At 42.9% G+C, this 57,671-nt stretch carries 59 protein-coding genes (1 of these 59 cut by a window edge); 8 read left to right on the top strand and 51 right to left on the bottom strand.

Annotation, left to right across the window (positions count from 1 at the left end; translation table 11 throughout):
- Together PV783_RS17310 and PV783_RS17305 are read right to left on the bottom strand one after the other, a co-directional pair.
- Nucleotides 1-1,721: the 5' portion of a TonB-dependent receptor gene (locus PV783_RS17310; RefSeq protein ID WP_420988942.1), read on the bottom strand. It extends 451 nt beyond the left edge of the window; the window shows 1,721 of its 2,172 coding nt (coding positions 1-1,721); it begins with the start codon at nucleotides 1,719-1,721; the stop codon falls past the left edge of the window.
- 87 nt (nucleotides 1,722-1,808) lie between these two features.
- Nucleotides 1,809-2,117: a DUF6660 family protein gene (locus PV783_RS17305; protein WP_420989233.1), complete on the bottom strand. Its 309-nt coding sequence runs from the start codon at nucleotides 2,115-2,117 to the stop codon at nucleotides 1,809-1,811.
- A 664-nt stretch (nucleotides 2,118-2,781) separates the two neighbouring features.
- On the opposite strand from PV783_RS17305, the gene PV783_RS17300 reads away from it, so the two are divergent.
- Nucleotides 2,782-3,153: a single-stranded DNA-binding protein gene (locus PV783_RS17300; RefSeq protein WP_420988941.1), complete on the top strand. Its 372-nt coding sequence runs from the start codon at nucleotides 2,782-2,784 to the stop codon at nucleotides 3,151-3,153.
- A gap of 114 nt (nucleotides 3,154-3,267) precedes the next feature.
- Entirely contained in the window at nucleotides 3,268-4,326 is a 1,059-nt protein-coding gene (locus PV783_RS17295) for a DUF932 domain-containing protein (RefSeq protein ID WP_354660478.1), read from the top strand.
- Between the two features lie 238 nt (nucleotides 4,327-4,564).
- Here the strand turns inward: PV783_RS17295 and PV783_RS17290 are convergent, their stop codons facing one another.
- Complete coding sequence (locus tag PV783_RS17290) at nucleotides 4,565-4,921, bottom strand: hypothetical protein (RefSeq protein ID WP_420988940.1); 357 nt, start codon at nucleotides 4,919-4,921, stop codon at nucleotides 4,565-4,567.
- Between the two features lie 563 nt (nucleotides 4,922-5,484).
- Between PV783_RS17290 and PV783_RS17285 the strand changes: the two genes are divergently transcribed.
- From PV783_RS17285 to mobC, 3 genes are read left to right on the top strand one after another with little or no spacing between them, the layout of a single operon-like run.
- Nucleotides 5,485-5,868, top strand: a complete 384-nt coding sequence (locus PV783_RS17285) for a plasmid mobilization protein (protein ID WP_420988939.1) — start codon at nucleotides 5,485-5,487, stop codon at nucleotides 5,866-5,868.
- On the top strand, nucleotides 5,853-7,145 hold the full coding sequence (locus PV783_RS17280) for a relaxase/mobilization nuclease domain-containing protein (RefSeq protein WP_420988938.1): 1,293 nt from the start codon (nucleotides 5,853-5,855) through the stop codon (nucleotides 7,143-7,145). The genes PV783_RS17285 and PV783_RS17280 overlap by 16 nt, the downstream gene beginning before the upstream one ends.
- A 49-nt stretch (nucleotides 7,146-7,194) precedes the next feature.
- Entirely contained in the window at nucleotides 7,195-9,186 is a 1,992-nt protein-coding gene (gene mobC / locus PV783_RS17275; protein WP_420988937.1) for a conjugal transfer protein MobC, read from the top strand.
- A 64-nt stretch (nucleotides 9,187-9,250) separates the two neighbouring features.
- Here the strand turns inward: mobC and PV783_RS17270 are convergent, their stop codons facing one another.
- The 44 genes from PV783_RS17270 to PV783_RS17055 form a co-directional block, all read right to left on the bottom strand.
- Nucleotides 9,251-10,501 carry a hypothetical protein gene (locus PV783_RS17270; RefSeq protein ID WP_420988936.1) on the bottom strand — a complete coding sequence of 417 codons (1,251 nt, stop codon included), beginning with the start codon at nucleotides 10,499-10,501 and terminating at the stop codon, nucleotides 9,251-9,253.
- Nucleotides 10,464-11,147 (bottom strand): class I SAM-dependent methyltransferase, encoded by a 684-nt coding sequence (locus PV783_RS17265; RefSeq protein WP_420988935.1) that lies wholly within the window; start codon nucleotides 11,145-11,147, stop codon nucleotides 10,464-10,466. The genes PV783_RS17270 and PV783_RS17265 overlap by 38 nt, the downstream gene beginning before the upstream one ends.
- 193 nt (nucleotides 11,148-11,340) lie before the next feature.
- Nucleotides 11,341-11,790 carry a hypothetical protein gene (locus PV783_RS17260; RefSeq protein ID WP_420988934.1) on the bottom strand — a complete coding sequence of 150 codons (450 nt, stop codon included), beginning with the start codon at nucleotides 11,788-11,790 and terminating at the stop codon, nucleotides 11,341-11,343.
- A gap of 57 nt (nucleotides 11,791-11,847) precedes the next feature.
- Complete coding sequence (locus PV783_RS17255) at nucleotides 11,848-12,312, bottom strand: YybH family protein (RefSeq protein ID WP_420988933.1); 465 nt, start codon at nucleotides 12,310-12,312, stop codon at nucleotides 11,848-11,850.
- A gap of 247 nt (nucleotides 12,313-12,559) precedes the next feature.
- Nucleotides 12,560-12,958: a hypothetical protein gene (locus PV783_RS17250; RefSeq protein WP_420988932.1), complete on the bottom strand. Its 399-nt coding sequence runs from the start codon at nucleotides 12,956-12,958 to the stop codon at nucleotides 12,560-12,562.
- A 74-nt stretch (nucleotides 12,959-13,032) separates the two neighbouring features.
- Nucleotides 13,033-13,818 (bottom strand): hypothetical protein, encoded by a 786-nt coding sequence (locus tag PV783_RS17245; RefSeq protein WP_420988931.1) that lies wholly within the window; start codon nucleotides 13,816-13,818, stop codon nucleotides 13,033-13,035.
- 30 nt (nucleotides 13,819-13,848) lie between these two features.
- Nucleotides 13,849-16,422, bottom strand: a complete 2,574-nt coding sequence (locus tag PV783_RS17240; protein WP_420988930.1) for a multicopper oxidase domain-containing protein — start codon at nucleotides 16,420-16,422, stop codon at nucleotides 13,849-13,851.
- A gap of 19 nt (nucleotides 16,423-16,441) precedes the next feature.
- Nucleotides 16,442-16,909, bottom strand: a complete 468-nt coding sequence (locus PV783_RS17235; RefSeq protein WP_420988929.1) for a heme-binding domain-containing protein — start codon at nucleotides 16,907-16,909, stop codon at nucleotides 16,442-16,444.
- Nucleotides 16,910-16,994: 85 nt separating this feature from the next.
- Complete coding sequence (locus PV783_RS17230; protein ID WP_420988928.1) at nucleotides 16,995-17,630, bottom strand: DUF3347 domain-containing protein; 636 nt, start codon at nucleotides 17,628-17,630, stop codon at nucleotides 16,995-16,997.
- Between the two features lie 57 nt (nucleotides 17,631-17,687).
- The gene (locus PV783_RS17225; protein ID WP_420988927.1) at nucleotides 17,688-19,796 is read right to left on the bottom strand and encodes a heavy metal translocating P-type ATPase; all 2,109 of its coding nucleotides are present in this window, start codon (nucleotides 19,794-19,796) and stop codon (nucleotides 17,688-17,690) included.
- 3 nt (nucleotides 19,797-19,799) lie between these two features.
- Nucleotides 19,800-20,378 carry a DUF2911 domain-containing protein gene (locus PV783_RS17220; RefSeq protein ID WP_420988926.1) on the bottom strand — a complete coding sequence of 193 codons (579 nt, stop codon included), beginning with the start codon at nucleotides 20,376-20,378 and terminating at the stop codon, nucleotides 19,800-19,802.
- Nucleotides 20,379-20,412: 34 nt separating this feature from the next.
- Nucleotides 20,413-20,976 carry a DUF3347 domain-containing protein gene (locus tag PV783_RS17215; protein ID WP_420988925.1) on the bottom strand — a complete coding sequence of 188 codons (564 nt, stop codon included), beginning with the start codon at nucleotides 20,974-20,976 and terminating at the stop codon, nucleotides 20,413-20,415.
- 46 nt (nucleotides 20,977-21,022) lie between these two features.
- Complete coding sequence (locus tag PV783_RS17210) at nucleotides 21,023-22,240, bottom strand: efflux RND transporter periplasmic adaptor subunit (RefSeq protein ID WP_420988924.1); 1,218 nt, start codon at nucleotides 22,238-22,240, stop codon at nucleotides 21,023-21,025.
- Nucleotides 22,241-22,257: 17 nt separating this feature from the next.
- Complete coding sequence (locus PV783_RS17205; protein WP_420988923.1) at nucleotides 22,258-23,535, bottom strand: efflux RND transporter periplasmic adaptor subunit; 1,278 nt, start codon at nucleotides 23,533-23,535, stop codon at nucleotides 22,258-22,260.
- A 13-nt stretch (nucleotides 23,536-23,548) separates the two neighbouring features.
- A complete protein-coding gene (locus PV783_RS17200; RefSeq protein ID WP_420988922.1) occupies nucleotides 23,549-24,802 on the bottom strand; it encodes a TolC family protein in 1,254 nt (417 codons plus the stop codon).
- The gene (locus PV783_RS17195) at nucleotides 24,786-26,720 is read right to left on the bottom strand and encodes an efflux RND transporter permease subunit (RefSeq protein ID WP_420988921.1); all 1,935 of its coding nucleotides are present in this window, start codon (nucleotides 26,718-26,720) and stop codon (nucleotides 24,786-24,788) included. The genes PV783_RS17200 and PV783_RS17195 overlap by 17 nt, the downstream gene beginning before the upstream one ends.
- A gap of 2 nt (nucleotides 26,721-26,722) precedes the next feature.
- Entirely contained in the window at nucleotides 26,723-28,012 is a 1,290-nt protein-coding gene (locus PV783_RS17190) for an efflux RND transporter permease subunit (RefSeq protein ID WP_420988920.1), read from the bottom strand.
- A gap of 74 nt (nucleotides 28,013-28,086) precedes the next feature.
- The gene (locus tag PV783_RS17185) at nucleotides 28,087-28,458 is read right to left on the bottom strand and encodes a heavy-metal-associated domain-containing protein (protein ID WP_420988919.1); all 372 of its coding nucleotides are present in this window, start codon (nucleotides 28,456-28,458) and stop codon (nucleotides 28,087-28,089) included.
- A gap of 21 nt (nucleotides 28,459-28,479) precedes the next feature.
- Nucleotides 28,480-29,565: a hypothetical protein gene (locus PV783_RS17180; RefSeq protein ID WP_420988918.1), complete on the bottom strand. Its 1,086-nt coding sequence runs from the start codon at nucleotides 29,563-29,565 to the stop codon at nucleotides 28,480-28,482.
- A 105-nt stretch (nucleotides 29,566-29,670) separates the two neighbouring features.
- Nucleotides 29,671-30,069: an HYC_CC_PP family protein gene (locus tag PV783_RS17175; RefSeq protein ID WP_420988917.1), complete on the bottom strand. Its 399-nt coding sequence runs from the start codon at nucleotides 30,067-30,069 to the stop codon at nucleotides 29,671-29,673.
- 141 nt (nucleotides 30,070-30,210) lie between these two features.
- Nucleotides 30,211-30,546, bottom strand: coding sequence for a four-helix bundle copper-binding protein (locus tag PV783_RS17170; RefSeq protein WP_420988916.1), 336 nt, complete (start codon nucleotides 30,544-30,546; stop codon nucleotides 30,211-30,213).
- A 40-nt stretch (nucleotides 30,547-30,586) separates the two neighbouring features.
- On the bottom strand, nucleotides 30,587-31,078 hold the full coding sequence (locus PV783_RS17165; protein ID WP_420988915.1) for a DUF305 domain-containing protein: 492 nt from the start codon (nucleotides 31,076-31,078) through the stop codon (nucleotides 30,587-30,589).
- Between the two features lie 7 nt (nucleotides 31,079-31,085).
- A complete protein-coding gene (locus tag PV783_RS17160; protein ID WP_420988914.1) occupies nucleotides 31,086-32,486 on the bottom strand; it encodes a hypothetical protein in 1,401 nt (466 codons plus the stop codon).
- 123 nt (nucleotides 32,487-32,609) lie between these two features.
- Nucleotides 32,610-33,011, bottom strand: coding sequence for an HYC_CC_PP family protein (locus PV783_RS17155; RefSeq protein WP_420988913.1), 402 nt, complete (start codon nucleotides 33,009-33,011; stop codon nucleotides 32,610-32,612).
- 416 nt (nucleotides 33,012-33,427) lie between these two features.
- A complete protein-coding gene (locus PV783_RS17150; RefSeq protein ID WP_420988912.1) occupies nucleotides 33,428-34,852 on the bottom strand; it encodes an MFS transporter in 1,425 nt (474 codons plus the stop codon).
- Nucleotides 34,853-34,880: 28 nt separating this feature from the next.
- Nucleotides 34,881-36,215 carry a TolC family protein gene (locus PV783_RS17145; RefSeq protein ID WP_420988911.1) on the bottom strand — a complete coding sequence of 445 codons (1,335 nt, stop codon included), beginning with the start codon at nucleotides 36,213-36,215 and terminating at the stop codon, nucleotides 34,881-34,883.
- A gap of 18 nt (nucleotides 36,216-36,233) precedes the next feature.
- Nucleotides 36,234-39,344: an efflux RND transporter permease subunit gene (locus PV783_RS17140; RefSeq protein ID WP_420988910.1), complete on the bottom strand. Its 3,111-nt coding sequence runs from the start codon at nucleotides 39,342-39,344 to the stop codon at nucleotides 36,234-36,236.
- A gap of 21 nt (nucleotides 39,345-39,365) precedes the next feature.
- A complete protein-coding gene (locus PV783_RS17135; RefSeq protein ID WP_420988909.1) occupies nucleotides 39,366-40,430 on the bottom strand; it encodes an efflux RND transporter periplasmic adaptor subunit in 1,065 nt (354 codons plus the stop codon).
- A 167-nt stretch (nucleotides 40,431-40,597) separates the two neighbouring features.
- Nucleotides 40,598-41,161, bottom strand: coding sequence for a helix-turn-helix domain-containing protein (locus tag PV783_RS17130; RefSeq protein ID WP_420988908.1), 564 nt, complete (start codon nucleotides 41,159-41,161; stop codon nucleotides 40,598-40,600).
- Nucleotides 41,162-41,300: 139 nt separating this feature from the next.
- On the bottom strand, nucleotides 41,301-41,513 hold the full coding sequence (locus PV783_RS17125; protein WP_420988907.1) for a heavy-metal-associated domain-containing protein: 213 nt from the start codon (nucleotides 41,511-41,513) through the stop codon (nucleotides 41,301-41,303).
- 107 nt (nucleotides 41,514-41,620) lie between these two features.
- Nucleotides 41,621-42,670: a 2Fe-2S iron-sulfur cluster-binding protein gene (locus PV783_RS17120; protein ID WP_420988906.1), complete on the bottom strand. Its 1,050-nt coding sequence runs from the start codon at nucleotides 42,668-42,670 to the stop codon at nucleotides 41,621-41,623.
- A 28-nt stretch (nucleotides 42,671-42,698) separates the two neighbouring features.
- The gene (locus PV783_RS17115; protein WP_420988905.1) at nucleotides 42,699-44,972 is read right to left on the bottom strand and encodes a heavy metal translocating P-type ATPase; all 2,274 of its coding nucleotides are present in this window, start codon (nucleotides 44,970-44,972) and stop codon (nucleotides 42,699-42,701) included.
- Between the two features lie 77 nt (nucleotides 44,973-45,049).
- Entirely contained in the window at nucleotides 45,050-45,637 is a 588-nt protein-coding gene (locus tag PV783_RS17110; RefSeq protein ID WP_420988904.1) for a helix-turn-helix domain-containing protein, read from the bottom strand.
- A 235-nt stretch (nucleotides 45,638-45,872) separates the two neighbouring features.
- A complete protein-coding gene (locus PV783_RS17105; protein ID WP_420988903.1) occupies nucleotides 45,873-46,034 on the bottom strand; it encodes a hypothetical protein in 162 nt (53 codons plus the stop codon).
- 72 nt (nucleotides 46,035-46,106) lie between these two features.
- Complete coding sequence (sigZ, locus tag PV783_RS17100; RefSeq protein WP_420988902.1) at nucleotides 46,107-46,667, bottom strand: RNA polymerase sigma factor SigZ; 561 nt, start codon at nucleotides 46,665-46,667, stop codon at nucleotides 46,107-46,109.
- 80 nt (nucleotides 46,668-46,747) lie between these two features.
- Complete coding sequence (locus tag PV783_RS17095; RefSeq protein WP_420988901.1) at nucleotides 46,748-47,518, bottom strand: metallophosphoesterase family protein; 771 nt, start codon at nucleotides 47,516-47,518, stop codon at nucleotides 46,748-46,750.
- Between the two features lie 54 nt (nucleotides 47,519-47,572).
- On the bottom strand, nucleotides 47,573-48,346 hold the full coding sequence (locus PV783_RS17090) for a metallophosphoesterase family protein (protein ID WP_420988900.1): 774 nt from the start codon (nucleotides 48,344-48,346) through the stop codon (nucleotides 47,573-47,575).
- A 32-nt stretch (nucleotides 48,347-48,378) separates the two neighbouring features.
- Nucleotides 48,379-48,792: an arsenate reductase ArsC gene (locus PV783_RS17085; protein WP_420988899.1), complete on the bottom strand. Its 414-nt coding sequence runs from the start codon at nucleotides 48,790-48,792 to the stop codon at nucleotides 48,379-48,381.
- A 15-nt stretch (nucleotides 48,793-48,807) separates the two neighbouring features.
- The gene (locus PV783_RS17080; RefSeq protein WP_420988898.1) at nucleotides 48,808-49,335 is read right to left on the bottom strand and encodes a DUF6428 family protein; all 528 of its coding nucleotides are present in this window, start codon (nucleotides 49,333-49,335) and stop codon (nucleotides 48,808-48,810) included.
- A 29-nt stretch (nucleotides 49,336-49,364) separates the two neighbouring features.
- Entirely contained in the window at nucleotides 49,365-50,450 is a 1,086-nt protein-coding gene (gene arsB / locus PV783_RS17075) for an ACR3 family arsenite efflux transporter (RefSeq protein ID WP_420988897.1), read from the bottom strand.
- Between the two features lie 18 nt (nucleotides 50,451-50,468).
- Complete coding sequence (locus tag PV783_RS17070) at nucleotides 50,469-50,957, bottom strand: GNAT family N-acetyltransferase (RefSeq protein ID WP_420988896.1); 489 nt, start codon at nucleotides 50,955-50,957, stop codon at nucleotides 50,469-50,471.
- A gap of 42 nt (nucleotides 50,958-50,999) precedes the next feature.
- Entirely contained in the window at nucleotides 51,000-51,701 is a 702-nt protein-coding gene (locus tag PV783_RS17065; RefSeq protein ID WP_420988895.1) for a hypothetical protein, read from the bottom strand.
- Nucleotides 51,702-51,732: 31 nt separating this feature from the next.
- Nucleotides 51,733-52,599, bottom strand: a complete 867-nt coding sequence (locus tag PV783_RS17060) for an arsenite methyltransferase (protein ID WP_420988894.1) — start codon at nucleotides 52,597-52,599, stop codon at nucleotides 51,733-51,735.
- A gap of 27 nt (nucleotides 52,600-52,626) precedes the next feature.
- Nucleotides 52,627-52,956: an ArsR/SmtB family transcription factor gene (locus tag PV783_RS17055; RefSeq protein WP_420988893.1), complete on the bottom strand. Its 330-nt coding sequence runs from the start codon at nucleotides 52,954-52,956 to the stop codon at nucleotides 52,627-52,629.
- A 157-nt stretch (nucleotides 52,957-53,113) separates the two neighbouring features.
- On the opposite strand from PV783_RS17055, the gene PV783_RS17050 reads away from it, so the two are divergent.
- Nucleotides 53,114-53,503 (top strand): hypothetical protein, encoded by a 390-nt coding sequence (locus PV783_RS17050; protein WP_420988892.1) that lies wholly within the window; start codon nucleotides 53,114-53,116, stop codon nucleotides 53,501-53,503.
- 240 nt (nucleotides 53,504-53,743) lie between these two features.
- Here the strand turns inward: PV783_RS17050 and PV783_RS17045 are convergent, their stop codons facing one another.
- Both PV783_RS17045 and PV783_RS17040 read right to left on the bottom strand, forming a co-directional pair.
- A complete protein-coding gene (locus tag PV783_RS17045) occupies nucleotides 53,744-54,115 on the bottom strand; it encodes a heavy-metal-associated domain-containing protein (RefSeq protein WP_420988891.1) in 372 nt (123 codons plus the stop codon).
- Nucleotides 54,116-54,245: 130 nt separating this feature from the next.
- Entirely contained in the window at nucleotides 54,246-54,644 is a 399-nt protein-coding gene (locus PV783_RS17040) for an HYC_CC_PP family protein (protein ID WP_420988890.1), read from the bottom strand.
- Nucleotides 54,645-55,444: 800 nt separating this feature from the next.
- On the opposite strand from PV783_RS17040, the gene PV783_RS17035 reads away from it, so the two are divergent.
- Nucleotides 55,445-55,882, top strand: coding sequence for a hypothetical protein (locus PV783_RS17035; protein ID WP_420988889.1), 438 nt, complete (start codon nucleotides 55,445-55,447; stop codon nucleotides 55,880-55,882).
- 366 nt (nucleotides 55,883-56,248) lie between these two features.
- On the opposite strand, the gene PV783_RS17030 is transcribed toward PV783_RS17035, so the two are convergent.
- Nucleotides 56,249-56,635: a hypothetical protein gene (locus PV783_RS17030; RefSeq protein ID WP_420988888.1), complete on the bottom strand. Its 387-nt coding sequence runs from the start codon at nucleotides 56,633-56,635 to the stop codon at nucleotides 56,249-56,251.
- A gap of 81 nt (nucleotides 56,636-56,716) precedes the next feature.
- On the opposite strand from PV783_RS17030, the gene PV783_RS17025 reads away from it, so the two are divergent.
- The gene (locus PV783_RS17025; RefSeq protein WP_420988887.1) at nucleotides 56,717-56,845 is read left to right on the top strand and encodes a hypothetical protein; all 129 of its coding nucleotides are present in this window, start codon (nucleotides 56,717-56,719) and stop codon (nucleotides 56,843-56,845) included.
- A 304-nt stretch (nucleotides 56,846-57,149) separates the two neighbouring features.
- On the opposite strand, the gene PV783_RS17020 is transcribed toward PV783_RS17025, so the two are convergent.
- Entirely contained in the window at nucleotides 57,150-57,605 is a 456-nt protein-coding gene (locus PV783_RS17020; protein WP_420988886.1) for an SMI1/KNR4 family protein, read from the bottom strand.
- Nucleotides 57,606-57,671: the final 66 nt, after the last annotated feature.

The following is a 57,671-nucleotide window of genomic DNA, read 5'->3' as shown; positions in this document are numbered from 1 at the left end:
ACATTTTCCAGCCTGTATAAATTCCCCGCTGTACTGTTCAGTAATAAAGGATCATTGATGCGGGTATAAAAGAAAAGCTGGTTAACGCTGAAACTAACCTTATCATCAAACAATGATGTTTTATAGTTCAGATCAAAATTGACACCGTATGAGCGTTCCAGCTTATTGGCATCCGGGCTGATAGGCAGAACGGATTTGTACTGTATGCGTTCTGTTTCTTCCGTAAAGATGGTCGGCGTTTTATAACCCAAGCCACCGCCCAGCCGGGAAGACAGCGTTGGTGAGATCTTAAATAATGCCGAAAGGCGGGGTAACAGCACCAGACCGTAGTCAATCACATAGTCTCCCCGCAGGCCCGTCTCCAACTGCAGCCAGTTATTGGCCTTCCAGGTATTCTGCACAAAAGCGCCCAGCGTATTCTGGTCATAATTCCGCCTGGGAATAGTATCGGTCTGCTGTTCCTTGAAATTATCCGTATAAACATTGATACCGGCTACCCAATCCATGTTCTCCCGCTGGCGGCTGTAGGTCGCCTCCGTATAGGAGGACCACTGCTGCCCATCAAACACATAATCAGGAACAGATATCTTCCGTTTAAAGCTATTCACAGAGTTTTTTACGGTTAGCATATTTCCCTCACTGAACTCATGATCAAAGGAAAACTGTGTAGAAAAGCGGTTACTTTTATTTTTCTCATAGTAGCTGTGCGTACTGTCCCCTCTACCTTTTATATAAAGAATATCTCCGCCAGTTCTGTCTTCCGTAATAAAGTTCACGCCCAGGTTCATCTTGGTTTTCGGGCTGAAATACACGAACAGCTTTGGGTTGATCACATACCGCTCAAACTTGGGGATAGCGGTAAAGCCCGTATTGGACGGGTCATAGGCGCTATTACTGTTCCGGGAGGCAAAGACAGTCAGGCCCACCTTATCAAACCGCTGTCCGTAAAAGCCATTGATATCCAGCCCGCCGGCGGAGGTACCATTTACCAGAAAACGCAGCTCCCGTTCTTCTGTGGGTACTTTGGATATCAGGTTTACCAGGCCGGCAATGGCACCGCCGCCATACAGGGTAGACGCCGAGCCTTTTATGACTTCCACCTGCTTTAAATCCAATGGCGGCGTCTGCAGCAGACCCAGGCCACCGGAAAAACCGGCGTATAATGGAAATCCATCTTTGAGTATTTGGGTATAGCGGCCATCCAATCCCTGGATACGGATACTGGAATTAGCCGAAGTAGCGGATACCTGCTGGGTCTGGATACCGGTACTTTCGTTCAGCATCATCCGGATATCTCCTGGCTTCATGTTGCCCTTCTCTTCCAGCTCTTCCCCAGCTATAAACTCAACACGGGTAGGTATATCCCGGATGCTGCGGTTACTACGGGTGGACGATATAACGACTTCTTCCATCTCTTCCCCGGCATGTTCCAGGGAAATTACCGGGATCTCTCCGGTTAATGGGAACGAAAAAGTATCGGTCCGTTCCTGGTATCCCACAAAACTGATGGTGATGGCATGTTTGCCATTAGGAATGCCGGTTATGGTTACCTGTCCTTTATCATCCGCTTTAGCGCCCTTGCTGGTCCCAGCCAGTACGGCAGTGGCCCCAATTAATGGTTCTTTTGAATCTGCATCTTTTATAACTGCTGTGAAAGTGTTCTGCGCCAGGCACACCTGGGCAAAGCACAGCAGAAGTATACTGCTGAGTATCTTGATCATTCGTCTGTGTATGTAAAAAGGAATAATGTATGATTCGCCTACTTCTTGCAGGCCCACCACATGATGTACTATTATATAATAAGCACTTTAGAATAACTGAGGGGGTTGCCAGATGGCAGCGGAAAATTCAGGGAGGGACTTTTCTATATAATCCGCATATATACTCCTGGGAGCGGAAACCTCATTGAAAGCAGCCCGGTCTATCTCCGGCACCACTGCACCATGACAGGTATTGCAGGAAAAAAATGGACTGCAGGGTAACTCCGGTTTGTTATGGTTGTCATGATCACTGTGTTTGCCTTCACCCACAAAGGCCTGCTCATCCTCACAGCAATAATCATCTCCGCAGCACGGAATAGCTGAAAGTGTCAGCACGTACAAGGAAAATATGATCATCAGCCATTTCATGGATGCAAATATACGGATCGCCAATTTACATCCAATCGTATTATTTTTTCTATAAATATTATTTTGTCAACATTAGTCACGCTTACGGACCTCCGTTGCGACGCTCCGTTCATCTGCAATCTCCCTATTACCCCTTTTTGAAGAAAGGGATACTTTCTTATTCTTCCCTCCGAAAATTAGGGTGCCGCTCAGCTCATACGAAAGTCTGCACCTCCGCTGCGCTGCGGTTGGCCTGCGGTTGAGCAAAAAAAATCTCCACTACGTGCATGATGATCTATCAATGGTCGCAGTCGTATTTTTTTTCCTCAAACTTCCTCCTTCCTTCACGGCCCACTGGCTGGTCGCTATGGGTGAATGCAAGGCAGGGTGCCGAGCATTACAGATTTTCTAACCGTAAAATTTAGCGACTATGACACATCACTTTTTTTCCCGTGTTATGCGGCTATCATGGCGAATTCAGCGCCAACGCCATGTAACAAGGTCTAAAGCTCTCTTCTCCGCATGGGCTATTCTCTTAAATGAAGATATCACCGTTTGGTTTCTCGTTAAAAAACACAGCCATACTAATTACGCCAACCGCGTAAACCCGGAACAGCTAACACTTTTAGGCGACTAACCAAGCACCATTATTTCACCTTTAAATTTTCAAATCATGGAAATCATTGGAAGATTAACCGCAGATGCAATTATAGCAACGGTTGCAGGAAACAAACAGGTAGTAAATTTTAGTATTGCAGTTAACGACTATTACCGCACGAAAGGTAGCGCAGAAACAAAGAAACTGACTACTTATATATCCTGCGCGTACTGGATCAGTACCAAAGTTGCCGACCTCTTAAAAAAGGGAACGCTGGTACAGGTAGACGGCAGAATAGGTATAAATGCCTACTCCGTAGCAGGGGAACCACGGGCCAAAATTACCCTGCATGTAAATAAGATAAAGATTTATCCGGTAAAAAGTAGTCCGGCAGCCGCGCCGGTCGTGGCTGGTGCTACTGCGCCGGCAGATGATCTGCCCTTTTAAACTCCCAGGTATCCGCCCGGTGTCCGGGTGGATACCCTTTTCCCAAATCATTTTATAATAATCTTTACCACAGCTTCCCCTGCTGCGGCCTACAAATCAAAACAGGGGTACTTTATGGCACATAATATTTTCTTCAACGAACAAACCGGTAAACATAGTTTCTTTTCTGTACAGCAAAAGGCATGGCATGGATTAGGCCAGATTGTAGAAAGTTATCCTACCAGCGCGGAAGCAATCCAATTTGCCGGACTGGATTATACTGTAGAAAAACGCCGCTTGTTTACATTAGACAATGGACAAGTCAACGAACAAGAGGAATTAATTCATAATGAAATTGAGGTACCCAACTATTACGCCACCCTTCGCACCGACACACAAGCCGTGTTAGGGGTAGTGGGAAAGGATTACCAGGTAGTACAGAACACGGACGCCTTTACCTTCTTTGATTCCATTGTAGGCGGTGACGGTATTTTTTACGAAACTGCCGGGGCGCTGGGTCAGGGCGAACGTATATTTATAACGGCCAAACTGCCAAATTATATTAAAGTGGGTAATGATGACCTGATAGAACAATATCTTTTCTTAACTACCAGCCATAACGGTATGGGAAGTATTACCGCCGCATTTACACCTATCCGCATTGTATGTAACAATACACTGAATGCAGCCATGCGTAACCATTCCAACAGCATCAAAATACGGCATACTGTAAATGCAAAGGACCGGCTGGCACAGGCGCATAAAGTAATGGGCCTTGCTAACACCCTGTCTGTGCAGATGGAAGAAGTTTTTAACCGTTGGTCCAAAGTGCGTATTACAGACCCGGAAGTAAAAAAACTTATTCAGCTGGCTATGGTGCCTAATAAAGAAGTATTGCAAAACATACAATCCGGTAAAGTAGATGAACTGTCCACTGCCTTTACTAACATCGTGGATAATGTTTACGATTACGCCATGAGTGACAGCACCCAGCAAACAGATACCACACGCGGCACTCTCTTTGGTGCTTATAATGCCGTTAGCGGCTACTTTCAGAATGTACGCAGCTATAAGACGCAGGAAGTAAAACTAAATTCCATCATGAACGGTACCGCGCAGTTGCGGACGCAAAGCGCCTTTAACCTCTGCGAATCATTCGCCAGCAAAGGGTCTGCAGGATTGATTTTTAACTAAGGCATATAGCGGGGAGTTATTCTCCCCGCTATATCTTTATCACTTCCAGGATTGGTGTCTTTTTGCCGCCAAAAAACGGCCTGCCCTACGGGACAGGCCGTTGTGGATATCTGATAAAGATCAATACGGACTTCGCTGTTCAATAAAAATCCGGGCAGGAATGCCCGGAACACATCTATAACTGAAAACTACGAAAACCACTATTATCCCTTGAAGCCTATAGCTCATTACTTATACGTTACCCATTGCCAGTATGAATTATATCAGCCTGACGTAATACGATATTGCCATTGGTGTTTTTATCGGAAGTCAGCTGGTATAGGATATTTAAAGGACACACCCTGAAATCAATTTTCCCATCATCTAATATATACTGCTCATTATCCTTTCTCCTGAAAACAGTTAGGCGGAATTTCCGCGCCGTTTTTTCATCACGAAAGAAACAGGTAATCCCTGCACCGCTCTTCGTCCATATTTTAAAATCAAGAAAGGCGTGAACAATGCCTGTAGGAAGATGGGCCGTATCATAAAGGTAGCTCCTGGGTTCGTACCCGGCAGCGATGGCCTCATTAAAGGTCTGCACATTTCCACTCATCACATTTTGTTTTAGTTGAACAATATGAAGGTAAAAATAATATAAACTACTATATCATAGCTGTATAGAATTGATACAGGTGATCGCTAGAATGCTGTGCAACATTAGTTTTGCAGGGATATATTCTGATTTGTGAAAGTTAAAAGTGATGATGTATGATAATCAGTAAAGACATATTCGTGAGAAAAATAAGAAGATGGAAAAGCTGCTTTACTGCCAATATTTCAGTGCTTCATTTTAAAAGAATAGCCACCCCACATATTCATTTACATATTTTCTGCCACTGCTTTCTATGCTCCATCCGGCATTTTTTTTCCAATAGTGGCAAAGCTATTCGATACCATCCTCCAGACATGCTGTTGCAATATTTCTCCAGACAACCAGCAGCTACACCGAAAGACTTCCAATACTTGCCGAAGACAGATCAGGGTGCCGGTACCCGCACCCGGCGAGATGTACCGTTGTTGCACAACGGGATCTCGCCCTGCCTCCAAGGTCGCCAGGGTATAGTGGTAATCCTGCTCGGAACTCGCCGGATTTTTTAAGACTAAAGACTTTTTTATATGGAAAAGACACCCAAGAAATGGATAAGCATCCGCACAAAACCTGCGGAATATGATATCATATATAATCAATATCAGCAGACGACCTGCCGTAATCTGAGCCAGTATGCCAGACAGGTATTGTTAAAGAAACCGGTAGTAGTGAAGTATCGCAATCAGTCTGCAGATGAAATATTGTCAGCCCTCATTGCAATAAAAAACGAGATGGCCGCCATCGGTAATAACTATAACCAGGCAGTAAAAAAGTTGCACACCATGAAGGATATACCAGAAATGCTTAGCTGGATTTTATCTAACGACCAGCGTCAGCAACAACTGGTTGACTTCACACGGGACATGTTATACCAGCTTGAAAAAATTCATAGCCTATGTATGCAGAAATAGGTAAGCCCACGGCCAATATTGGAAAAATGCTGAATTATAATGAACAGAAGGTAAAGGCAGGAACAGCTGCGCTGCTCCATGCCGGCAACTTTTTGCAGGAGAAGGAACATCTCAGCTTCTATGATAAGATGAAGCGATTCACTGATTTGAATGAACTCAATACAGTGACCACCAAGAATGCCGTGCATATCATCCTGAATTTCCATCCCTCTGATAAATTAAATGATGACCTGATGAAGACTATCGGTACCGACTATATGAATAGAATTGGTATGGGAAATCAACCTTATCTCTTATACCGGCATTCAGATACAGCGCTGCCGCACATCCACATTGTTACCAACCTGATTAATGAAACTGGCAGACGGATACCTACTCACAACATCGGCAGGGATAAATCTGATCCGGCCAGGAAGAATATTGAGGCAGACTATGGACTGGCAAGAGCAGCCGACCATCCGGAGGAACAGCAGCGTTTCCTTCCAGTGCTAAACCTGGGAAATGTTATATACGGGAAAAGTGAAACGAAACGTCGCATCTCCAATGTGCTGGCTAATGTGGTGAATACCTATAAATATGGCTCACTTCCTGAACTGAATGCTATTCTTCAATTGAGTAACGTCTATGCTGATCCCTGTAAAGATAACTCACGGGTATTTCGTAACAAGGGCCTGTATTACCGCGCACTGGATGTAAATGGGAAGAAGGCGGGCGTACCTATCAAGGCAAGCTCCATTTATCTCAAGCCCACGTTAGGTTATCTGGAAAATAAATTTCTGGAAAATGCCAGCCTGAAAAAGCCGGAAGATGAAATGCGAATAAAGGCGCTGATAGACTGGCATTTCCATCAACATGATGGCGGCTCCTTATCTGATCTATTCCGGTCGCTGGAGAAGCAGGGAGTTTCTTCCGTGCGTAGGATAAATGAGCATGGCAGGCTGTATGGCGTCACCTTCGTTGATCATATCAAAAAGACAGTATATAACGGCAGTTCCCTGGGCAAAGGCTATAGCGCCGCAGCATTGAGTAAAAAAGCGAATGAACCTCAAAATACCATACGAACAAGCCAGCGTCAGGAAACTTCATTACTGCCTGCAAACCCGGTCCGGATAGATTCACCTGATTTACAGAAAGCACAGCTTTCAGACGACAACATGTTGACACTGCCAACTGCCAGCGGAAAAATGATTGAACAGCTTATCGGACCGGAAAATTCCTTTCAGGGACCAGAACCGAACAAAAAGAAGAAGAGACGGAAACGCCCGTCCATTGATTAGTGATATGTAAACCAGCGCATATGCTGAGAAAGAGTGGAGGAAGTGAGTTATGCGTACAGGAGAAAATGAACAGGGTCTTCGCAAGATCCTGGACCTTACCAGGTTAATCAGCCTGACTGTTTTAGTCATGCACTTTTATTTTTATTGTTATGCTGCGTTTCACAGCTGGCAATTAACGTCGGCTATCACAGACCGGCTCCTGGAGAACATCGCTAAAACAGGTTTGTTCTCTTATTTCCTGAAATCAAAATTGATTGCGCTGGGATTTTTAGGAATCACCCTGCTCGGCGCCCAAGGCCGGAAGGATGAAACGGTAAAGTTCAGTACTGTCTGCTTCTATGTAATAGCCGGATTGGTACTATACTTCATCAGTTATTTTGCGCTGTTGTTTCCAACCGATCTGCAGGTTCGTGTCTGCATCTACATTGCCGGTACCGGATCCGGCTATATATTAATTCTCACTGGCGGCACACTACTTTCCAGAATAATTAAGTTGAAAATTGACCGCGATGATATTTTCAACAAGAAAAGCCAAACATTTCCCCAGGAAGAACGCCTGCTGACAAATGAATACTCCATTAACATACCAGCTACCTACCAATTAAAAAACAAGGTCCGGAGAAGCTATATTAATCTTATAAATCCAGCACGGGGGCTGCTTTTGGTCGGCCAACCCGGAAGCGGTAAGACCTGGTACATTTTAGAGGAAGTCATTAAACAACAGATAGAGAAAGGCTATTGTCAATTTATATATGATTGGAAGTATCCAGATCTTACTACCATTGCATACAACCATTATCTAAAGTATCGCCATAGATATAAAGTACCGGTTAAGTTTAATGCGATAATCCCGGAAGATCCAACAAGAACGGGAAGGTGCAATCCCCTCGAACCTTCTACGATGACAGATATAACAGATGCCGCTGAATCTGCCCGTACCATTCTTTATGGCCTTAACCGTAGCTGGATCTTGCGCAATGGGGATTTTTTCGTGGAATCTCCAATAATTCTGTTGACAGCGGTGATCTGGTATTTACGCAAATACCGCAATGGAGAGTATTGCACACTTCCCCACGTAATTGAACTGCTCCAGGTTGAATATAGTAAGCTATTCACCATGATCCGGTGTGAACCTGAGCTTGAAATTTTAATTTCTCCATTTATATCCGCACTGGAAGCGGGTGTAATGGAGCAATTGGAAGGACAGATAGCCGCAGCAAAAATTGCTATGGCGAGATTATCCAGTCCAGAGCTATACTTCGTGCTTTCCGGCAATGATTTTAGTCTGGATATCAATAACCCATCTGCCCCGCAAATTTTGTGTATGGGTAATAATCCCCAGAAGCAGGCCACTTACGGTGCCGTACTTTCTTTATACATCAATCGCCTCATAAAACAAATCAATAAAAAGGGAAAAATGAAGTGTGGCGTGAATTTCGAGGAATTTCCCACCCTTACCGTACAGGGTATTGATGCCCTGATCGGGACTGGGAGATCCAACCTCATAGCCACTACCGTAGTAATCCAGAATCTGGACCAGGTAAAAAAGGACTACTCCCGTGAAATGGCGGACGTGCTAATGAATCTCTGTGGTAATATTATCTGCGGTCAGGCTTCCGGAGACACTGCACGGCAAATGAGTGAAAGGGTAGGTAAAATCATGCAGGATCGTTCCAGCACTACCATTAATAGCTCTGATACCTCCATCAATCATTCCCAGCAGCTGGACATGGCAATTCCTGCCAGTGTTATCAGCAACCTCTCTGCCGGTGAATTCGTAGGGATTGTATCTGACAATCCCGGACAGGAAATAAAGCAGAAGATTTTTCACAATAAAGTAACGAAGGATGCCAAAGCCGCCGACCGCGAACGGAAAGGTTATAAAGATCTACCGGTAGTACGCAGTCTGGAAAATGGTATCGTGCAGAAAAACTTTCTACAGATCAAAGACGATATTGATGATATAGTAAATGCTGAGATTAGTAGTATAATGAGTGATCCGGCAAAGGCGCATCTGATTGTGGGGAAGATAAAAACATAATTATAACGAACATACCAATAACCTTTAAAAAATAATTCTACTCCAACAAGAAGGTTTCCCGATGTCAGGAAATTGTTCTTGCTATTTTCTCCATAATATGATGGCTGTCACCAAACTTGCAAAGAGCATCACAATGTTGCCGGAGGTCAGAGAACATGATATACTTTATCACCACGTTATTCTGCCTGATTGCGGGGCGGGACAACTGAAGCACAACATCCTTCTCCCGTTTATCCGGAACGATCAGATAAAATACCTCATCACCATCTGCAATGGTATAACTTAAATCAGTTAGCCGTAGTATACCTGAATAAATACTGGTGCTTTTTTCTACTTCAAAAGCGGCAATAACGTTGCTGGTTCCTTTTTGAAACCAAAGTACATCTATCAATTTTACTGTGTTCAGAGTTTCTTTATCCAGGTTTATTTCAGGAAACTGAGAAATGCTCAGAAAAGAAAAGCTATTTCCGCAATGTGATCTGGACCGGTCATTGGAAGCGGCAATTACATCATACCCCAGCGTACTTCCAATTTTCAGCAAGTGGTATTGCATTTCGGTATGAAGATCCTCTTCATACTTCTCTTTCTCTACCTCCTCCCGTCTTTTCTCAATCATCTTCTCCAGTTTCTTGCGCTCTTCCTCAGACAGGTATTGATCACCACCCAGCACCAGCTTCTGAGCACCAACCTCAAATAACAGTCCCGCGATGGCGCCAAGATCAGATGATAAAAGTGAACGATGTTGATTGTTTGCATCTATCAACACTTCTCTGAGCTTGAGGTATTCGCTCCAGCTGCCGAGCTTCTTTTTATCCTTGAACAGGGAATTAAACCCATTAATGATAGCGGTATTGAATGGCGGGATTATGGTCGGATGCAAAAAATACAGGATACTTGCCACAGCAGGGCCTAATCCTTTAATTTTCAGACCATCCAGTTTGAGGATTTCTTTTATGAGCTGGTCCTCAGTTTTGGCATTGAGGCAGTTTTCTAAAAACTGCCCGAAGGACTGTTTATTGGATTCATTCTCATAAATATCTGGTATACGTAACTTGGGTTTCCAGTAAAAGGGATGGGAAGCACCTTCAAATACCTGCTTTTGCTCTGTAATACAGGTCAAGACAAATTCCAATGACGATCCTTTAAAATCATTGGGAAATTGTTTGTTCTTTATATCGTCCACTACCTGGCGAACACCTCTGCGAATGGAGCGGAAGGCTTTCAGCCGGTCTTCATTATTAATAAACCATGTATTATAGACAGATTCCTTATCTGCTTTATACTGCTGGATAACTGGGGTAAGGGAATTGTTCATTTTTAACAGCTCTGATTAACCTTATTGTACCAAAAAGAGTATTAAAATACTCTTTTTCTTCCACATTTGTAAACCCTGCCGATTCAATCATAAATGGTAACAATCCTAATACATTTATCCTGGTGTTTTGCTCCCCGTCAAATCTCCTGAAAATACCAAAGGACAAGGAGGCGAAAAAGTTACCGGGTTTACCAAAATCTGCTATATGCAATTCCCCTCCAGGTTTCAATATCCGATAAATTTCTTTAAGTGCCAACCGCTTATGTTGGGTAGATAAGTGATGAAATACCAGTGAGGATGCCACCTTGTCCACAAGGTTATCCGGAAAAGGAATTTTGAATCCATTGTAATTTATCAGTTCAATATTCAGCTCCCTTTCAATCCGGATCTTTCGTGCTGCAATTTCAAGAATGTTTTTATCAACATCAATACCAGTGACTGTTAGTGATGGATAGCGGCGCTTAATCATCATAGGAAGGGTGGCTGTGCCGGTTCCAAAATCCAATACATGCTCATTCTCCCTAAATGCGCATTGGATAATTAACGCCGTTTTTATTCTTTTTTCAGGAAAGGTAGCCCGCAGCAGAAAATCATAGAATCGGGTAAGCCAGCTAAAGTGGAGAGCTGGAGTATATTTATTATTCATTAGTGGATATTTAATAATAGTGAATTTTTTTAAAGGAAACTGTCAATTAAATTATATGGCTATCAACATACGGCGTAAGTCGTTCTAAAAGATCATACATATTGACAATAGACCTGGGCCATGATTAACTATTATATCTGAAGTCAGATATCATCCGATCATAACCAAAACTTACCATGACCCAGGATTTTAACTAATGGCGATGGCCGGAATGCTCATCAGCAGCACTGGACACTGCATTAAATTTGGCGGTAACTGTTTTGCTGTTCATTTTAAATGCTACGACAGCCTGGGTGTAGGTCACCGCTTTCGGTTCATTGACAACAAACCCCTCACTGCCCTCTGGTATTAGCGTAATCGTTTTCATTGATCCATCCGGAAACATCAACATTACAGATCCTGTAACTCCGGAATTCGGCAAAGTATTGGCTTTTCCGTCAAGCAGGTAAAACATAGCTTTACCTTCCTTTATTAGTGCTTCTGCATAAAATGTTCCAGCCTTCTCTACTTTGCCGCCGTGTGGACCTTTAGAATTAGCATGACTGGATTCATTCTGCTTTTGCTGGGCATGTACCTGTGACAACCCCAGAAATAGAAAAGTCGTAAGCAATAAAGCAATTGTGTTCTTTTTTAAAGTTTTCATTTTGGTTTGTTTTTTAAATTGAATAATGATATTTCAAATACTTCATCCTATTGTTGGTTATGACTTGATTTTACGAAAAGAGGTGTGCATATGAGTAATTTTCCAACCCGTCACTGTATGGCGCAACAAAACAGTATTAACACCGCTGCTTTTTACGGTTTTGCCTTCTTTTAGCTCAATTGTATATAGATAGACTTCGGTTACAAAGGCATAAATACCGTTTACCAAAACGTCTTGCGTCACACCTGTAAATCTGATGGATTTAAACATTTTTAATTCCGGGACCAGATGATTAGTAAGATAATGTGCGATATCACCCTCATTACTCCCTTGTTCATAAACTTTTGCATCCTTTTGAAAAAGAAGTAATACATCGGTAGTGTCTATTTTTTCTATTGCCAACCGATACCGGTTCAATATATTTTGAATGGTCATTTTTTCATGTGATTGCGCTACTGCAGGACTACACATGAATAATAGTATCAGAAAGGGGAAGGCAGATATTATAAATTTGATCTTCATTTTTTATCTTTTGATAGATAATGATTTTGCTACATAAACCAATACCATTGGATACAATACATACGTATTTTGGAAACTATCAGGAGTGAATCAGGTCGGAAATGTTAACAGTAGATGTCCACCATTGCTGCTGAAGAACTATCAACCAGGTAGCATTAATATTTACTGTAACAAATACGGGAATACTGGCTGCGTAAATCGCACCCGATATTCAACAGATAAACCGTTACCTAATTTGTTATACTAATCAAATCTGAAAGGACTGGATAGACACACGTATGTCTTGATTAGGCGGAGGTGCCCACTTTGCAAGGGGATATTGCCTGAATGAAGGAGAGATTGTAGAAATAGTTAGAAGAAAGCGATATAACGGCAAACATAAAAATGTTGCAGGGCCTTCAAGTCTTTCCTTTATTATGTTTTGAACAGTTTTATCAATCCGTTCAAACTTTAATACATTGTCATTACAGCACTTCTCTTTATCATTGTTATTACCAGCAGATTGTGTTAATGAGAAATGCTGATGATCCGTTTTATTACCATGAAGGTGCCCTCCATCATGAGAATGGTTATCTTCATTCTCATGATGGTTGGTTCCAACAATCCCTGATTCCATAGTACATGCAAAGCCCACCAACGTATTCATGGAGAATACGAATAGTAGTAAAAATGCTCTGATCTGTATGGATCTGGATATTTTCATTTAATAATATGCAGTTTTCAACTTCTTACGACTACCCGTTTCTTGCCACGTTTTAACCAGCGGGCACTTACAGCATAAAGCATAAAACCAGACATTACGGTTACCAGGCCAAAAATCGAAAAGGCCCGCAACAAAATGTTACCAATATTATCCCTGGATTGGTAGTCCATTGTGTGCAACATCCACAGAAAATCAAAGATGCGCCATTTGTTATTACGGAATTTCTGCACTGTTCCCAGTTCTGTTGCTACATATACTGTTGTGGCAGTAGGATGTTCAAAGGTTATTGCATATGCCGGCAAAGCGCTTTCCCGGTATTCATGGTGCCCGTTGGTTGCCGTTAAATATTCCACCGAGGACACCTTGGGATTGCCATTAAATCGCATCTTAGCCACATCTACCGCTTCCTGCTGAGAAAGGGCAGGCCGTATCTGGCCGGTGGTCGCGTCAATAAGATATACCTGTTGGTGGCCGGAATGCTCGTGTGCAATGCCTTTGCTTACAGCTTGCATGCTTCTGATCTGGTAATATGGCTTTCCCAGGATCTGTATTAACTGGAGAGAAGACATCGAATCTATCCCTACTGTCTTATGCACGTTGTCCAAAGCCACTGTAGGGCTTATGAGTTGAAGACTAGCTGACAGTAGTGATTCCGGTTTCTTCTGAAAATCACCATGTACCTCGTCCATGTTGCTCCAGCTGAAATACAGGCCGCCTACAGTCCAGAGTAGAAACTGAATGCCCAGGATAAGACCCAGATAACGATGTGATTTACGGATGTAATAATGCTTACTTTTTGCCATTGAAATCAGAAAATATGAAAATTGAAGTGATTAAAAACGAACCAATAAACCGCCGCCCCATTTATACCTCGAATCATAGCCGCCGGACAGAGATACTTTCTTTGCAAGCAGATATTCAAGGTCAAGATGATATTCCTGATCAGTATTGATGCGCCAGTTAAAGAACATTCTTGGCAGTAGCCACTGTTCACCATCCAGCTCCAATCTTACCCGGCCTTTGGCATTAACACGCAAGTCTGCATCAATAAAGAAGGGAAGTGTATAACGCACACCCAGCACCGGCAGATCAAAGTCCTGTTCAAAAGTCTGCTTGCCGGTGAATACATTATAATATTTCTGTCGAACGGTACTAAAGCCGATATAGGGCCTAAACCAATCACCGATATATCTTTCGTAACTAAGGTTTGCCTCATACTGGCCGTTGTAATTAGCATTCACCTCTGCACGGACAGCATTGCGAGCATTGATATAATTTGCCTGTAACTCGCTCATGTGGCTCTTTGCAGCTACACTACCATAGAGGAACCACATCTTTTCCTCATTCAGCAGTTTTTTAAGGGGAAAAGGAGCTAAAGCCGTATCACGCGCACTTCCTTCATAATGAACAATACGCGACATTCCACTCATCATATGATACAGGATGTGGCAATGGAAAAACCAATCTTTATCTTCATCAGCGGCAAATTCAATAGTGATAGTACTCATAGGCGGCATATCCAGCGTATGCTTGAAAGGTGAAAAGTCACCATTTTTATTTAATACTCTGAAAAAGTGCCCATGAAGGTGCATAGGATGGTTCATCATGGTGGTATTTTCAATGATAAACTGTACTACTTCCCCTTTTTTAATCAGGATCTTATCTGCTTCTGAAAGCATCTTATTATTGATAGACCATACATAACGGTACATATTTCCGGTAAGCTGCAGATTCACTTTCCTAACGGGTCTATTTTTATCAAAGGATGTTTTGTTTCTTGCTTTCAGCATATCGTAATTAAACATTACAAAACCACTTTTATCTGCTCCCTGCATTGAATGTGCCATATGATCCATATCCTGACTGGTGTCAGGCTGCATATTCATTCCAGGCATACTATCCATATCCATTGACCTGGAAGTATCCTTTTTCTCTTTATCTTTTTTCATACCAGGCATGTCATCCATCTTCATCTTTTTTGTGTGGCCCGTATCCTTAACGTGTTTCATGCCTTTCATATGATTCATGTCCTTATCCATCTTCATATCGTCATGGCGCATATTTTTCATGTCATGTGCTGGTGCCTTCTTCATTTTCTTGCCGGGTATAGTATCCGGTAACATATCCATCTGCATAGCAGTATCCATATTCTTCTTTCCCATATCCATACCAGGCATATCCTCCATATTCATCTTTGAGGAATCTTTATCCATTTTCATATCCTCCATGTCCATATTGCCATGATCCATATTATCCATCTTCATTCCCTTCATGTTATGTCCCATCTTTCCAGGAAAGTTTACAGACATATCCATCATCATGGTGTCCATTTTCCATACATTAGGTCTGGGAATGGCCGGAGCATAAGTAGTATCTCCCTTGCCGATAAACGCCGACGCATAGCCGGCTACGTCCTGAGAAGTGGCGCGTAATTCATAGGTGCCAGAAGAAGGAACCGTTATCATAAAATCATACGTTTCAGCAACCCCTATTAATATCCTGTCGATCTTTACAGGCTGCACATCAGTACCATCTGCTGAGATCAGTTCCATTTTCCCGCCGGCATATTGGAGGTAAAAATAAGAGGAAGATGAGCCATTGATAATCCGTAGCCGGAGTTTCTCGCCGGGTTTATACTTAGATAGATCAAGACGGGGGTTGCCAGCGAACAAGAATTTATCGTAGTATACATCAGACATATCCATAGGGGGCATCCGTTTGAAACTGGATTTTACGCGCTCTCCCCAGGAATGATGCTGTATTAGTTTATCGAGGCTCTGTGGATACTTTTTCTTTATAGCATACCATTCGTTGGCCGGATCATTTCTTCTTAAAGTTTTTAAAACCTCACCAGGTTTTTCATTTGTCCAATCAGAAAACAGTAATACTACATCTTTATCGGCATCAAATATCTTTTGACGGGGTTGTATCACAATGGGTCCATAGATACCTATCTGCTCCTGAAGCATGGTATGGGAATGATACCAATAGGTACCACTTTGCTTTAAAGGGAATGTAAAAGTGTAGGTGGTGCCGGGGAGTACAGGGGCGGTAGTAAGATAAGGAACACCATCTTCTTTGTTCGGCAGTAACAGTCCGTGCCAGTGAAGAGAGGTTTCATGGTGCATCAGGTTATGCACACGGATTACCGCAGTATCACCTTCCGTAAAATATAACGTAGGCGCAGGTATCTGACCATTAATAGCCATAGCATGCCTGCTTTTATTGCCGGAGAAATTAACAATAGTGTCATTTATATACAAATCATATTCTACTATTCCTTTACCATTGGCTGGCGTCATTTTCATACCTGGCATATCATGCCCGGCGGGCACATGATTGCCATGTTGCTGGGCAAAGATTGTAAGAGGCAACAAAACTATCATCAATAATGATAAGTGCTTCATATGATTTGTAGTTTTACGGTTAATTTGTTATCTCTTTCACATTCAGTGTGCTGTCAATCCAGTTTGAAATAAGATTTTTTTGATCGGTAGTCAATCTTGCATCTTCGTGGATCAGTGTATAGGAGCCGAGCGGCATTTTCCCTTCACTAACCTGTTCTTTCATCCTTTTGAGTTTATTCCGTTGTCTTTTTGATGAATAAGTACCATATTCATCAAAATTCAGCTCCTTTTTTCCGTTTTTGATATGGCCAGCCATAAGCCATCCTACCGGTTGAATATTAACATACCAGGGGTAACGGGTATTATTACTATGACAATCATAACAAGCATTTTTCAATATGGTTTGCACATCCGCCGGGACAGTATATAAATGGGTAATGGCATCCGGGGAATCCTGGATGTTGTTTTGATTTTTTGCAGGGCGGAAAAACTGCATCAGTAAAAAAATGATCAATGCAAAAAGTAAAATGATTCTGAATTTTCGCATAAAGAAAATTTGGTACTATATGATGGAGATTCAGGAAACTTCCCGCAAACGATAAATAATCCTTTGCGGGAAGTAACGGCATCAGTTATTGAATTACTTCTTTAACAGATCCGCAGGTTGGCATTTTACCTCCCAGGTAAGGGTTCTTTACGTCTTTTATTTCACTCAGCCACAATGCGCCTTTATTATCATTGTACATCGGGCAATAATCGTGATAGAGTGCCTGTCCGCCACCGAATGCCTTTGCCAGTGCATATATGTCCTCGCTCATCTGGGCAAAATGTTCCCGCTGATGTTCAATATTACCTTCGTTTTTTCCGATATGCTCAGCATGCTCTTTCAGATCATCTTCATTTTCACTGTATACTTTCTGCTGCTCTGGTGTCATAGCGGCTTTATCTACTTTTCCCAGCGCATCTGACATTGCTTTACTTCCGCTGGCTGCTTCTGCCGAATTATCAGCTGCCAAACCATTTTTAACATGCAAATAATGATCGAAAACAGGTTTCAAAGATGCGGCCACTTTAGCATCCAGGTTGGTGAACTGAGGCTTCACTGCTGCAACGGAATTATCTGTCGGCGTTGTTTCCTGTTTCATGGCTTCACCAGCCGTGGCGGCTGTATCATGGTTATGCCCTTCATGAGAATTAGTACTGCTGTTATTACAAGCAGCAAAAGTAACGGCGGCAACAACTAAAGAGCCGATGATGATTGTTTTCATTTTTGTGTTTTTAGTGTTCAAATAAATCAGTGCTTAATTTTCTTATAAGTAAATACTTTATTTTACTCTCAACAGTTTTGCATTTATTGCAACTATAATAGTACTAAGGCTCATCAGGACCGCTCCCATAGCAGGACTGAGCATGAATTTCGGAAACAGTACACCTGCTGCCAGCGGTATGGCAATTACGTTATATCCAACTGCCCAAATTAGGTTCTGAACCATTTTACGATAGGTGGCCTTTCCAAAAGAAATCATCTGCACCACATCTTTCGGGTCACTGTTAACCAGGATGATATCTGCCGTTTCTGCTGCCACATCGGTACCAGAGCCAATGGCAATACCCACATCAGCCATAGCCAATGCGGGAGCATCGTTGACACCATCGCCTGTCATGGCAACGATTTCACCTCTGTCCTGAAATTCCTTCACCTTGCTTTGTTTTTCATGTGGCAATACATTAGCGAGATATCCATCCATGTTGAGTTTTTTCGCTACAGCTGCCGCTACCTGCTCATTATCTCCTGTCAGCAAGAATGATTTTATGTTCATCGCTTTCAGCTGGGCAATCGCTTCTGCGGCGGTTTCCCTGATACTGTCAGCCAGCGTGATGATGCCAACAGGTGTATTATCTATTAGTACGAAATTTACGGTATCAGTTGACTGGTCTATTTCCGCGGGAATCGCCGGTATAGATTTATTTTCCTGTTTGAAGTAATTAGGGCCGGCCGCAACTACTGCCTTCCCGTTTACATTACCACTAACTCCAATACCCTGCATATATTTAAAATCAGCGGAATTCCACAATACCAGGTTCTTTTCCTTCAGTTTTTTCATGATACCATGCGCAATATGGTGTTCTGAATTTTGCTGTAAAGCGGCGGCGTATTGCAATATCTCATCTGCATTATACTGGTCTGTCAGCGGAATAACCTGTTGTACTTCGTGAGACCCTTTTGTGAGCGTTCCCGTTTTATCAAAAATAATGGTGGTAAGTTTTCGGGCATTCTCAAAGGCAGTCCGATTACGGATAAGCAACCCATGCACCGCAGATAAGGTTGTAGATATGGCTACCACTAAAGGAATAGCTACGCCCAGTGCATGAGGGCAGGATGTAACCATTACCGTAACCATTCTTTCCAGGGCAAAGGACAGTTCTTTACCGGCTGATAGCCACACAATGAAAGTAATCACCCCTACACTGATAGAAACAATGGTGAGCCATTTAGCTACCTGATTTGCAAGGTTCTGCGTATTGGATTTAGTGCCCTGCGCAGATTGTACCATATTTATTACTTTGTTCAGATAACTATCCTGTCCCGCACCGGTTACCTGTACTTTCAGCGCTCCATCACCATTTACAGCTCCACCGATCACTTTTTCATCCTTCCCTTTTTTCACCGGTACACTTTCACCGGTAAGCATACTTTCATTGATATCCGAAGATCCTTCCAGGATTAAGCCATCAGCTGGGATCTTTTCACCAGGTTTCACCAGGACTACATCATTATTCTGCAAATCCTGTAAAGGAATATCAGTTACCTGTCCATTGCGCTCCACATGTACAACAGCCGGCATTAAGGCAACCAGTGATTCCAACGCGCGGGAAGCTGCCATCTGGGATTTCATTTCCAGCCAGTGTCCCAACAGCATAATATCTATTAAAGTTGCCAGCTCCCAGAAGAAGTCCATCCCACGCAAACCGAATACGACCGCTACACTATAGATATAGGCAGTAGAAATGGCAACTGCCACCAACGTCATCATACCAGGATTCTTCCATTTCAATTCTCTCACCAGCCCAACGAGGAAGGGCCAACCGCCATAGAAATAAATAAAACTGCTCAACACAAGCAGTACATATTTATCCCCGGGAAATGTTAATTCAAAGCCCAGCCATTGTTGGATCATATGCGATAAGAGCAATACCGGAACAGTAACGACAAGGCATAACCAGAACCGCTTCAGGAAGCCTTCTGTATGATGCCCGGCATGTTCATCGTGTCCGCCTGTAGTATCATGTGCTTTTTGATGCCCCGATCCAGACATATTCATAGCCGCATGATCATGACCGGCATGGTCATGAGAAGTAGGCATACTGTTTGGGACAGGCTGTGTATCATGCTTGTGATTGTGGTCTTCATGGTGATGGTGCTGGTTTTCCATACTTTAATTTTTTAGGGTGACAGGAAATTCAATGCGTATTTTTTCCCAGGCCACAGCAATCTTTCCGGAACTACCTTTACCTGGCTCAATAAAGTATTGTAATCTTTCTGTAGCAGCGTGCTGCTGAGGCTTCACCTTTAATCTCACCACATCATCTTTTTCATCATATTCAGTAGCCAGATGCTGTTCCCATTTTGAATTAATGATAACAGTCCATTCTTTTTTGCCCGGAATAGTAAAAAGAGCATATTTACCGGCTGGTATAATTTTGCCGGCTACAATAAACGGTTTGCCTATTTCAAGTGTCGTGGCATCATGAGCGCCCGTTACCCATACTTCATCGTAGGGAACCAGGCCACCCCATATAATCCGGCCCCTGACACCGGGAGAATGATAGTTGATCTTTACAGAATCATTCCCTATTAAGCCTGTTGCAATAGATTTAATGCTACGTTTGCTCGTATCCTTTACCAGATTAGGATTGTAGCATACTTCTCCTCCCGTTTGTGCTTTTACATAAAAACTGCCTAAAAGCAATAGTGACAGGAAAGTAATACCAACGATATTTTTCAAATTAAACATGCAATGATTTTAAATTACCAGATTATACTCAGTCTTATTGAATGGTTTCTTTTACTTCGCCGCAGGTCATCATCTTTTCTCCGAAATATGGATTCTGTATAGCTTTATCACCACTGATCCAGTAAGCTCCTTTATCATTCATTGCCATCGGACAGAAATCAACATATAACTGACCATTGTTCATCCCTGATTTTTTAGCCAGAGAGATGAAATCATTACTTAATGCTGAAAATGCCACCCGTTGAGCCTCTAAATCGGCTGTAGCAGTAATTTTGGACGCATTTAAGCCGATAGCCTCACCCCCTGGTATTTCTTTTGCGCCTGTTGCAATTGCATTACCTGCAAGGCGAGCCTCTTTTGCATCTCCTTTTACTAATGCTGCTGTCAGATGCGCATAATGCTCATATACCGCATTCAGCTTATCATCTTTCAGCTGGACACCCGGTACTGCAGCAACGCTTTGCTCTGTAGCTGCAGGCTGTTCCTGACTAATAGAATCGACAGCCTTACCATCTTTGTTTACTTTGCCATTCCCACATGCTGCGAGGAAGATCAACGCCAATGCCGGAGCTACGGCTACTTTCATGAATTGTTTCATTGGTTTTGGATTTTTATGAAATGGTTTAGATTTAATTTTTTTGATATTACATTCCAGGCATACCGGCCATTGGGTCAGCTCCTTTTTTAAGGATGTATTCAGAATACAACAGATAAGCTCCGGTTACCACCACTGTATCGCCGGCCTGCAAACCATCTGTTATTTCTACTACATCAAAATTTTCCATGCCGGTTTTTACCATACGAGGTTCAAATTTTCCCCGGCCTTTTTCAACCCATACATGAGAGCCTTTGCCATCCCTGATTACTGCATCCACCGGCAGACTTAATACATCGCCCTTGCTTTTAACAGGTAATAGTATGTTGGCCTGTAGACCAGGCTGCCAGCGGTTATCTGGATTCGGAATACTTCCACGCACCTGCATTAACTGGCTACCGCTTTGTAATGCCGGATTGATAAATTGCACCGTCATTGTCTGCGGCTCATTTTCCCATCCGGAAACAATCACTTTTACCGATTGTCCTACGCGGATAGCAGATGCTTCTGCGGGATATAAATCGGCTTCAACCCAGAGCTGGTTATAGCCCTCCAGACGCATAACGGCACCGCCTTCTGCTACATATTGCCCTTCAGAAGCGGTAAGTTCTGATACCACACCGCTAACAGTTGCAGGATATGTAACATAAGGATTCACTTTTTGAGATTGTACTAACCGGTTAATTTCAATATCTGACTGATCATACAATGTCAGCTTTTGCCGGGCAGCTTTTTCGATCTGCTGAAAACGAGCATCATCGGGGAACTGCTTTACCTGTGCCACTGCCAGCAGATATTCCTGTTGAAGGGAAGCCAGTTGTTCAGAATATATTTTGTACAACGGCTGACCTTTATTTACTTTCACCCCTGTTTCTTTTATATACATCACCTCTATCCGGCCCGGTACCCGGCTGGAAATAACAGCTGACCTTTCAGGATCAGTTACCAACCGGCCATTCAGCTGTTTGAAATTAGATAGTGCACCAGTACCCACTACCATAGTGGTAATGTTGGCCAATGCTATCTGGCTTTCTCCCAGTGTGAGGGAAGTTTCTTTATTGTTTTTATCGAATGGCACCAGGTCCATACCGCATATGGGGCAGGTACCGGGTTTATCCTGCACTATTTGCGGGTGCATCGGGCAGGTATAAGTTTGTTTCTTTTCATCCGCAACTTGTTTTTTACCCGCATCCTTACAGGCTGCCAGTAATACTACGGGCGCCAGCGAAACAAACGCAACTGCTCTTAAAAAACTTTTCCTTTCCATATTGCTATTGTTGCATTTTAATTATTGGTTTTAATGAAGCTCTCGCTATCCACCAGGTAAGAAGCATTGGAAGCAACCTTCCAGTCTCCGATATTCGTATTTACCTGTATCATATCTTTAGCCACTATGCCTGTTTCTACTACAACAGGAACGTATACATCCTTTTCCTTTCTGAATACAATAGATTTATTACCCAGGCGCCATACCGCTTTTTTAGGCAACCACCAACCTTCAGTATAAACCACAGGAACATTGGCATACAGCAATTGTCCTACCTGGAAGTTATTGTCTTTCAGGTATACCCTTGCCAGTGTAAAGTTCACCCCCTCGCGGAACACAGGCTCTATCAGTCCTATGTTACCTGATTGCATGGCATTGTCGTCACTGGTGGGGAAGAATAATAATTGCTGACCAAGTTTGATCCTTGCTGCAAGTTGAGAAGGGAACGCAAATTCAGCAACCAGAGCTTTAGCCTGATAGATAGTGAAAAGTGACTGTCCGGCGCTTACATACTGTCCTTCACGCAGGAGTACAGGCGTAGCGGCAGGTGATGCCGGAGCAGGGGCGGCGGCTGATCCTGAAGCACTGGCTCCCATTCCTCCCATACCATCACCTGCAGCTGGTGAAGCTGAAGGTGTCATTGCGGAGGGAGCTGTAGCAGTATTAACAGATGATTTTTCCAGGATATAACCGTCACTATTACTGTAAACGGGAATACGATAGAGGATATTACCGGTTTTCAATACCTGGTCAATCTGGGCCGGCTGCATACCCAATAGTTGTAACCGTTGTCTGGCGCCGGCCAGCATGTCCTGACTGTTATGTGCTACATATAGTAACTCCCGTTGCGCAGCTGCCAGATCGGGAGAATATACCTCCATGATCAACTGACCTTTCCTTACTGGCTGATAATTATATTTTATCAGCAATCGTTCTACACGACCGCCAACCCTGCTGGAAATGCTGGTCTGGTTACGGGTGTCATACGTGATAACACCGTTTACCTCAGAAGCATAGATGCGGGTACCACTCTCCGGGCTGATAGCCGGAATAGTAGCAATGACCTGTGCATTCACTGGCTTAGTGAGCCTGGCAATAGTACTATCCATTACCAGTTCATTATTTGCATCCTTCAATACCAGGTCCATACCACAGATAGGACATTTCCCGGGCTTATCCTGGATTATCTGGGGGTGCATGGGGCAGGTGTAAAGCTGTCCGGATTTGTGTTCGGCATGAGAATTCTTATCTGTCTTGCTTTTGCAGGCAGCCAGTCCGAATAATACTAGAGACATACCGAACAATATTTTAACGATATAGCTGTTTCTCATAATCTACTATCATTTCATAGAGTTTTAATTTCTCATCCAGCACATTAGACTGCATCATGGTGAGTGCTTCCCAGGAATCGATCACATTGGACAAAGCCAATTTGTTTTCCTGATAGTTCAGGAAGTTGGCTTCCAATGTTTGCCGCAAAGCAGGAATGATCTTGTCTTCCATCGCTTCAATGCGTTTCTGCATGGATTGTATTTCATACTGCATACCATACAGCATCCCCTGTGTTTCCTGTAACATAGCCGCTCTTTCCTTTTCCATAGCCTGCACATTGTACTGCATCGCTTTGACGCCTGATTTATACATTTTCGATGACCAGGGCGCTATTGGAATACTGATCATGCCCATCGCGCTGAAAGCGTTTGGCATCATCGCATCTAAAGGGTACATGTGATCAAAACGCACCTTAAAATCGGGCTTCTTTTCACGCTTCATGCTTTCAATATTCAACTGCATAGAGCGGATACTTTCATCCATCTTTACCACATCTTTTCTTGCGGTAGCAAGAGATGCGGTGTCGTAGGAGGAAGCTACTTCAAATACCGGCTGGTAAGTAGCATCTATATCAAATTCCTGGTTACCAGGGGCATTCATCAGACTATTGAGCCATGATCTTGCCTTTGCGATAGTACCTTCCTGCATACGGATCATGTTATGGTTATCCTCAATCTTTGCATTGGCCTTAAATACGCCACTGAGCTGGGACTGATTATACGGATAGCGCACTTCTTCGATCTTTTTCATCGTTATCATGATCTTCTCATTCTCCCGCAAAACAGCAATACGCTGTTTTGCTATAATCCAGTTAAAGTACAGGCGCTTAGCCTGTGCCTTCAAATCATTTAGCGTAATATCCCTGGTAGCCAGCTCAATGTTTCCCTGTGAAGCGATGTATTTTTTCTTTGCGTTCAGTTTAGCAGGATTAGGTATATCCTGTTCCAGCTGAAGCATCAGGCTACCTTTGTCCCTGTTGTCCATGATCATCTGACCCGGATAAGGCGTCATAAACGTACCTACACCCACCATTGGCGCCATCCAGGCGGTGGCTGCATCAGCGCTGTATTTATAACCTTCTGCTTTCAGGCCGTATGATTGTAATAATATATTGTTTTTATCCACTCTTTGCAGAATGGTATCCAGCCTTAATACAGGCGCTTGCTGAGCCACCAGTTTCAATGGCGCCCAAAGCGTTATTAATAGTATATATTTAGTGATGTACTTCATGAATCTCTATTTTTCCATACTTGCGTAATTCATATTCCTTCGATAGTAAAAAGATCAGCGGTGTAACCAGCAGAATATGTGTGGAAGAAGTAAGTACCCCTCCAATCATAGGAAGCACTATCGGCTTCATCACATCTGTACCTACACCGGTGGCCCAAAGAACCGGGACCAATCCAAACAGCGATACACACACCGTCATCAGTTTCGGACGTAAACGCTTAGCGGCGCCGTGGATCACGGCCAGCCGCAGATCTTCTTTGGTAATTGTTTCCGAAGAATTCCCCTTTTCTTTTATCAGCTGTTGCATAGCATCATTAAGATAAATGACCATCACGATTCCCGTTTCTACTGCGATACCAAACAAGGCAATAAAGCCCACCGCCACTGCAACAGATAAGTTCACTCCCCAGAAGTAAATCATATAAGCGCCGCCAATAAGTGCAAATGGTACGGTGATCAAGCTCAGGAAGGCTTCCCGGATAGAATTAAAGGCAAAATAGAGGGAGAAGAAAATGATCACAAGCACTATCGGGGCTATCCACATGAGGGTCTGCTGACCACGGATCAGGTTTTCGTATTGCCCGCTCCACTCCAGATAATACCCCTGCGGAAGGATACCTTTGGCCTTACTCATTTTATCTATCGCTTCACTCACCGTACCTCCTAAGTCACGTCCACGGACATTGAATAATACAGCGCCGCGTAACATCGCATTCTCAGAAGAGATCATAGGTGGTCCATCTACAAACTTCACATCTGCTACGGAGGATAGAGGAACTTCCCCAAATGAAGCAGACATGATCGGGATACGCTTGATGCGTTCAACACTATTCCTATAGTCCTGAGCTAACCGCACGCTGATAGAGAAGCGTTGCCGGCCTTCCACCGTGTTACCAATGGGAGCGCCACCCAACGCGGATTCTACTGTTTGATTCACATCATCCACATTAAGGCCATAGCGTGCCAGGTCTTGCCGGCGCACATCAATATTGAGATACTTACCACCGGTAACTGGTTCCACATACAAGTCCATGATACCAGGAGTGCCTTCCAGTGTCTTTTTCACCCGCTCTGATACGGAGGCTATGGTGTCCAGATTCTGTCCATATACTTTAACACCAACATCCGTACGAATACCGGTTGCCAGCATGTTGATACGGTTGATGATGGGCTGGGTCCAGCCGTTTACTACACCAGGTATCTGCAACTTGCTATCCAGCTCATTGATAATATCTTTCTTGGTTTTGCCTTCCCGCCATTGTGATTTAGGCTTCAGCATGATGATGGTTTCAATCATACTGATAGGTGAGTTGTCGGTAGCTGTGCTGGCACGTCCGGCCTTTCCCAAAACCTTATCCACTTCCGGAATGGATTTTATGATCTTGTCCTGCACCTGTAAAATACGTTTGGCCTCTCCGTTTGAAACATCTGGTAATGTTACCGGCATAAATAGTATGCTTTGTTCATCCAGTGGTGGCATAAACTCACTACCCAGGCTTTTAAGCAAAGGAATAGTAATGACCAGTGCGATCACATTAATAGCAATAGTTGTTTTACGCCATTTCAACACACCTTTAATGATTGGCTCGTAAATTTTTTCCAAGACCCTGTTTACCGGGTTATCATGATCTGGCCTGAATTTCCCTTTCATAAAGAAAGAGATAAGTACGGGGGCCAATGTTATTACCAGGAACGCATCCACGATCATGATAAAAGTCTTGGTGTAGGCCAGTGGGTGGAATAATTTACCCTCCTGTCCAGTAAGCATAAATACCGGTAGAAATGAGGTAATGATAATGATAGTCGCAAAAAATACCCCACGGGATACCTGCTTGCTGGACTTCTCAATTATCTGCAACCGCTCTTCTTCAGATATCCATTGCGGTGTTTTTTTAAATATATTCTTCAGCCAGTTCATAGTTACTTGTTTTTTTGTTCATCCTGCCACTGCGCATACCGCTCTGCCAGATGTTTATAGGCATTTTCGCTCATGATAATACCATTGTCTACAATAACCCCGATAGCCAGTGCAATACCGGTTAATGACATGATGTTGGAAGAAATTCCGAATGCGTTCAGCAGGATAAAACTGGCTGCCAATGTAATCGGTATCTGAATAATGATACTAAGGGCACTACGCCAATGGAAAAGGAAGATGATCACCACAACAGATACTACAATCATTTCCTCAATCAGCGTATGTTTGATGGAATCCACTGATTCCTTTATGAGTGCTCCCCGGTCATAGACAATATCAAATTTTACTCCCTGTGGAAAGCCTTTGGCGACCTCCTGCATTTTTGCTTTCACCTTATCTATCACGGCTGCGGCATTTTCACCGTAGCGCATTACAACGATACCGCCTACACGCTCACCCTGCCCGTCCTGGTCAAATATCCCTAACCTGGTTTCACCGGTCATCTGAACAGCCGCCACATCGGATACCCGGATAGGAATACTGTTCTGTGTTTTAACGGGAATGTTTTCTATTTCCTCCACAGATTTGAGGTAACCGGAAGTTTTGATGATATATCCGATATCGCTCAGTTCAAATTTGCGCCCGCCGGATTCATTGTTATTGGCACGGATAGCGTTGATCACCTCCGCTACTGAGAGTTTATAATAAAGTAGTTTATTGGGATCTACAGTAATCTGGTATTGCTTCTGAAAACCTCCAAAAGAAGCTATTTCACTTACGCCCTCTACGTTTTGCAGGGCAAATTTTACATACCAGTCTTGCAAGGCTCGTTGTTCGCCCAAGTCCATACCCGGCGCATCCAACGTGTACCAGAGAATATGTCCAACACCTGTACCATCAGGCCCCAGCTGAGGTGTTACCCCTGTTGGTAATGTCCTTGAAATCGTGCTTAATCTTTCCAATACTCTTTCTCTGGCCCAGTAAATATCTACGTTATCATTAAAAATGATATAGATAAAACTCATACCAAACATGGAAGTACCACGTACATACTTAATCTTAGGTAATCCCTGCAGGTTAGTTACCAGGGGATAGGTGATCTGGTCTTCGATCAGTTGCGGTCCACGGCCCATCCATTCAGTAAATACAATTACCTGATTTTCGGATAAATCCGGGATGGCATCAATGGGATTCTTTTTCACTGCAAAAATTCCCCAGGCAAACATAGCTGCTGCCATTACCAGTACGATAAACCGGTTGCGCAATGACCATTCTATAATGCGATGTACCATATCTGTTCTTTTCTGTAGACAGATTTAGCAGGTACCTGCTACATCTGTCTTATGATATTTTAATTGCCTGACTATTAGTTATGATGATCGTGAGCCGGAGCTGCTGCGCTACCTTTGCGATCATACTGGCAACAGCCTGGTAGCTTTGTATAGATGCTATCTGCGGCTTTGGACTTTTCCGTATCATGACCGGCAGCAGCAATTTTCTGCTGAATAGCATCATTGCTGATCTTCGCAGGATCATAGGAAACCGTCATTACTTTTGAATTCACATTCCAGTCAGCCTTTGTAATACCATCCACAGCGACAGCCTTTTCGATTCTCTTTTTGCACATATTGCAATTACCATATACTTTGAAAGATTCGGTTTTGGCAGATTGCGCAAATACTTTGGAAGCTCCGAAAACAGTGATCATTACTATTAAAAGCGAGAATATCTTTTTCATTTTTATAAATTTTAAATTGATTTATTGTTTTATTACAATTCCATTGGGCTTTTTGCCCACTGCCACATCTTTAATTTTACTGTGGTCAGAAATATTAATAACAGACACGCTTGCTGCCAACTGGTTAGTAACGTAAGCTACGTTACCGTCGTTGGTGAATGCGACTGCGTGGGCACCAGCCCCGGTAGTGAAAATACCCCCATGAATCCATTGATTGCCGGCTGCATCCCAGGTCCAATAGTGAACTTTACCATTTTCAGGATCAGTTACCCATAATTCTTTACGGGCAGCGTTGTGAGCAGCGCTGCCTGGCATAAACCCAAGCGGAATAGTTTGCACTACTGCATTGGAAGCAACGTCAATAACACTAATACTTTTACCATCTTCATTATCCAGGTACATCTTTCCGTCATATCCTACCCAAGCCCCAACAGGATTAGCTCCTACGGGAATAGTTTTTATGACGGCTTTCGTTGCCGGATCGATTACTGATAAAGTGTTATCACCACCATTAGCCACATATGCCCTTGTACCATCAGCAGAAAAGGTAACTTCTGCTGGCTCCATACCGACATTGATCGTGTTTTTCAGAGCGTAGGTTTGTGCATCGTATACGAGAACCTTGCCTTTCATTTCCATTTGGGAGGTCCATATCTCTTTACCATTCGGTGAAAAGGCGGCATTATGATTCATCACCGGCACTTCCATATCCTTGATAATGGTACCCTTCCGACCATCCAGCACTATCACTTTACCTTTCATATCACCCATGTTCCCAGAATGACCTGCACTCAGATCTACTCCCGGCACACCAATAGAAATTCGGTTTACATCGAAGATGTTAAAAAGAGAGGCATGGTGCGGCCACATAGCCATGCTACCACCAGCAGACATTAATTCAATAGTTTCTGTTACTGTATTGGTAGTCAGATTTATGACAGATACAGTACTGCTTTCACCATTTACCACGTAAGCAGCTGGATAATCGATGTTTTTCTCAGACATACCCATATCATCCATTTTATGTTTTCTGCATGAGATAGCCGTTACTGCCAGAAGCAGTACAGAACAAGCCATTACAATCGCATAGCGTTGGCTTAATTTCATAAACTGATAAGTTTATTTTCCCTAAAAATCAGATAATTATTATGTAATAGTGTGAAGGCGTATAGATGCTATATGACTATAGCGAATGCCAGGGGTATCGTGGAATCAGATAAGAAAGGTACAGTTCAGGATATGGGGCGCTACTTTGCTACTTCGTGGAGGTGCATTGCTGGTTGGGTATTCCACCACTAAAGAGGTAGAATGTACCTGCGGAAGTTCAAAAAATGAAACAGGAGTAGCCAATGCTGCCATCTGAATAAAATGAAAAGCAAACTCGGTGGCTTTCTGGTCTTTTTCCAGTTTAACGGTTTTATGCTCGTCCTTACAGCATTTTTTGGCACATGCCTGGCTGGGTTTAGCACCGCATTTACTGCATTTTTTAGCCTCCGCATGCCATAACTCTACTTCTACCAACTTACCCATGCAATAGTGCATGTGAAAGGTGGCGCCGGTAGAAGAGCCTACATAGAGAAAAGCTAATATGAGCGCAAGGGCCTTTTTCATTTCGTAGCAAAAATAGAGGGAATTTCCGAATTAATTGTTATATAATTTTGTGTTTGTTTTATATTTTAATGGGAAAATCGAATTTGTTATATATTGATTAACAAGGGATAAGAAAAGGATACCTTTCTTATCCCTTGCATGCTAGGCATGAGCCATCTGTGAACACACTTCGGCACATTTACGGCAGGTTTCGGCACATTCACGGCAATGTTCCATATCTGCGTGCTTTTCACATTCCTCTGCGCAACGGATACAAATATCAGCACATAGCTGACATAATTGTTCCGAAAACTCTCCATCAAGGCTCATTACCTGAGCAGCCGCATTACAGATAGCAGCGCACTCCATGTCCAGTTGAATACACCTGGTCATTTTCTGTACGTCCTGTTCATGCAGACAGGAAACAGCACAATGATTGCATATGGTAGCGCATTCATTACATGCGTCTATACATTCCTGATAATGTTGATGAGGCATAATAATAAATTTTAATGTTAAAAAATATATTTTATCTGTCCTATTTATTTAATTCCTTCAATTTTGCTTTCATCTGATTGATTTCAGCCTGCTGGCTTGTAATAATAGTCTTACATAATTCTTTGATCTCAGGGTCCGTTATGGATGCCTGCTTTGCCATTAAAATTGCCGCGGCATGATGAGGAATCATTGATTTTAGAAATTGCTTGTCGGCAACAGCAGCTTGCTGCCTGATGAGTACAAAGAACAGAACTAATGCAACACCACTGATAGAAATAATCAGCGTATTTAGGTTCTTATTCATGTACATTGAGCGCATCAGGATCAATTCAATTATTATCATGGGGCTGCTCATCAGGCCAGCCATATAAAACTGATTTACATTCGGAACAACATTAGATAGTTTATCGACCATTGAATACATGAGGATGTACATAGAAATAAATGACAAAATAGCCATCAATAACAGTTTCCTGTAGCTTTTATCATGACTTCCGGAATGTTGCTTGGACATTGTTTCTGGTACTTTCATATATATGCTATTTATGGTTCATACTCATTTTCATCAATCCAGGATAGAGCTTTAGAAAAACCTCCATTGCCATAGGGTTCTTACCATACAGGTCATGAAGGGATCTGTCACTAAGGAAAACACTGAACTGTCCGCCTAAAGCAAGCCGTGTTTTTGCTATATTCAGCAGATCATAGCTAAAGCCGGCAGTGAGCGCATTGACAGGGAAAAGCGTTTCTGCTCCATACCTTATCGGATCAAGGTCTAATTCTTCCACGGATTTCTGCACCCATTCATACCGGGTGTATACTTCAGCCCTTTTCAAACGCAAAGCACCTTCTACCAATGCCGCATTTTCTCCGTCGTGACCGGCAGTTTTATTCAGCCCCCATAGCGTTGTTACATTGACCCAGCTATCATTTTTCAATGGCAGGCTGAAAATAGCAGAAGCAGTGGTGCGATTAACGTCTTCATCAGGGTGCAACAACTCGGGGCTTTTGATATATCCGTGGGAAACCTGGAAAGCCCAGTTTTGTGAAGGATTGTACGATAAGCGGCCGCTCCAGGAATCAAACCGCATTTTATCGAAATTATACCTGTTCTCATCTGGTTCCCTTCCGGTAAAAACAGAGCCTTCCAGCTTAAATTTATCCAATCTTACCCCCAGCGTTGCCACACCAAAAGTGATATGTGTTCCATCATTCCAATGATGACTGATTGGGGCATCGGGGTTGGAAAGTGCAGATGGCCGGTGCATAAAGGCAACAGAGCCGATGGCTGGTTCACCAGGATAGCCCAGGTAAACAAAAGCGTCTATCTTTCTGGAAAAAGCATACGTATAACTTACAGATAGTTCAGAGAAAAGATCATGCGGATGTTGTCTGTCCACAAGCGCCTTTCCTTTCCAGCTTTCACCAGACTGAAATAACAGTGGATACCCTGCGCCGCCTTCTGTAAGCCTGTCCAGGGAGATCATCACATTATAATGAAACAACCCTTTGCTACCTACCTTACGCTGCGCCATCAACATAAACCAGTTTGGTGCATCAACCCGGCTATCGCCTCTGCTGCCTTTATTGCCCACATCCTGGTTTGTGTAGCGCAGAAACAGATTGCCATGTATCATATACATCCACTTTTTTGAATGTAGCATATAACCATACATAGGAGAAGCATCCGGTAACCATCCGGTCCCTGATCCATTTCTGTTCATCGGCAGATTAAGTGAAAAAGCATGGCTCATCGGAATATCCATTGACATATCCATGTCTCCTTCTCCCTGCATGTGCTGCATTTTCCCCATTGCACTATCTTTCATTGGCTTCTGGGGCTCCCTTGTATTCTTTTTGTTCATATGATGTTCATGCTGCGCATACACAACAAAAACAGATAACAACAGCGTGGCTACAGATAATATCAGCGTTTTCATATTCTCAGGTATTTATTCATTTTCTATCAAAATAATGATCTGGAAAATGAGGAAAGCAAGCTCCCAACAGCGAATGCTAATACTTTACCATCACAGGATGGCATACCTTATCGTTTGAGGAAATCAAATACGGAAATTGTCATAGATAAGAAATAGCGGTAAATTCTTTATCAGGGGTGGGCCATGTGGAATATATATGCCCGTTACTGAATTCTGTGGATATAATATGGATTCATTCAGATAAAACTGCAAGAGTGTAGGTAATACGGGAACATTAAGCCCTGTTGAAACCGATGAATTGATATGAAAGTCACCTGATTTTTCGCTGTTTAACACAACATCTTTACAGCACCCGTTGTTTGTTGCAGTATGTTTCTTCATTCCACATTTAATACATGAACTATCCCCACCGTGAAAAATACTGACGTTTTCAAGCTCTCCCATACAATAATGCTGGTAAACGGTAACCCCATTGGTAAAGCAGAGGTAGAATAAAGCCAGTATGATGGAATTAATGCTTCTCATGATGACAACTGCATAATTAATTGATCATAAATACCATACCAGCACGGAATACTTACATAATATGCCAACAACAGTATCTTTTAAATCGACCACAATGGGTTAATTGTCAAAGATTTAATTAACCTGTCCGATCCAGGGAAATGGTTGGAGGGGTTGTAACACTACCGGGGAGGATATCAAAAAAGGGGAATGCCATCTACGAAGTGGGGCTACATGAAAGCTGCGGTTGATAGGTACAACTTTATTTCTTGTGCGAAAGAACCATAGAGATTAACGCAATATCAATAGTTCGGTAGTTACTCAACGGTGAACAAAAGTATTTTTCCACCTTCGCTGTCTCATCTAATCGACTACCGAACTATTTTTAATTTATGAACTCAACTATGAGTGCCTGTGTTTCTTCCTCTTTTTCAGGGCTATGGTGCTTTTTTAATAGCAGTGGCAGCCACGATAGTTCCAAGCAAGCTTACCATAGCTGCTGCAAGAAAAGCAGTTTGAAAACCGCCACTTAGGGCCTCAACATCTGTTTGCCCGCCAATTTTCAGGGCGTTTGTTTTTGCCGATGATATCGCTACAATAACAGCAAGACCTAATGCAGAACCAATCTGGTAGCTTGTATTGACCAGACCTGAAGCTAATCCTGATTCTTCTGGTTTTGCGCCTGAAATAGATGCAACTGTTCCTGGAATATATGCCAGCGACATGCCAATAGCACCAAGTAATGACGCCGGCAATACATGTGTTACAAAACTGCCATCAACTGGAGCCATGCTGAAAAGCAGCAGAGATACGGTTAACGCCAGCATTCCGGTAACAAGATTACGCTTGACACCAAACCTCCCCATTAGCTTCACGGTAATGATGACCATAAACAGCATGATGGTAATGGTCATTGGCAATAATGCCAGCCCACTGTTGAATGCCGGGAAATGAAGGATCTGTTGCAGATACAGGTTCAGGAAAAACCATAATGGAATCCAGGCTGCTGCCATCAGGGCCATTACAATGTTACCTGCCGAAAGGTTGAACGCTTTGAAAATCGATAAAGGCATTAAAGGTTCTTTCTTGCTTTTCTGCATACCTACAAAAGCGATCAATAGTACCACTGATAAAAGAAGTAAGCCCCAAGTCTGCAATGATTGCCAGCCTGCACTTTCCGCTGCTACGATGGCGTATACCATCAGCACGAATGCCGCGGTAGCCAGGATAGCGCCGCCAAGATCAATACTTCCTTTACGATGTTTACCTTTAAATAAAAGAGATGAACTGAGGAAAAGTACGATGAGCCCGATGGGAATGTTAATCAGGAACACCCAATGCCAGGAAAGCCACTGTGTGATCGCACCACCGAGAAATACGCCAGCAGATCCGCCGGCTGCCGCGGATGCACCCCAGAAACCAAGCGCTTTATTCAATTCTTTCGGATCTGTAAATTTAGTCAACAGTAAGGCAAGTGCCGAAGGGGCAATCAAGGCCGACCCTAATCCCTGTAACGCTCTGCCAACATTCAACGATGCTTCGGACCAGGCAATACCGGCCAGCAGCGAAGCCGCCGAAAGAATGGCAAAACCCCACATAAATATTTTGCGGGCACCGAACAGGTCTGACAGCCTTCCGCCCAAGAGTAGAAAGCCACCAAAGAATATAACATAGGCATTGAAAATCCATTGTAGGCCGGACTGAGTATAACCCAGATCGTTTTTAATGGCCGGTAATGCCACCCCGATGATAGAGGTGTCCATAATCACAATAAATTCTGCCGTGCAGAGCAAGAAAAGGGCCGCCCACCGTTTAGGATAAGGCGTAACCTGTATGGGAACAACTACTGCTTCTGAGATCATATTTTTGAGATTTTGTGTGAGTACATTATTAAAGTTGTAGCAGGCCCTGTGCCCGCTGGAGCCTGACCTGTATTACTTTGTGGTGATAGATGGCTTGCAGGTAATTGAGTTTTGCCTGAGTGAGGGCCAACTCCGCATCGGTTAGTTCCAACCTGGAGCTGAGGCCATTCCTGTATCGGTCGTCCATCATGGTATAGCTGAGTTCTGCAAGCTCAACGGTCCTTTGCTGGATACTTAGCTGCTCATTTGCTTCCTTCCACTGCGCAAGCAGGGACGCCAGTTCTGATCTGACCGACTGTTCAAGGTCTTCCTGTGCGATGACTTCCTGTTTGATCCGGACGGCTGCCTGGCTAACTTTCGCTTTTACTCTGTTGCCAGTAAATATGGGCATGGAAATCTGTACTCCAACGAAAGAGGTTGGAGGCCAAACATATTGTCCTAATCTGAAATTATCAGCCTGGGCCTGCAACTGATATTGCCCAATGGCAGCTATTTGCGGCAGCCGTTCTGCTTTTGCCACGGCTAGTTCCAGCCCGCTCTTTTCGGTTTCCAGTTTCTGTATCGCCATATCATTGCGCCGCTGCATAGCTGCCGCCATAGCGTCCTCCAGCCCGGAAGTACCTTCTAAAGGTATTTCCGGGACAAGCGTATCAGATAGTTCTACCAATGTTGCATTATCCACGCCCATCAGCCTGTTCAGGTGAATACCAGCCACCTCAAGATTATTGCGCAGATAAGAAATCGAGGACCGCAGGTTTTCCACGGCAATGAAAGCCCTGAGCGTATCCTGTTTCAGGCTACGTCCTTGGGCAAACAGGGAACGTGTGTCTTTCAGCGCTTTTCCGTTACGCACCAGGCTTTGTTGCTGAAGGGCGATCTGGGATTGCATAAAAAGCATATCAAAATAGGCCAGGGCTATCTCCATGCCGAGCCTGCCTTTCAGGTCAGCAGTCTTTTCCCCCTGAACTTTTTCGTCATAACCCGCTGCCTTTGCTTGCCGACGCGCACTCTCATTAAGCAATGGCTGACTGCCGGAAACCAACCCGTTGAAAGCATTTTTTCCTCCCACGGCCACATCTTGTACAGGCTTTGCTGTACCAGCAAAGGAACCGGGAAGAAAGATAACCTGTCGATCGAAATAACGCTGGTAGCTGCCACCCGCTACCACGTTGGGCAAGAGCCTGCTCCTTGATTCTCTGGTAATCTCTTTTTGATGCGCTTCTTCCAATGCCTGGATCTGCAACTGCCGGTTGCCTTTGGCAGCCATCGATAGCGCCTCGGCAAGGCTTAACCTTTTTACTGTCTGCGCACTACCATGAAGGGTAATAAGCAGTAATGGTATAATGAATTTGCTTCGTTTCATTGTTTTAGTATTTAGTTGTCAGCCTACATATTCTGTTTCTGCTGTATCCAATACTGGATCTGGCTCTTCTTCGGCCACTTTCCGACGTTTGCTGCTGGAGAGGTAAGAATAGACTGCAGGAATAATGAACAGTGTCAGGATACCGGCGAAGATGAGCCCACCAGCAATCACAATTCCAAGAGATTGACGACTGTTATGCGTCATCGCGATTGGTAATGCGCCGAATATCATTGCCAGGGAAGTCATCAGGATTGGACGGAAACGCTGCTCTGCTGCCTGTATAGCTGCGTCAAATTTGGAAAGCCCCGTATCTTTCAGATGGTTGGCAAATTCCACAATAAGGATTCCATTCTTGGTGATCAATCCAACCAGCGTAATAATGCCGATCTGGCTGAATACATTCAGGCTCTGACCAAACCAGTTGAGGCTCAGCAATGCCCCGGTCACGGCCATAGGCACTGTGAGCATAATGATCAACGGATCGCGGAGGCTTTCAAATTGTGCGGCAAGGATCATGTAAATGAGCAGCAGCGCCAGTACCAGCGTGAAGGCGATATTACCCTGGCTTTCCTCGTAGTCTCTCGACTGCCCTGCCAGGGATGTTTTGAAATTAACGCCCAGCGTTTCCAACTGGATGCGCTTCATTTCATCAATCCCTTCCGCGAGGCTTACACCAGGCGCCAGTCCTGCCGAAACGGTTGCAGATGTATACTGATCATAACGATAGATGGCCGCAGGGCTGATACTTTCTTTGATGGTTACCAGATTGTCCAGTGAGATCATTTCTCCGTTTGCGGACCTTACATAGATCGATTTGAGGTCGCTGATCTTGCTCCTGTTTTCGCGCTCCAGTTGGCCTATGACCTCGTATTGACGATCATTGCGCAAAAAGTAGCCGTATCTCTGACCAGACAGCGATAGCTGTAACGCCCGGGCAACTTCCTGTATGGATACACCCATGAGTGCTGCTTTCTGACGGTCTATACTGATCTGCAATTCCGGTTTATTTATTTTCAGGTCTGCATCTACAAACATCAGTTTGCTGCTCTTCCGGGCGGCCTGCAGGAATTTGTTCAGTGCAGCCGAAACCGTGTCCAGCGTGGGCCCCTGCAATACAAACTGCAATGGCATACCGCCTCCATAACGTGTTCCGATAGTGGGCGGCAGGTAAGGAAATAACAGCAGCCCCCTGAAATTGCCGGATGCAGCCGCGTATTTATTGTACAGGTCCTGTACGGATGCTTTACGTTCTTTCGGCTCTTTCAGGTAAATACTTTGTACAGCAAAACTGGTAGGCGCTGGGGCCGGAATAAAAGACACCGCCACCATGGAATAGGTCTGATAAAGCCCTTCGGTAGAATCATTGACATACCGGCCTACTTCCGTCATCTGCTTTTTCATGTAGTCGAACGACACGCCTTCCGGTGCTATTGCAATCAGGTTCATATTGGAGCGATCTTCGATGGGGGCCAGTTCAGAAGGGAGCTTCTTCCCGATGAAATAGATCAATACACCACCTCCCAAAAGGAAGACCCACGCCATCCAGCGGACCTTCATAAAGCGCTTCAGCAAATGCGTGTAGGCATTATTAAGCTGGATAAAGAAAGGCTCTGTTTTACGCTGGAACCAGTTGGGCCTTTCCTGTTTTTTTAACAGGTAGGCGCTCAACATGGGCGACAGCGTGAGGGCCACAAAGGCCGATACCAGTACAGAACCAGATACCACGATCGCAAATTCCTTGAACAGCTGACCGCTGATTCCGCCCATAAATACAATTGGCAGGAACACCGCTGCAAGCGTGATAGTGGTGGATATAACGGCGAAATAAATCTCCTTAGATCCTTTGAAGGCTGCCTGCACAGGTGTCATACCTTCTTCTACTTTTTTATAGATGTTTTCCAGTACCACGATGGCATCGTCCACCACCAAGCCGATGGCCAGCACCAGGCCCAGCAGGGTGAGCACATTAATGGAGAAGCCGGAAATGTACATAATGAAGAATGCAGAGAGGATCGAAACCGGGATGGCTAATACCGGAATAATGGTGGAACGCCAATCTCTCAGGAACAGAAAAATGATCAGGACAACCAGCCCGAATGCAATGAAAAGCGTTTCTTCCACCTCTTTGATCGATTCTCTCACCGGCTTTGTAAAATCAAAACCAACGATCAGCCGGTAATCTTTTGGTATCTCATTACGGAGCTGGTCCAGGCGCCGGTAAAATTCATCCACTACTTCAATCGCATTGGCGCCGCGCTGAATCTGGATGGCAATGCCTATGCCTACCCGGTTTGCGTTGCCCGTTTCATTAATGATGGCTGTACGTTCGTTGTGCTCGCCCAGTTCTGCAAACCCGATATCTTTCAGGCGGATCACCGAAGCGCCGGACTGCCTGATGATCATCTCATTGAAATCTTCTGCTGTTGTAAGCCTACCCATGGTACGGACACTCATTTCTGTATTATTACCTTCAATTTTACCAGATGGCAGGTCCATGTTTTCCCGGAGCAGTGCCTGGCGAATGTCTTCCGGTGTAAGCCGGTAGGCGGCGAGCTTCACAGGATCGAAGCGCAGGCGCATAGCATATTTATGCTCGCCTACAACTGCAACACGGTTGATGCCAGGTATGGACTGCATACGGTCTTTAATGACGGTGGCAGCCAGATGGCTCACCTCTTTGATATCTTTTGTATCGCTCTCCACTTCCAGGAAAGCCACCAGGTTATCTGCAGAACTGGCCTTTTCAACGATAGGCGGGTCCACATCTGCTGGAAGCTGGTTACGCGATTTCGCTACCTTATCGCGCACGTCGTTCAGCGCATCTTCCAGGTCCACATCGCGGTTAAATTCTATGGAAATAATACTGGCCTGTTCTCTGGATTCAGAAGATATAGTGCGTACTCCTCCGGCCTCAGCGAGAGATTCTTCTATCGGCCTCGTAATTTTGGATGCAATCACATCAGGGCTGGCTCCGGGATAAAAGGTGACGACGGAAATCACCGGCGCTTCTGTGAGCGGGAATTCCCGGATACCGAGGTTTTTCCATCCTACCAGTCCCATGATGATGATCAGGACAGAGAATACGCCTCCAAGTACCGGCTTTTTTATGCTTAGTGTTGGTAAATTCATAATCGTAAATAATTTGAAGTCTTATTTTGATGCAACCGCTTGTACCGGCGCACCGTCTCCAAGCCTGAGAATATTGGAGACGATAATGCTATCGCCATCCTGTAAGCCGGAGGTGATGACGGCATGCGATTCAGTCCTGCTTCCGATGGCAACCGGTGACATCTTTGCTATTCCACCTTTCAGTACAAAAACGGCATATCCTTCACCGCCGGGTATCAGTGCTTCGGTAGGTACAGTAATACCTTTGGCATCAGGACCTGCCGTTGAAAAGAAAATCCTTGTGGATAATCCTGCTTTGAGCTTGCCACCAGGATTGGCTGCCACGGCCTGCACAAGGATGCTCCTATTGTCTGCATTAACGCCGGGTTCTGTTGCCTTGATGGTAGCAGTATGTTTTTCCTGTGAAAGCCCTGTAGTGAATACTACCTGGTTGCCTGTCCCAATCAACGGCAGGTACTTCTCCGGTACGGCAAAATTGATCTTGATCTGTCCCAGGTCCTGTAGGCTTACCAATTCCGCATTTGGAGTAACATAGGCCCCCGCAACCAATTGAGATATCCCGATTCTGCCTGCAAACGGTGCGTGGATGGTGGTTTTCGCTAGTTCGGCTTGAAGCAATTCTTTTTGTGCCCGCAGCACATTCAGTTTGGTAGCCACCTCATCGTACTCCTGTTGTTTTACTGCTTCGGTTTTAAGCAAATCCGCCAGCCTTCGTTCGTTGAGGCCAGCCAACTCCAACTCTGCGGAAAGCTGCTTTAGCCTGGCCTGCAGTTCGGCATCATTTAATTTATATAAAAGCTGTCCCTCAGAAACCTGGGCTCCGTCATGAAAGCCAACATGAAGGATGCGTTGGGACACTTCGCTCCTGATCACCACTTCCCGGAAAGGAACAGTAGTACCAGTTATACTTTCAAGCTGGTTGAGGGCTTCTTCCTTTGCAAGCACAATGTCAACAGGAAGTGCAGGCGATGGCGCTGCAGCCGCAGCAGTTTTCTTCGGTGCGGATTTGCCGTTGCTGCATGCAACCAAAAGGCTTGCTGAAACAGCTAGTGGCAACAGAATCGGATAAATGGATATTCGCAACATAACATTGTGATTAATGTGAGTACTTATTGTTTCTTATTGATCACAAATGTAGATGTGGCTGTAGCCCTATCTATTATACTATAGAAGTAAAGGTTTGTAAGATTATATACTAGACAGATGGGAATAAAAAAGCCTGGCTATACCAGGCATGTAACATATGATGATAATTACAGTCTATCGAGAGGCTTTCGCTTCTTGTATTTGAGCAGCTTATAGGCACTTGGAGGAAGCCCTGCAACCTTTTTAAATTGGTTGCTCAGGTAGGATACACTGGAATAGTTAAGGCTATTGGCAATCTCGCTTAGGGTAAGTTCGTCGTAATCCAATAGTTCTTTTACCCGTTCAATCTTCTGAGCGATATAGTACTTTTCGATAGTCTGGCCGGTTATTTCAGAAAATAGACCGGATAGGTAATTATAAACGCAGTTCAGATCGCTGCTTAGAATGTCTGAAAGATTACTGTTGATCTCTTCTTTCTGGTAATGGACGAGGTTTATAATGATATGTTTTATTCTTTCAGCTATCCGTGTTTTCTCATCATCGATCACTTCAAAGCCAAATGGGATAAGGATATTTTTTACCTGATCTTTTTGTTCATCTGATATTTTTGTTTGAAATATCAATTCTCCAAGAGTGACTTTCTGAAGTCCCAGATTCAGTTTTTCAACATTTTGCGTAACAATAATGATACAGCGGTGGCAGACCATATTCTTTACGCTAACTATTTCCATATTTTAAAAAAATGAAAGGCAGGTTATATTGAATTGATAAAATTTGATTTTGGTTTACGTTGACTTAAACAACAAACTATTGAAATATAAAAAAGAAGGCCATACAATTTTATTATCTGTTGTATGGCCCTTGATTTGTCTATGCTATTGCTTCCGCTTTATAACCTGCCTTTTCGATAGCCTGCTGTATTTCCTCTTTTCCTGCCTTATCTGTAGAAACAACTAATAATTTATCCGGGCTCTGAAGATCTACTTCCCAATTATCCTGTCCTGCTACTTCATTTAATACAGGAGTAACGGCGGCGATGCAACCTGAACATTTAATGTTTGTTTTGAACTGTACTGTTTCCATGGTTTATTTCTTTAAATGTTAATTTTCTGATTGATGATGTAAAATTACCTGTTTGGGTAAGTATCCTTGTTATACTATAGTTGTTATGTTTTATATAATTATCTGGTTTATCCAATTTCCACGGTAACGTCGGCCGTAAGGGGAAAACTCTGGCATAGCAAAATCATTCCATCATCGATATCTGACGGTCTTAATGCATAGTTGTTACGCATTTTTACCTTGCCTGCTGTGAGTTTTGCTGTACAAACTCCACAGGTGCCGCCTTTACAAGAGTAGGGAAGCGGTATTTTATCTTCCAGCGCAGCTTCCAGGATAGTTTTACCGACGCTTACATCTAACAAATTGGATTGTTCATAGAAATGAAGTAATACTTCCTGCGGCGTCTGCGGCAGTACTTCATCTTCTTTGATTGGCTCAGGAGAAAACCATTCCAGGAAGATATTGTCGGTCGGCACCTGCCAGGCTTCCAGCATCTCATGGTACATTTTCATCAATCCGGCTGGGCCGCAAATGAAATAGTGAACACCCGCGTGGGGGGCATCAATTCTTTGCTTGATAAGTTTTCGGACAACCAGTTTATTCAGCCGGCCTTTAATAAAGTTCCCGCCATCTGTTCTTTCATGGGCGGAGATTGCATAATGAACATTAATTCGTTCGGGGTAATTTTCCTGCCAGGATGCAATTTCCTTTCTAAAGATGATGTCATCCGATGTCCGGTTTGCATAAATGAGTGTAACATTGGTTTCTGGAGAATTGTCAACCATGGATCTCGCAATACTATACAGGGGAGTAATACCACTTCCGCCAGCCAGCAGTACGATATGTTTTGCTGAATAAGTTGCATCAGTAGGAGCAAATGAGCCATAAGGACCGGAAATCTGCCAATCCTTTATTGCCGCGGCATGCGTAACGATATAATTGCTCATAATGCCTCCGGTCACTCGTTTTACAGTAATAGCTGGCTGTTGATCTGTACCCGGTACAGAACTTAAAGAATAAGATCTGGTCACCGCAGCACCATTGATCATTAAAGTAAGATTGATAAATTGTCCTGGCTTATATATGAAGGGCTGACCACCTGTATCAAACCTGATGGTTACTGCTGATGCAGTTTCAGGAATAATACAGGCGGTTCGCCAAATCTGCACATTACTCATGCTTGTTGATTTCTTTTTAATGGTTTCCTTATAACTTTGCTGCTTTTAGTCGCAAACTGTTACTGACAACGCTGACAGAACTGAGAGCCATAGCGGCGCCCGCGATCATTGGATCTAGCAAAAATCCATTGATTGGAAATAAAATACCTGCAGCGATGGGGATACCGATGATATTGTAGATGAATGCCCAGAAGAGATTCTGTTTAATGGTACTGACAGTTTTCCTGGAAAGTTTCAATGCTTTGGGAATACTGTTCAGATCAGAGGTGATCAGGGTCATTTTAGCAACATCCATCGCAATATCAGAACCTTTGCCCATTGCAATGCTAACATCTGCCTGGGCCAGCGCCTGTGAATCATTAATGCCGTCTCCCACCATTGCCACTATTTTACCTGCCTGCTGTAGTTCTTTTACAAATTCCGCTTTATGCGATGGCAGCACTTCGGCTTTATATTGTTTTAAGCCTACTTTTTGGGCTACAGCAGCAGCTGTATGCGCATTATCACCGGTAAGCATGTACACTTCGATGCCATCTTTCTGTAGTGCTGCGATGGCTTCGCTGGAGGTTTCTTTTATCTTATCTGCAATGGCAATTACTGCCAGCAGCTGCAGTGATGATGCAAAATAAATAACCGTCTTAGCCTCTTCCTGCAGGCTTGTTGCCTGTGCGGCCAGTTGTGGATCAATAATGATATTGTTTGTATCCATTAATTTCCGGTTACCAACCAGGTACATATCCTGGTCATAATACCCTCTTATTCCTTGACCAGTAAGGCTCTCAAAGCGGGTCAGTTTTACGGCACCGGCGCCGCCATCCTTGAGGTAAGTAACCACCGCTTCGGCCAGCGGATGTTCAGATTGCTGCTCCAAAGAATACAATACTGATTCAAGTATTGCCGGGCTGCCGGTTTGCGTATGCCAAACCATATCGGTCACCACTGGTTTACCTTCTGTGATAGTGCCTGTTTTGTCCAGAATGATGGCATTCACTTTATGGGCCAGTTCCAGGCTTTCGGCGTCTTTAATAAGAATATTATTTTCGGCGCCTTTACCTACACCTACCATGATGGCAGTAGGGGTTGCCAGTCCGAGGGCACAAGGACACGCGATCACTAGGACGGTCACCGAAGTAAGCAGTGCATGCGTAAAGGCATTATCACCTCCCAATACGATCCAGGAAAGAAAGGTCAGGATCGCAATACCAATCACCACTGGTACGAAGATACCGGCAATCTTATCTACCAGTTTCTGCACCGGTGCTTTACTGCCCTGTGCTTCCTGCACCATTTTGATAATCTGGGCCAGGAGTGTATTGGCACCTACTTTTTCGGCTCTGAACCGGAAACTGCCTTTCTGGTTAATGGTACCTGCAAAAACAGCATCTCCGGTATTTTTAGCGATGGCGAGGGGTTCACCTGTGATCATACTTTCATCTACGTAAGAAGTTCCGTCTGCAACAGTTCCATCTACGGGAATTTTTTCTCCTGGTTTTACCAGCAGCAGATCCTGAACTTTAACCTGGGAGATGGGAATTTCCTGGGTGTTTCCGGATTCGTCTACCAGGAGCACGGTTTTCGGCTGAAGACCAATGAGCTTTTTAATAGCGGAGGATGTATTGGATTTAGCTTTTTCTTCCAACAGTTTACCTAATGAGATGAATGCAATCACTACTGCGGCTGCCTCAAAATAAACGTGCGCATGCAATCCGCGCTGATGCCAGAACTCAGGATAGATGGTATTAAAAGCACTGAACAACCAGGCAATTCCTGTACTAAGCGCTACCAGGGTGTCCATATTGGCCTTGCGATGTTTTGCCTGCTTCCAGGCATTGATGAAGAAGTTTCGGCCAAGGAAGAACACTACGGGAGTAGCCAGGAGCATCATAATCCAGTTACCGTATGGCATATTCATGAAAAACATACCAATGACAACAATAGGCAATGATAATACAGATGCCCAAATAGTGCGTTGTTTCACTTCCCGGTAGTGCCGCTGCTGAGCTTCTTCCTTTACTTCATCCTGATTTTCTTTGTCGATCACCAGGTCATAACCAACAGAACGGACACTGCTTTGGAGCATTTCAGGGGTTACCGTAGCATGATTATATTGTACCCAGGCAGTTTGATTGGCAAAATTAACTCCGGCATCTTCCACGCCGGGAACCGATTTTAACATCGATTCCACGCTGATAGCACAAGCCGCACATGTCATTTCCAGTACCGGAAAGGTTTCCTTTAAACTTTCTGCTTTTTTCTTTTTAACGGCAGTTGTTTCCTGCTGTGCTGATATAGCTGTTGACATATTTCCTGATTTTTCACAAAGCTACATCAGGTTTAAGGGAGGGATGTTATACTATTACCTATGAATTGTATATAATTTTAAGGCTGCGGATCTTCACCGTGTGAAAGGGATAGTTTGGTTTTCCGAATTTCCTTAAAATAAGATGGATTTAACCCTGTTGTAGATTTGAACTGGCGTGACAGATGAGCTGTACTGCTAAATCCAAGTTTATACGCAATATCTGCCAGGGTATAGTTGGTGTAAACCAGCAGCTCCTTGGTTTTCTCAATCCGGTATTCCATGATGTACTTTTCCAGGGTCACATCTTCAGATTCTGAAAAAATACTGCTCGCAGTATTATAGTCCTTATTCAGCGTACTTACTACCAGATCGGAGAAACGGAAATTATCAGGAAAATCATAATTTCCTGAATAAACCTGCTCAATCAACGATTTTATATCGCGTATAAGTCTGGTCTTTTTGTCTTCCAGTAGCGTGAATCCCAGCACTGACAATCTTTTACTAAGTATTGCAATATCCGGGGCCGACAAGGCGGACACTGTAGTAACTTCCCCTAGATTGATGTTCACAACCGGAATGTTAAGCTCCCGGAACACTTCTCTGATGGTTAGGATACATCTATCGCAAACCATTCCTTTTATAAAAATCTTATAATTACTCAGCATAAGGCCCAATTATTTGAACTTATGCAAAAGTCTGATAAGCTAAAGGAGATTCCGTTATACAATTATGTTAAAATTTTACATAATTATCAGCATCAGATTTTATCCAATGGTTTACGCTGATTCTCATTGCTCTGGCCGAACGGGAGACCATAAAGGCTTGTAAGTTGCATTAGAGCATTAATGTCCAGAAAGGAAAATGGCTATAGCCCCCAGGGAAGGAACTATAGCCATTAAATTAATTACAGCAATGTTGATTAGGGCAGCAATTGCTTTTCTTTTCGCAACACTGTTCCTTTTGAGCAGCTGGTTTCTTTGTTTTAGCTTTCTTTTCAACACCTCCTGCCATAGCAGCAGTCAGGCTTAACGCGCAAAGGCTTGCGAATACTAAACGTTTCATCTGGATAAGTTTAAATTTAATAATATATTATCCAGAGTAAGACGAGAAAAGAAAGAAAAGGACGCAGGATTCTCAACAATATTTTTTACCCGGAGGTGAATTTTTGCAACAGGCAACGATGTTACCATATTTATCAAATTCGTATTCACAGCAGTTGATAATTTCCTCTTTTAGCTTCTCTCTGGCTCTTTGCACCCTTGACTTAGCACCTGACAAAGAAATTCCCATTTTTTCGGCAAACTGCTTCTGGGTTAGCCCCTCCAATTCAGTAAGAATAAGCGCCTCTCTGTAAATTTGAGGTAAAGATTCAATCATTGGCCGGAGACAATCTGCCAACCGGTATTCGTTATTTATAACAGTAACTTCACCTTCCCGGTCCGACACAGGTTCTTCTTCATAAGATACAACTTTGCAAACCCGGCGATAGTAATCTGTAACTGCGTTATTTGCCACCTGGTATAGGTATGCCCGAATATTTTGAGCTTTTTCTACCTTTCCCATGTTGATAAACATTTTAAGGTAGACATCCTGCAAAATATCATTACAATGATCGCCGTTTTTCACCTTTTGGCAAATGAACTTCTTCAATTCAGTATTAAACTCATTCCAAATTAAGATATGGGAGGGTTGCATAATTACAGGATTAAATCACTTTATATAATTAGATGGCATTATCGGTAATTCCTTACTCCATCCAATGAATATAATTGTAATTAGTATGCCTTTCTAAGCATATCCGCGAAGTCATCAGGAAGCGGGCTATTTTCGACTGCCTGGGCTGCTTTTTCAATGTCATAATCAAATCTGACAAACTCCACCTGAATGCTGTCTTTATCTAATGTACTACTGTTATCCTTAATGTGCAAAAGTACATAACCGCCCTGTGGGTTACCATCTTTGGGCTTTCCTATAGAACCAGTATTGATGGCATGAAGGAACCGGGGCTGTTCCTCTCCGTTAGCCGGCACGATCCTGTGATATGGCTTATGAGAATGACCAAAACATAAAATATCTGTACGAGCCTCCAAAAACGTATTCAGCAGTGCTGCTTCTTCCATGTCTTCCAGTAGGTATTCATCAATGCTTCTCGGACTACCGTGTACCAGCAGCATAGTGAGAATATCACTATTTAATTGAAAGGATATCCGTAAATGCGCTGGCAATGTTTGAAGATAAACCCGATTATCATTGTCTATAATATCATAAGCATATCCCTTGCCTGCTTTTGATGATTCTGCAGGTTGTACCCCCTTTACCTTTGCATCATGATTTCCCGCAATAGTCGCAATGCCCCGTTGACGGATCTCCTGAATTACTTCGTTAGGCCAGATATTGTATCCCACCAGGTCACCCAGGCAATAAATAGCATCTGGATTGTGTTTTGATACATCTTCAAAAAAAGACTGTAAAGCCGGTAGGTTGGCGTGAATGTCGCTAAATAATGCAATTTTCATTTGATCGATAGCAGTAAGAAAGTATTTCATGCGGCTAATGAAGTATCAGCCGCATGATTTTAAATAAATTATCAATGAAGAGACTCAGATACCAGTTCTCAGGCTTTCTGCATAAGCATCAGGCAGAGGACTGTCCTCTACCGCTTTAGCTGCCTTCTCCACATCATACTCAAAGCGGATGAATTCCACCTGTATGCTGTCTTTGTCATGAATGCTGCTATTGTCATTAATATGCAGCATTACATAGCCTCCACGCGGATCGCCGTCTTTAGGCTTACCTACGGAACCTATGTTAATGGCGTGTCTGTAGTGTGGGTTTTCATCCGGCACGGAGGGTAATATCCGGTGATACGGCTTATGTGTATGTCCAAAACACATGATATCTGCATCTGCATCCACCATGATCCTCATCATACTTTTTTCTTCCCTGTCTTCAAATAAATACTCATTGATCTTACGCGGACTACCGTGGACCAGCAACAAGTTCAACTTATCATTGTTTAGCTGAAATTCCACTTTGATGTGAGCCGGTAATGTACGTAGATATTTGCGCTCGTCTTCTGTGACAACCTGATTGGTATAAGATATAGAAACACTTCCATTAGCCTTTTCCGTGTCAGTTTTATAAGCACAACCACAGTCGTCGCTCGTTCTGCCGATACCAAAATCATAGTTGCCGGCTATTGCTGGAATACCACGTTTTCTGATTTCGTTGATCACCTCATTGGGCCATATGTTATATCCCACAAAGTCACCCAGGCAGTATATAGCATCAGGCTTTTTGGGGTCTACATCCTTAAAGAACGCTTCCAGGGCCGGTAAATTTGCATGAATGTCGCTGAACAAAGCTATTTTCATAAATATAATATTGAAGATTGGATAAGATAATTTTATAGATATTGTTCAACAAAATCCTTTGTATAATCCCTGATTGTCTGTCTTACGCTTCTGAACTCAGACATTATCTCATCCTCACTACCGGTTGCTTTTGCAGGGTCCGGAAAATTTTCATGCAACTTTCTGGCAGACGTCGGGAAAAATGGACATCTTTCCTTTGCATTATCGCATACGGTAATTACATAGTCAAAATCAATTCCCTGATATTCATTAATATTATTGGAAGTGTGTTTTGAAATATCAATACCATCTTCTGCCATTGTGGCTATAGCCCGGGGATTCACGCCATGTGTTTCAACGCCAGCGCTGTAAACTGCTGCTTTATCACCTGCAAAATATCTCAGGTAACCTTCTGCTATCTGACTACGGCAGCTGTTGCCGGTGCAAAGCACTAATACTTTCTTCATGTGTTGATTTTATAATTAGCAGCAACCGCCTCCTGGAGTGCAGGACTGACCCGCTTCCATAGCCACCGGTATTTCCAGTGTTTTAGTTTTAGGTGTTCCACAGGTCATACCGCGATCCGTAGCTTTACATTGAGTAGCATCCGGCTGCAGATTAATGACAAGATTTTCTCCTTCTAATAGAAACTCATTAGGATACATTTGGCGGGTATCAAATTCAGAATTACCAAATTCGATCTTCACTGTAGCCTTGGGATTCAAGTCAATATTACTCTCCACCAGGTTTACTATTTTCAGTGCTTTGTTTACAGACATTGCCCGGTCGGTTTGTTCTTCTTCCGGCTCCCATAACTGAACGATTATTTCAGTCCATGCGTTTACTTTACCACCACAATCAACAGAGGTGATAGGCGCTTGTTTGATTTCGGTAATATGATAAGAAGGGGCTACCAGTTTGTCCGCTGCATATTGAAACTGCAAAATTTGTTCTGGATGTTGTTGCAGCTGATCTTTAAAAGCCTGCCAGGTCATTTTTGAATTACTCATTGTATAATAATTTAAGTTTTTTTGAAAAATTATGCTTTGACTGTACTTGCGGGAGCCTCTGCATTACCATACCAGCGTTTACGGAGCCAGAAGGCCACATTTACCAAAGCAATCAGCGCAGGTACTTCCACTAGTGGTCCAATAACGCCTACAAAGGCTTGTCCGGAATTGATACCGAATACGCCGATGGCTACTGCTATCGCCAGTTCAAAGTTGTTACCTGCAGCTGTAAATGCAATGGAAGCGTTTTTGGAATAATCTGCTCCGGCAGCTTTGCCTAAAATAAAGCTTACCAGGAACATGATCGCAAAGTAAACCATCAATGGTATAGCAATCCTTACTACGTCCATCGGGATCTGTACGATCAGCTCACCTTTGAGACTGAACATTACGATAATGGTAAACAGTAATGCAATCAGGGTAATGGGGGAAATAAACGGAATAAACTTCTCCTGAAACCATTCTTCACCTTTTATTGCAATCAGGCTGTATCTGCTGATCACACCGGCAGCGAACGGAATACCAAGATAGATACCAACGCTTTTAGCGATTTCTCCAATGGACACTTCCACTGTTATACCTTTCATGCCGAATACCGTAGGAAGCCATGTGATGAAAACGTAAGCATACACGCTATAAAGTAACACCTGGAAAATACTGTTGAGTGCTACAAGTCCGGCTGCATATTCACGGCTACCATCAGCCAGCTCGTTCCATACGATTACCATTGCAATACATCTCGCAAGACCAATAAGAATCAGGCCGGTCATATATTCGGGATATCCATGCAGAAACAGCACTGCTAAACCGAACATCAGGATCGGGCCAATCACCCAATTCAGTAAGAGTGATAACGATAGTACTTTGGTGTTGCGGAAAACTTCCCCCATCTTATCATACTTAACTTTCGCAAGTGGTGGGTACATCATTAAGATCAAACCTATCGCCAGCGGTATGTTTGTTGTACCGGTAGAGAAGGAGTTTATAAACCCTGAAGAAGATGGAAAAAAGTATCCAATGCTTACGCCAATAGCCATAGCCAGGAATATCCATAATGTCAGGTAACGATCTAAAAAGCTCAATTTCTTACGTTGAGCAGGATTGCAGTTTTGCATGGTTTTATCAGTATATTATTAAATGCCAATTATTGTGCTTCTTCTTTCAAGTAAAACGGTGTCTCGCCAGGTATCACCCATTTTGCCGATTCGCTCCCGTCTTCCTACCAGGCGGAATCCGCAGGCTTCATGTATTTTAATGCTACCGGTATTTTCAGGAAATATGCCGGCCTGTAAGGTCCAGAGCTTGTTTTCTTCACTTTCAGTAATTAGTGTCCGTAACAACGCTTTCCCTATTCCTTTGCCTTGTGCATCCGGCGCTACATAAACACTTACTTCAGCAACGCCAGCGTACACACACCTACCGGAAACCGGCGTTAATGCTGCCCATCCAAGAACCTTATTATCTTCAACTGCCACCAGACGGCAACTTTTTAAATGTGACTGGTCCCATTCTTCCCATGAAGGAGCGGTAGTTTGAAATGTAGCATTACCGGTGAAAATACCTGCTTCATAAATAGATAATACCTCTGGGCCATGTGCTGATGTCATTGGAAGGATAGTCATGTAAATCACCATTTTGAGTGTTAAAATATAACTACAAGATAATTATTTTAGGCACTCAGTAACTATGTATGACATTTCCTTTGCTATCGTATTAAACTCTTCCTGCAAAGCCTTGTCTTCCGTAATGGTAGCCGGATTGCTGTATTCCAGCTGATCCTTATGGAGGGCACCGGTTAAGTCACTGCAGCCATTTTCCTGTTGGTCGCAGGTTTTGAATAAATAGAAACCTGTCTTTTCAACTCCTGCATCAGTCGCGCTTTTAGCGTAAACAACAAGTGGAGTGAATTTATCACCAAATGATACCGAATAGCCAGTACTTCCGCTTGGAGCATTGGCCGCTATCGTTGGAAGAGATACCACCTTATAACCAGCTGCTGTAAGTAGTTTAATCAATCGGGGATCAATCTGACCAGTAGTATTTCCAGCGGAAATAACATTCACTCTTTTGATACCGTTTGCAGTAATCAAACTTTGCAGCAATATCTGCGCTGCCTGACTTCTGAAAGAATTATCTGGACAGGTGAACATTATTGAAACATCTTTATCTCCCAAACTGCTGGTGATTACAGATTCCAGGTGCTTGATAGCCAGATTATGCTTTTCCGGTATAGATACATTGCTAACAGAAGAAAAGTACTTTTCGATAGCCGGATACATCTTTGGCTGACCTGGCGCTGCTGGCGTAAAGCTAAAAGCAATTACAGCAAACAATAAAACAATAAGAGAATACAAGAACTTTTTCATAAAAGTTTTTTTATTTCACAGGGTAAATTGTTTAGCAACAGCCTGGAGCGCAACAGGCTGCATCAGCCGGTTTTTCAGCATAAACTGTTATACTGTAGATACCTGTATCTCCGGCCCTGAAAGCATCGATCTCCTCTTTGCTCATGTAGTTGGACAGCAGATCGTTGGGAATGTTTATGACTTTTTCTTTTTGGATTGTAATATTCTGGAAGCCATTTGTTTCTATCAATTCCAGATAGCCTTGTTTTTGTATTGCACCAGATACACAGCCTACATACATTTCAGCAGCTCCACGGATACTTTCCGGTAAAGTGCCTTGTAACACGACATCTGAAATACTGAAATGACCACCAGGTTTCAACACCCGGAATATTTCTTTAATAACGCCATCCTTATTGGGAACGAGGTTCAGCACACAATTACTTACAACCACATCTGCAACATTGGCGGTTACAGGCATTTTTTCAATATCACCTTGGCGGAATTCAACGTTATTAAAACCCAACTTATCCGCATTCGCTCTGGCTTTTTCCAGCATCGCAGGTGTAAAGTCTATTCCGATTACTTTACCGCTTTCACCAGTTTCCTGACGGGCAATAAAACAATCATTACCAGCACCGGAACCAAGATCTATCACAGTATCACCCTTCTTGATTTTTGCAAACTGGGTAGGAAGACCACAGCCCAGTCCGAGGTCTGCATCGGGATTATAACCATCGAGAGAGGTATAATCGTCACTCATGATATGATATACTTCTGTTGAGCAGCAGCCGGAGCCGCAGCAGGAAGATTCGTTGGTAGCTTTGTCCTGTAATGCAATTTCACTGTATTTCTGTCTTACGATTTCCTTCATTTGTTCATCGGTAGCCATAGTATAAAATTCATTGTATAATTGCAATATTGCGATATATTTAAGCAAATTTTTTTAACAGCAGGATTTTACTTCAGCCGCTTCTGCGAAGAATGCTCCAAGTATTTTATGATACTGATTCCAGGTTTTCGGGTTGATGCAGTAACATACGCTGGCTCCTTCAATAGTTCCTTGAATAAGACCAGCCGTTTTCAACTCTTTCAAATGCTGAGAAGTAGTTGCCTGTGCCAAACCAAGCTCGTCCACAAGATCACCGCATACACAGGCGTTCTTTTTAACGAGATACTGTAAAATAGCTATCCGGGCCGGATGCGCCAGCGCCTTAGCCATATTGGCTATGTCGTTCTGCTGTTTAGTAAATAAGTCTGATTTTGTAGCTCCCATAAAATTATATCATTAGCACATCGCAATATTACGATTACTTTCTAAATTTGCAAAGAAAAGTTCATTGTCTTAATATAAAACTCACATGATGTACTGTAAAGTCAATATGGAGGCGAGTTCGGAAGTTTTCTACTAGTTTTTAAAGAATCTGGCACCTGTGAATAGGGCCGAATTTATGCAAAGCATGGCTTTTTTCCATGCTAAAACACTTAAGAAAGGGGATGTCTTCATTCACCATCAGGAGATTACACGGAAAGCAGCGTTCATCGTTTCAGGTATTCTCCGCTCTTACTATATTACTGACAACGGGGCGGAAATTACTTACTGCTTTTGTACTGAACGTAGGTTTTCAACATCTTTTAAGAGTTTTATTTCGCAAACACCTTCTCAGTATATCATGGAAGCCTCCCGCATAGGAGATAAAGAAGTTGTATCCTTCTTTTCTTCTTTGGTTGTTCCGCCTGAACAGGCTGTAAATCCTATTGCAATTACTGCAATTACAGTGACAATGATAAACTTTTTCATTATTTTGCTTTTTGTTTTTTAATAAATCGGTGATAGTTATACTGTCATTTTTTGATAATCAGGTATTAGTCTTTTTGCTAAAAGTTTTATTCTATATTTAGAGCAATCATCCGGTTTATCAATTACCTATTCCGGGTGCATAGAGCTGCTCGCAATCGAATGCTAAAATGTTCCATTTTGTTCAATTTTCTGAGAATGAAATAATACTGTTTAAAATGTAAACCCTGTCGGAGGCAGTCCCGACAGGATTTACATTTCAATATTATAACTGCTTTCTTTGATAGTGGCAGCAATCAGGTAGTTTTTGATAGGCTATATCATCCGCTTTATATTTTTCAGTATCATGTCCGTTGGCGGCTAATCTCCGCTGAAGATCATCTGGTACGGATTTCTTAAAAATGCTGTATTCCAGCGTGAGTATTTTAGTATCCTGATCCCAGGATACCGATTTGACACCATCTATACTTCTGGCTGTTCTTTCAATGCGGCTTTTGCACATACCGCATTCACCATATACTTTTACAGTTTGTGTTTTTGAATGGCTCATAATAGATTCTTTGCCACTTTGGGCATTGGCGGTTTGAATTGTCGCAAATGCAAAAAGCATTGCAAACAATAATTGTATTGTTTTCATTTTTGTAAATTTTAAATGTGTATAGCAGGTTGGTACCGTTTTAGCGCACTACTCAATTCAGAAAGAATAATAGTAAGATAATGTGACGGCTATGAAATAGCGCCTGTAAAAATGCCTGGAGAAAGCATAATCAGATTCTGTAGGTGCAGTTGAAAATATAAACCGGAACGCCATAATGTAACGGGGGCGCATTACCTGGGTTGGCGGTATTTATTTGTTTTAATACAATAAAATCAGGACTTTGATAGAAGGGCGCGGATATATGTAAGTCCGCAAAATGCTGTGCTGGTCTGGCAAAATCATCTGCTGCAATATGATTATCTTTTACCTTTAAAGTATGGTATTTGTTTTGGCAGCATCCATCTTTCTCATTGCCTTTACTGCATTTTTCCTTTGTGCCCTGGCTAAAAGTGAATGACACCGATTTTAGCTTACCACAGCAATAAAACTGCTTTATACTGAAGCCAGCACTGGCTGTAGTATAAATAATCAGGAGTAATATGGCAAAAATCTTTTTCATTCTAAACATGAAGGTAATAGATATTTTTAAATGCCGTTTTATATAATTATGAAAAACCTTTATACAATTTGGTGTAGTTTACGTGATAATTGTCTCTGTGCGGGATATTAATAATAGAATAGGACAGGAAAAGGAATTACTTTTTAAGTAAATGAAAATTGCATATTTTTTCGTATTGATAGGAAGGAAGCGTTAGGAAATGTGTGAAACTGGTTAGTCCAGACGAAATACGACTCAAATTTGACAGACATTATTTATAAATAATTCATATTTAGTATATTGGAATTCCTGATCTGGCTGAAGCCCATGACTTTCTAGTACAATACTACATTTTGGAATTAATTGGCACAAATTATATCTTGCGATAGATACTCTTCGTGATCGCAAGTGCAATACCGTGAGTAGATCCAAAGGTCTTTTTTCAACATGTTGAAATTCAATATATTGCGATATCAGGGCGTCGTCTAGTCGTCCCGACAAAATGGCTAAATGACTTGTAATGCTTTGTTACAGTCTAAGCCTAAGAAGCTCGCAGATATTGAATCTGCGAGCTTTTTTATTTTCCGCACGTATCAATTTGTTTCATCGAATTTCAATGTATCAGCCGAGTAATCCGGTGAGTAGGTCAGTGAGTAACTTCTCCTACTCAACGTAGATTACACGTCATATGTATTTAATTGTATATCATTTAATTACATAGCATATCAGTTTATTCCAATTGATATGCAGGGCTTTGTTTCTACTCATTTTTTTGAACTGCGAGGACATGAACCAGTGAGTAATTATTGTTCATTTAATGAGATAACAACATGAGAAGTGAAAACACATTTGGCGTCCGTTACGCCATTCGCCAAAACAAAAACAAACGAAAAGCTTATTCTGTATTTGCCAGAATTGCCTGTAACAATTCTCCCGAAAGAGAACTCACTATTAAGGGAAGTTTTCCTCCCGAAGATTGGGATGAAGGAAAAGGATGGCCACACCTCAGAACAAAAGAACTAAGAGAGTTTGCCACACACCTGGAGAAGGTAAAATCCAAACTAACGGCGATCTTCCAGGAACTGGAATTAAAAGAAGGTATACTTTCCGCAGACAACATCAAAAACCATTATTCAGGTATAGGACCTGATGTTGAAAGAGTCACGATGCTTCAACTTACTAAGCTTGCCTACAAAAAGTTCGCTCGCGAATTAAAAAAAGGTAGTATCAAAAATTATGGCGCAACCAACGGTTACATTGAGCGCTAACCGGACTTTTTATTCGTTCTACGATCTGGAGAAAGGTAATTGTCTGGCTTTCGATAAAAAATGTAGTGTTTATTCATTGGTACACGACGCTGTCCCAATGGCTAAAGGAATGAAAATCTCGTTAAATGACATCTTAGACAAAATCGCGTGGGCGATTTTGATAAATCAAAGCATCTGGACGGACGCCTCGCTTTTTTTAGCAGCCAATGGCTTTTCAAGTGTTCGGCTGGGATGTCCTCAATAAAATTTCTATGTCATCCCAAAGGAAAAATACCCGCGACCTCTTTACTATCCAATTAGCTCCAGCCGCTACACACTTACCACCGCCAAATCCTGAAATTAGCAGCCATTAAGAGACTGTCAACCCTATTCGAACTTCTTCTTCTTTTTTAAATCCAAAAGACTAAACGTTCTGAGGCTTTTTACCACCCAGGTACTGCCATCTGCACCCGTTACACGCTTATATATTAAAACGCTGTCACCCTCACACTTATAGGAAAAAGTCTCATGTGCGTTATCAAATGTGCCAACAAACATTCTGAAATTGGTTGAATCTGTGAGATATTCCCCCATAATATCCCCTCCAAATGCACCGCTCCCAAATACGGTATACATCTCTACATACAGATCCTTACACAACTTTAGCCTCACTGTCTCTTCATAGTCAGCCTTACTCCTGTCATTCCTGCAGGCAATCAGAATTGAGAGACAGAAAAATACTAAAAATAAAAAAACAAGTTTCAAGCTTTTCATATTCCCTTTTTTTTTAAAATGTACAACTCTTATCATTTCGAGATCAGGTTACGTCACTTCAGAAGGGGACGCTAATTTCATATGCTGTTTTTTAAGAAGCAGCAACGCCGTATTGACTATGATAGAAAAACACCATTGGGTATCACTCCTATGATCAAATCCAGTAAAGTAGCCCTCTCTATGTTATTGCTGAAAGTTGAAGTAAGGTGATTAAATGGGATAATTCATTGGTTCTTTCTTCCATAAAATACAGGTACATAAAGCAATTATTAATTGGTATAACAAACATTGCGGACATTGACACAGCGTACATTGTATTTTTAGCGTAAATATTGTTATGTAAGCCTCCTTCTTATGGCCCAATTTGCAACAAATTTAAAAATATATCTGATTGGTATTTTTTATTGTAGTTAATTAAAATAAAAAATTTGCGTCATGATATCTTGATCGCATGGAAGATATAATGGTGAGATTTGGATGAACAGGATTTGCAAAAACCGGAACTTGAATAAAATCAGCTTACATTATACAGCATCTCATCGTCTTTCAGATACCACTTCAGAAACTCGTTAAATGAATCTGTAATAGGAATAAACAACGCTTGATGTGGAAGAATTCCTATTGTATATTTATCCGTATTTCTATCAAAAAGTAACGCATAATACCAGGATGCCTGCAGATAATCGACAAAAATGATGCAAACCTTTCTCTGATCAAAAAAATCAAGTGCATCACTCTTAAAAACAGCTGTATGGGCCCTCCATTTCTGTAATGAATAAAAGGCGAAGCCATTATCATCCTCATCAAATATTCCGTTTACACTGGAGTAAAAATCAAGTAACTCTCCACCTAAACTAATGTCAAAGTAAGCCTCAGTTGCTGCTATAGTTGACGCATTAGCGCCTTCAAGCGGCTCTGTTCCAATGGATATCCAATGTTTTATCACTTCTTGTGCCACCTGGTCAACCATAATGAAAGTATTTTTTTCTGAGTACTTTTTGGAAAGTAAATTAGTGTTTTCCGGCGTTATCTGTAT

Source organism: Chitinophaga sp. CC14, assembly GCF_048957795.1.
Classification (GTDB): domain Bacteria; phylum Bacteroidota; class Bacteroidia; order Chitinophagales; family Chitinophagaceae; genus Chitinophaga; species Chitinophaga ginsengisegetis.
The sequence above is the reverse complement of the archived record's forward strand: the minus strand, read 5'-3'. Positions and strand labels throughout refer to the sequence as shown.

Coding starts and splice junctions, on each gene's coding strand:
- PV783_RS17245 (WP_420988931.1), bottom strand. CDS start 13,818: ATGGCAAAAAGTAAGCATTATTACATCCGTAAATCACATCGTTATCTG.
- PV783_RS17170 (WP_420988916.1), bottom strand. CDS start 30,546: ATGCCTCATCAACATTATCAGGAATGTATAGACGCATGTAATGAATGC.
- PV783_RS17035 (WP_420988889.1), top strand. CDS start 55,445: ATGAGAAGTGAAAACACATTTGGCGTCCGTTACGCCATTCGCCAAAAC.
- PV783_RS17150 (WP_420988912.1), bottom strand. CDS start 34,852: ATGATCTCAGAAGCAGTAGTTGTTCCCATACAGGTTACGCCTTATCCT.
- PV783_RS17175 (WP_420988917.1), bottom strand. CDS start 30,069: ATGAAAAAGGCCCTTGCGCTCATATTAGCTTTTCTCTATGTAGGCTCT.
- PV783_RS17140 (WP_420988910.1), bottom strand. CDS start 39,344: ATGAATTTACCAACACTAAGCATAAAAAAGCCGGTACTTGGAGGCGTA.
- PV783_RS17160 (WP_420988914.1), bottom strand. CDS start 32,486: ATGAAAACGCTGATATTATCTGTAGCCACGCTGTTGTTATCTGTTTTT.
- PV783_RS17045 (WP_420988891.1), bottom strand. CDS start 54,115: ATGAAAACAATACAATTATTGTTTGCAATGCTTTTTGCATTTGCGACA.
- PV783_RS17205 (WP_420988923.1), bottom strand. CDS start 23,535: ATGTCTCTAGTATTATTCGGACTGGCTGCCTGCAAAAGCAAGACAGAT.
- PV783_RS17095 (WP_420988901.1), bottom strand. CDS start 47,518: ATGAAATACTTTCTTACTGCTATCGATCAAATGAAAATTGCATTATTT.
- PV783_RS17190 (WP_420988920.1), bottom strand. CDS start 28,012: ATGGTACATCGCATTATAGAATGGTCATTGCGCAACCGGTTTATCGTA.
- PV783_RS17085 (WP_420988899.1), bottom strand. CDS start 48,792: ATGAAGAAAGTATTAGTGCTTTGCACCGGCAACAGCTGCCGTAGTCAG.
- PV783_RS17155 (WP_420988913.1), bottom strand. CDS start 33,011: ATGAGAAGCATTAATTCCATCATACTGGCTTTATTCTACCTCTGCTTT.
- PV783_RS17285 (WP_420988939.1), top strand. CDS start 5,485: ATGGAAAAGACACCCAAGAAATGGATAAGCATCCGCACAAAACCTGCG.
- PV783_RS17230 (WP_420988928.1), bottom strand. CDS start 17,630: ATGAAAACAATCATCATCGGCTCTTTAGTTGTTGCCGCCGTTACTTTT.
- PV783_RS17305 (WP_420989233.1), bottom strand. CDS start 2,117: ATGATCATATTTTCCTTGTACGTGCTGACACTTTCAGCTATTCCGTGC.
- PV783_RS17225 (WP_420988927.1), bottom strand. CDS start 19,796: ATGGAAAACCAGCACCATCACCATGAAGACCACAATCACAAGCATGAT.
- PV783_RS17055 (WP_420988893.1), bottom strand. CDS start 52,956: ATGGGAGCTACAAAATCAGACTTATTTACTAAACAGCAGAACGACATA.
- PV783_RS17250 (WP_420988932.1), bottom strand. CDS start 12,958: ATGAATACGTTGGTGGGCTTTGCATGTACTATGGAATCAGGGATTGTT.
- PV783_RS17265 (WP_420988935.1), bottom strand. CDS start 11,147: ATGAATAATAAATATACTCCAGCTCTCCACTTTAGCTGGCTTACCCGA.
- PV783_RS17145 (WP_420988911.1), bottom strand. CDS start 36,215: ATGAAACGAAGCAAATTCATTATACCATTACTGCTTATTACCCTTCAT.
- sigZ (WP_420988902.1), bottom strand. CDS start 46,667: ATGCAACCCTCCCATATCTTAATTTGGAATGAGTTTAATACTGAATTG.
- PV783_RS17135 (WP_420988909.1), bottom strand. CDS start 40,430: ATGTTGCGAATATCCATTTATCCGATTCTGTTGCCACTAGCTGTTTCA.
- PV783_RS17020 (WP_420988886.1), bottom strand. CDS start 57,605: ATGGTTGACCAGGTGGCACAAGAAGTGATAAAACATTGGATATCCATT.
- mobC (WP_420988937.1), top strand. CDS start 7,195: ATGCGTACAGGAGAAAATGAACAGGGTCTTCGCAAGATCCTGGACCTT.
- PV783_RS17240 (WP_420988930.1), bottom strand. CDS start 16,422: ATGAAGCACTTATCATTATTGATGATAGTTTTGTTGCCTCTTACAATC.
- PV783_RS17110 (WP_420988904.1), bottom strand. CDS start 45,637: ATGCTGAGTAATTATAAGATTTTTATAAAAGGAATGGTTTGCGATAGA.
- PV783_RS17065 (WP_420988895.1), bottom strand. CDS start 51,701: ATGAAAAAGTTCTTGTATTCTCTTATTGTTTTATTGTTTGCTGTAATT.
- PV783_RS17120 (WP_420988906.1), bottom strand. CDS start 42,670: ATGAGTAATGTGCAGATTTGGCGAACCGCCTGTATTATTCCTGAAACT.
- PV783_RS17210 (WP_420988924.1), bottom strand. CDS start 22,240: ATGGAAAGGAAAAGTTTTTTAAGAGCAGTTGCGTTTGTTTCGCTGGCG.
- PV783_RS17070 (WP_420988896.1), bottom strand. CDS start 50,957: ATGACTATCCTTCCAATGACATCAGCACATGGCCCAGAGGTATTATCT.
- PV783_RS17185 (WP_420988919.1), bottom strand. CDS start 28,458: ATGAAAAAGATATTCTCGCTTTTAATAGTAATGATCACTGTTTTCGGA.
- PV783_RS17255 (WP_420988933.1), bottom strand. CDS start 12,312: ATGAAGATCAAATTTATAATATCTGCCTTCCCCTTTCTGATACTATTA.
- PV783_RS17270 (WP_420988936.1), bottom strand. CDS start 10,501: ATGAACAATTCCCTTACCCCAGTTATCCAGCAGTATAAAGCAGATAAG.
- PV783_RS17090 (WP_420988900.1), bottom strand. CDS start 48,346: ATGAAAATAGCTTTGTTCAGCGACATTCATGCAAATTTACCGGCCCTG.
- PV783_RS17220 (WP_420988926.1), bottom strand. CDS start 20,378: ATGTTTAATTTGAAAAATATCGTTGGTATTACTTTCCTGTCACTATTG.
- PV783_RS17300 (WP_420988941.1), top strand. CDS start 2,782: ATGGAAATCATTGGAAGATTAACCGCAGATGCAATTATAGCAACGGTT.
- PV783_RS17180 (WP_420988918.1), bottom strand. CDS start 29,565: ATGAAATTAAGCCAACGCTATGCGATTGTAATGGCTTGTTCTGTACTG.
- PV783_RS17040 (WP_420988890.1), bottom strand. CDS start 54,644: ATGTTTAGAATGAAAAAGATTTTTGCCATATTACTCCTGATTATTTAT.
- PV783_RS17130 (WP_420988908.1), bottom strand. CDS start 41,161: ATGGAAATAGTTAGCGTAAAGAATATGGTCTGCCACCGCTGTATCATT.
- PV783_RS17115 (WP_420988905.1), bottom strand. CDS start 44,972: ATGTCAACAGCTATATCAGCACAGCAGGAAACAACTGCCGTTAAAAAG.
- PV783_RS17235 (WP_420988929.1), bottom strand. CDS start 16,909: ATGCGAAAATTCAGAATCATTTTACTTTTTGCATTGATCATTTTTTTA.
- PV783_RS17200 (WP_420988922.1), bottom strand. CDS start 24,802: ATGAAGTACATCACTAAATATATACTATTAATAACGCTTTGGGCGCCA.
- PV783_RS17295 (WP_354660478.1), top strand. CDS start 3,268: ATGGCACATAATATTTTCTTCAACGAACAAACCGGTAAACATAGTTTC.
- PV783_RS17260 (WP_420988934.1), bottom strand. CDS start 11,790: ATGAAAACTTTAAAAAAGAACACAATTGCTTTATTGCTTACGACTTTT.
- PV783_RS17195 (WP_420988921.1), bottom strand. CDS start 26,720: ATGAACTGGCTGAAGAATATATTTAAAAAAACACCGCAATGGATATCT.
- PV783_RS17025 (WP_420988887.1), top strand. CDS start 56,717: ATGCTGTTTTTTAAGAAGCAGCAACGCCGTATTGACTATGATAGAAAA.
- PV783_RS17290 (WP_420988940.1), bottom strand. CDS start 4,921: ATGAGTGGAAATGTGCAGACCTTTAATGAGGCCATCGCTGCCGGGTAC.
- PV783_RS17080 (WP_420988898.1), bottom strand. CDS start 49,335: ATGAGTAATTCAAAAATGACCTGGCAGGCTTTTAAAGATCAGCTGCAA.
- PV783_RS17125 (WP_420988907.1), bottom strand. CDS start 41,513: ATGGAAACAGTACAGTTCAAAACAAACATTAAATGTTCAGGTTGCATC.
- PV783_RS17280 (WP_420988938.1), top strand. CDS start 5,853: ATGTATGCAGAAATAGGTAAGCCCACGGCCAATATTGGAAAAATGCTG.
- PV783_RS17165 (WP_420988915.1), bottom strand. CDS start 31,078: ATGAAAGTACCAGAAACAATGTCCAAGCAACATTCCGGAAGTCATGAT.
- PV783_RS17215 (WP_420988925.1), bottom strand. CDS start 20,976: ATGAAACAATTCATGAAAGTAGCCGTAGCTCCGGCATTGGCGTTGATC.
- PV783_RS17105 (WP_420988903.1), bottom strand. CDS start 46,034: ATGAAACGTTTAGTATTCGCAAGCCTTTGCGCGTTAAGCCTGACTGCT.
- arsB (WP_420988897.1), bottom strand. CDS start 50,450: ATGCAAAACTGCAATCCTGCTCAACGTAAGAAATTGAGCTTTTTAGAT.
- PV783_RS17030 (WP_420988888.1), bottom strand. CDS start 56,635: ATGAAAAGCTTGAAACTTGTTTTTTTATTTTTAGTATTTTTCTGTCTC.